This is a genomic window from Aurantimonas sp. A2-1-M11 (assembly GCF_036549475.1).
Lineage (GTDB): Bacteria > Pseudomonadota > Alphaproteobacteria > Rhizobiales > Rhizobiaceae > Aurantimonas.
Window position 1 is genome coordinate 1 of record NZ_JAZHLI010000031.1, and the last position, 52,359, is coordinate 52,359.

Consider the following 52,359-nt stretch of genomic DNA (forward strand, 5'->3'; position numbering starts at 1 on the left):
CGCGCCGCGGCGGCCGACGGCGCCACAATCCGCCGCTTCAAGGAATTCCACGATAGCGCTGCCTCCTGGAGCCGGGTCGAGCGTATCATCGCCCGCGTCGAGGCCGGCCCCCGCGGCTGCGACACTCGCTTCATCGTCACCAGCCTGACCAGTGGGACCGGCAAGACGCTGTACGAAGGCGTCTACTGTGCCCGCGGCCAGGCCGAGAACCACATCAAGGCGTGGAAAGCCCATCTCGCCGCCGATCGCACTTCGTGCAGCAGCGCCGCCGCCAACCAGATCAGGCTGTTCCTGCATGCCGGCGCCTACTGGCTGATGTGGACCCTGCGCGCCGCCCTGCCGAAGCGCTCGCCGTGGCGGCGCGCCCAGTTCGACACGCTGCGCCGGCGCATCGTGAAGATCGCCGCACGCGTCGACGACATGAAGACCCGCATCACGCTGCACCTGCCGAGCGCCTGTCCCGCCGCGCCCCTGATGCGCCTGCTTCTCGAGCGACTGCCGCGCATGGCGCCAGTCTGACGACTGCCCCGGCCGTCGCCCCCGCTCGCCCCGAAACCGCAACCTCAAAACCCGAACATCCCGAACCGCGCCGCCACCGCGAGCGCGCCCGAAAAGCATGGGCGACACCGACCCGACAGTGCCGCCAATGTCCAACGGGAATGTCAGGCGCGCCCTGATGCATGATCCGGGCTAGCCGGCCGAAGCTGGATCCAGCGTCTCACCCTGCGGTGGATATATTCGCGACAGCTGATGGAGGTGCCCGCGCATTTCGGCGGCGGCGCGATCGGGTTCACGCCCTTCCAGGGCCTCGAATATACGGACGTGCGCAGCGTAAGCCGTCTCCATCTGACCATCGTTCAGCAGGCTCGTCCGGCGGACTTCACGTAACCATTCATCGATCGCGACAAAGAACCCGTTGATGATCGGATTCTCGACGACCCGGGCGATCGCCGAGTGAAACTCGACATCAGTCCGTCCAAATTCATCCATGTCTCCCACGGCATCACGGTTCCGCTCCAGCTCGGCCCGAAGCCCCGCGATCTGGTCGTCGGAGATGCGCTCTGCGGCAATACGGGCGACGCCCGTCTCCACGATCGCCCTTATCTCCATGAAAGAGCGCAGGCCGCCCGGTTCAGTCAGATGAAACGCCGCTGCTTCTGACAGCATGCCGAGGAGAAAGTCCGGCCGGGGCCCGCAGACGCGGGCGCGCGTCCCCGGCCGGGTCTCGATGAAGCCCTTGCTTTCCAGCGCGGCGGTCGCCTCGCGCACCGTCAGACGCGACACGCCGAACTCGTCCATGAGGTCGCGCTCGGAGGGCAGCGCGTCGCCCATCTCGTAGACCCCGGCGCGAATGTCGGTCGCCAGCATGTCCACGAGGTCCTCGTGCATGCGCCGTCGCCGCACGATCCGCCCCGCACGTCTCTGTCTGGCCGGCTTGGCCTTCTCGGTGTTAGCGACCACTGCGCTCTCCCCTTTTACCAGGATCGATAGAGCGATGAATGCGCCCGTTGACAAGCCTAGTCACCATGCGTCAGAAAGTCATCAACTGGCTGGACCGTCTGATGGTCGGACCAGTTTGCAGCGGAACCGCCATCCGGGATGGGATGCGGTCCGACTCGCCAATTGGGAGGTTCTTCATGCAGAAATCTTTGTTCGCGGCGCTGGTTCTCGGCGCTTCCACTGTCGCCTTTCCGGCTCTCGCCGAGGACATCGCCATCGCGCTCCACGTCGAGCCGGGCCACGAGATGTTCCAGGTCGGTGAGCGACTGAAGAAGAATATCGAGGAGAAATCCGAGGGTCGCTTCACGGTCACGCTGCTCGGCACCGAAGTCGGCGGCGAGCGCGATCACCTCGAGGGCGCTAGCAGCGGCGAGTACCAGATCGCGCTGGGCGGTTCGATGCCGATGACCCTGTACGCGCCGAAATATGCGGGCGCGGACCTGCCCTTCGTGTTCGATTCCAGCGCCGACGCCAAGAAGGTCTATGAAGGCGAAATGGGCGAGCAGCTGCGGCAAGCCGTCCGCGAGAACGGCAATCTGGAGCTGGTCGGCCTGTCGATCCGCAACCCGCGGAACCTCACCTCGAAGAACCCGGTGAAGACGCCGGACGATATCCAGGGCGTTCGCATGCGGGTGCCGGAAATCGCCCCCTGGGTGCAGATCTGGACGGAAATCGGCGCCCTGCCGAGCCCCATTGCCTGGCCGGAGGTTTACACCGCGCTGCAGACAGGCGTCATCGACATGCAGGAGAATCCCGTCGACTACATTTGGTCGGGCAAGCTGTTCGAAGTGCAGTCGCACATCGCCAAGACGCAGCACGTCTATTCGTTCTTTCACTGGCTCATGAACGAAGATTTTTATGAAGGACTGTCCGAAGAGGACCAGACCTTGCTGCAGGAATCCATTGAAGATGCGATCACCTGGGGAGACGAGCTTGTCACAGGCAACGAGGCTAAGCTTTATGAGCAGCTTCAAGAGCAAGGCATGAAAATTGTCGAACCGGACGTTGCGGCGTTCCGCGCCAAGGCGGCTCCGGCCATCCGCGAGATCGCGGACGGCTTTGCGCCCGAGGTGCGGGACTACGTGCTGTCCAAGCTGAACTGATAAGTCCTTAGCCTGCGGCACGCCCGTCTTGGTCGGCGGGCGTGCCTTTTACTGGGTCAGTATCGGGGGGATCGCGTGGCGGCGTCGATTGAAAAGGGAAGCGTTGCGTTCCCGAACAGACTTGCGGGCTATTTCTGGCGGTTTGTCGAGGTCGTCATGACCCTCGCCTTTATCGCCATGCTGGTCGTGATGTTCGTCCAGGTGGCATCGCGCTACGCGCTCGGCATCGGCGTACCCTGGACCGACGAGACATCTCGCTTCCTATTTATCGCCGAGATCTTTCTCGGGGCCGCGATCGCTCAACGCCATGGCGCTCAAATCCGGATCACAATCCTGCTCGATCTCATGTCGCCGCGGATCCGGCGTTGGTTCGACATTCTCGGCGACGTGCTCACGGCCGGAATCGCCATTCTCGTGGTTGCCGGAGCTTTTGAGATGATGGGCCAGACACAGAACGTCAGCGCCAGCACCATCCCCGTCTCTTACGCTAATCTCTATCTCGTCCAGGCGGTCGGGCTCATCATGCTGATCGCCCTCCTCCTCAAGGACATCGCCGACGCATTCCGCGGCACGCGCCAGACGGACAGCATGTCATGATCATTTTCCTCGCCCTCTTCGGCACGCTTCTCCTTCTGCTCTTCATCGGCGTGCCAGTCGGCTTCGCGATGATTGGCGCCTCGATCTCGGTGCTCGCAGCCACCCGCGGCTTCGACAGCATTCCCTACGAGATGCTTGCCCAGCGCACCCTTTACGGCGTCAACAGCTTTACCCTTCTCGCAATTCCAGCCTTCCTGCTTATCGGCCGGTTGATGAATGCGTCGGGCATTTCAGACCGCGTGTTCAACATCGCTCGGTCGCTTGTTGGGCACCTCCGCGGCGGACTTGGGCACGTCAACGTCCTGTCCAGCATGATCTTCGCGGGCATGTCTGGCTCGGCGGTCGCCGACGCCGGCGGCCTCGGTCCGCTCCAGATGCGGGCTATGGAACGCGACGGCTACGACAAGGGCTTCAGCGCAGCCGTTACCGCCAGTTCGGCGACTATCGGGCCAATCATCCCGCCGAGCATCCCCGCCGTGATCTACGGTGCCCTCGCCAATGTCTCGATTGCCGCGGTCTTTCTCGGATCTATCGTTCCCGGCGTCCTGATGGGCCTCGGCTTGATGGTTCTTGTCGCTTATATTTCGCATAAGCGTGGCTATCCCGTCGCAAAACGCGCGACCATGCGCCAGATCGCCTCGGCCTGCAGTGCCGGCTTCTTGCCGATCCTGACCCCGATCATCATCATCGCCGGCATCCTTTCCGGCATCTTCACGCCCACTGAGGCCTCGGCGATCGCCGTGGTCTACTGCACCATCATCGCATTCTTCGTCTATGGAACGATCACAGTTCGAGAATTCTGGGTGATCTGCAAGGATACAGCGGTCGACACCGCGGCGCTGCTGGTGATCATCGCGGGCTCTGCACTCTATGCCTGGGTTCTAGCACGCTATCAGGTCACCACGCTGATCATCGACTACCTCGCAGTCAATATCGACAATAAGTACGTGCTGCTGGTGGTCCTGAACATCTTCATTCTGCTTGTCGGCTGCTTCATCGACTCGGTCCCGGCGCTGTTCCTCCTAACCCCCATCCTGACGCCGCTCGTGATCAGTTACGGGATCGATCCTGTGCATTTCGGCGTGGTGATGATCTTCAACCTGATGATCGGTTTGGTGACACCGCCAGTCGGCACGGTTCTGTTCACCGTACAGCGGGTAGCCGACATCCCATTCGGCCACCTCGTGAAGGAAATCCTGCCCTTCTACATTCCGTTGTTCGCGATGCTGATTGCGATCACATTCCTGCCCTGGCTGGTCCTCGCTGTTCCGAACCTTCTGCTGAACTGAGCCCGGACAACTTCTTCAAAACGGAGCATTCTGATGGCAACCCTCGTCTTCGGTGGGCTGGGACATGTCGGGTCCTGGATTTCCCACGATCTGGCGGCACGTGGCGAAGATGTCGTCATCTTCGACCTCGGCGCGACCGGGCTCGACGGACTTGGCCACGACTATCTCGAGCCCTATCGCGACAGGCTGACCTTCGAGAACGTCGACGTTCTCGATGTCCACACCCTGTTCGAACGGATGCGCGCCTATGAAGGTCGAATCGACGCCGTCATCTTCGGCGTCGCCGTCATCGCCGGTCCGAACTTCGCTAAGCGGCCATTTCGCCACATCCAGATCAACACGGTCGGGATGCTGAACGTGATCGAGGCCTGCCGCATCTTCGGCGTGCCGAAATTCATCAACCTCAGCTCCGGCGCAATCTATGGCGACCAAGCTGGCGGCCAAACCGAGGATCTGCCGGTCAAGGTGACCGATCTCTACGGTGCGACGAAAGCCTCCAACGAGGTCCTGGCCGTGCAATACGGGCAGACCTACGGGTTCGACGTGCGCAATGCGCGCCTTTATTTCGTCTACGGTCCAGGCAAACTGCCATCGCGGATGCATGTGCTCTACCAAGCGATGTTCGGCCCTCTTGAAGGCCCGACCGAGGTGGACTCGCCGAAGGGAGGCGATCAGTCGCTCGACTGGACGCATGTCCGCGACACGGCAGCCGGTGTGGTTGCTCTCCTCGACGCTCCAGCAAATGTGTCAGGAGAGGCATTCAACATTTCCAGCGGCGTCGCCGTTGCCCATCGCGAAATCGTCGGGCATGTCGCCGATATCGTGGGGCACGAAAGCAAGGTCACGCTCGGCTCGGGCCTGTTCTTCGAACGCGGTGCGCCGCTCGACATCTCCAAGGCCCGTACGCGCCTCGGCTTCGAGCCCCGCTTCGCCGACATCCGTGAGGGCCTGCGCGACTATCACACGTGGCTGCAACGCGCCCGCGCACATTGATCTCACGAATTGCGGAGGGGAAACATGGATCAGCGGATCGTCGCCGAATACATCCTCAGAACGGCCGGGGATCCGCATCGTGTCGCGGATACTATTGCCGGCGAGCAATCCTCGGGGACGTTCATCGCAATCCCCGGGGAGAGCGAGGAACTGAAGGCACGATCCGCTGCGACGGTGGATCGCCTTGAGGAGATCGAGGATAGCAGTCGGCCGATGCTGCCGGGCGCGATCGGGGATAGTGCTCGCAGCTATCGGATGATCCTGTCGTGGCCGCTCGCCAATGTGGGGCCGTCGCTGCCGAACCTTCTTGCTACGGTCGCCGGCAATCTCTTCGAGCTCCGCGAAGTCGCGGGCCTCAAACTCGTCGATCTGCACCTGCCCCCAGCCTTCGCCGATCGCTATCCCGGTCCGGCCTTCGGCGTGGAGGGAACCCGGCAACTGACGGGGGTCGCGGATCGACCGCTCATCGGCACCATCATCAAACCGTCGATCGGCCTGAATCCAGATGAAACCGCCGCTTTGGTCGACCAACTCTGCGAGGGTGGCATCGACTTCATCAAGGATGACGAACTCCAGGCCGACGGCGCGATCTGTCCCTTCGACGAGCGCCTTGCGGCCGTGACGACGGTGATCGCACGTCATGCCGAGCGGACCGGCCGTAAGGTGATGTATGCCGTAAACCTGACCGGCGAAATCGACGAGTTGCTCCGGCGGCACGACCAGGTCGAGGCGGCCGGGGGCACCTGCACCATGGTAAGCCTGAACAGCGTCGGCCTGACAGGCCTGACAGCCCTGCGCCGCCATGCCCGCCTGCCTATCCACGCCCACCGCAATGGATGGGGCTATCTCGGCCGCTCGCCGGACAATGGCTGGTCATATGTCGCATGGCAGAAGATCTGGCGGCTCGCCGGCGTCGACCACATGCATGTCAACGGTCTGGCCAACAAGTTCTGGGAGCCTGACGACAGCGTCATCGCTTCGGCAAAGGCGTGCCTGACACCGCTGTCCCCGGCCCGCCCGGACCGGGTCATGCCGGTCTTCTCCTCAGGACAAAGCGTCAAGCAGGCAGAGGGCACCTGGAGGCATCTGGGCTCGCCGGATCTCATCTACTGCGCCGGCGGGGGGATCATCGCGCATCCCTCGGGAATCGCCGCCGGGGTGCGATCCCTGCGAGAAGCCTGGGACGCCGCGATGCAGGGTGTGCCGTTGCAGGAGGCCGCCGGAAACTCGCCCGACCTGGCCCTTGCCGTGGAGACGTTCGCATGAGGGGCAAATTGCCGGACGGCGTCCTCCTCGCCTTCTATGGAGACGACTTCACTGGCTCAACCGATGCTATGGAAGTCACCGCCTTCGCCGGGCTGCGCACCGTGCTGTTCACCCGCACGCCCGATGCGCAGGATCTCGCCAGCTTCGCCGACTATCCGGTGATCGGCATTGCCGGAACCGCGCGCTCGCGAAGCCCGGACTGGATGGACCGGAACCTCCCCGGCCCCTTGCGGGCGCTGGCCGACCTCTTCCCCAGAATCCTCCAGTACAAGGTCTGCTCGACCTTCGATTCCGCGGCGGACGTCGGCTCGATCGGACGCGCCATCGATATCGGCGACAGCCTTGTCGCCGGCCCCTGGTCGCCGTCGATCGTCGGCGCCCCGCAGCTCGGCCGGTGGCAGGTCTTCGCCAATCTCTTCGCCGCCGCCGGCGGCGTCCGCTATCGCATTGACCGTCATCCGACGATGTCGCGGCATCCCGTAACGCCCATGCGCGAAGCCGATCTGCGCCTGCATCTGTCCAGCCAGACCGCACGGGACGTCGTCTCGATCGACGTGGCGGCCATCGCCGGCGGAACCGCTGACCAAGCCGCCGACCAGGCACGCGACAAGCCTGGCACGATCGTCTTCATCGATGTCGTCGACGAGACGACGCAGGCCGAAGCCGGCCGGCTCGTCTGGGATGGCAGCGACGGCCCGGTGTTCAGCGCTTCCTCCTCGGGACTACAATACGCGCTAGTGGCGCACTGGCGCCGGGCAGGGATGTTGCCTCAGAGTCCGGCCCCGTTCGCGCCGGTCCCACCGGTCGATCACCTGCTGGTGCTGTCGGGCAGTTGCTCGCCGGTCACGGCCGAGCAGATCGAGATCGCTGAAGCGAGCGGCTTCGAAACCATCCGTCTCGACGTGGCACAGGCCGTCGCCCCGGAGACCGCAGCGACTGAAATCGGAAGGATCGAGACGGCGGTCGACGCGGCGATCGAGCGCTGCGGCCGCGTCATCGTCTTTGCCGCCAGGACCGTCGACGATCCGGCCTTCGCCGCGCTCCAGCGGACGGCCGCCGATCGCGGTATTGCCTTTTCAGCCGCCCAGGAATCCATCGGCCGGGTGCTCGGCCGGATTGCGGCCGCTGCCGTCCCGCGCCTTGGCCTGCAACGGATCGTCGTTGCCGGAGGCGATACGTCCGGGCGGGTCCTCGAAGCCTTGCCGGTGACAGCACTGGAAATCGCGCACCCGCTGGGCAAGGGAGCGCCGATCTGCCGTTGTCACAGCCACGTGCCGGAGTTCGACGGGCTCAAGGTGGTTCTCAAAGGCGGTCAGCTCGGCTCACCATCGCTGTTCCTCGACGCGCTGGGAACGCATCAGGTATCCTGATCTTCGCTTTACGGGCAATCCCGGAAGCCATGTCTACCCGAAACGCGAATGCAGAATCCTGGAAGCCATAGTTTCAAAGCGGCAATGTGAGGCTGAGTTCCAGCCCGAAGTGCAACACTCCACCACCTGTCTCGCCGGAGACTTTGACGGACTGATATTACGCCGTTCGCCGCCCGGACGAGCCGCGCGGCGAACGGCTGCGGAATCAGCTGGAAAAGGCCGTTGCCAAGGATTGTGGATCGGCGGCCTCGACGCAGCACGAAAATCGCAGTCTGATCAAGGCCGTAAAGCAGCGGATTTCCCACCCCTGCTTGAAAAGCAATCTCAATCTGCGGTGACAACGGTTCGTGAAACCTAAGAGGTGAACCGAGCCAGGGAGACATAAAAAATCGGCTTTTGAATAAAAAGCCTCCTGTTAAACAAAAAAGCTCCTTTCGGACAGCTCGACTTCCCTTTAGCATTACTGGATGTATATTGAGATCATCGGCGGCATCCCGTCGTCGAGATGATGGTCGACTGTGCGGCGTCCGCGAAAGCGGCCGCCAGGGAAGTTGTAGCTTCCCCGGCAGCCTGACCACCCTGACTCGCTTGGAGAGTACAGCATGGCTGACTTGTGTTTGCCGCGCGCGACGGAGTCGCGCAAGGAAAATCCCCTCATTTCTGAAGACAGGGCTCCCGGCGCGCCCCCGCGTCAGGGGATCTCTGTCGTTCACGACCTGCCGCGCTATGCATTCGGCCCGACGCGACCGCGCGGGCACGTCGTCGGGCAGCGCATGTACATTTCGGGTCTCGCGCCTGCGGTTCGGATCAGCGACATCCCCGACGTTCCGGACGATCTCAAGGTTAGGATGTTGGCCGCTGCGGCGCAGCGCGCAGCGCATCTCTCGGAAGAAGCGGACAATGGTTCCGTCCCGGAAGTCAGCCGGACGGCGGGTTACTGTCACTCAGCGCTGGACGCTGCAGCCCATGCGGCTCCCGAGATTGCCAATGCGCGACGCGAACGCCCCGCAGCCGGGCCGGTCTTCGACGCTGCTGAAATCGCCGCAGCTCGGGCACTGATGGATCGTCTGCGGGAGCATCGGCTCGTTCTCATCGATGCCGCCGGGCTCCACATCGAGCACGACATTGTTGTTCGTCCGGATCTCTGCATCAAGCTTGCGGCCATCGGTTTGATCACCGTGTTGAAATCGCGCGACCGTCTGATCGTTGGCCGTCGTCCCTGACTAGCAACGCCTTCGGCGTGCCTGGCGTTATCCACGAACCCTGTGACGTCCCTTGTGGCCTTAAGGGCCGCTTGGGTCGGCTCGGGATGCGTCAGCCGCTGCTGATCCCGACGGTCCGATTGACCAGCGGCGGGTCATGCCGCCGTCCGTCCCTCAGTAACCCATTTCCCTATTCCCTTCCCTTTGACCTGGCTTAACGCCTGGCATGGAGACTTTATGACCAGCATTCTGAAACCCAGTTGCTCGGGCGCCCACGAACACTCCGGGACCCGTCCGTCTCCGAACGCTCTTCATTCATTTCTCGAGAGCGAGGCCACCCGCATCGTCGCCGAGGCAGTGCGGGCCACCGAGGCCCTGCCCGAAGATGCCGTGCTCGGGGCTTTCTCCACTATCGGCTCGATCACGCGCTCCATTACTACCCGGGCCGGCCAGACAATCCCGGCCGTCATCGCGGAAGTTCTCAGGACGGACGAGCGACTCGTCGTCCTGCGGGAGGCCGAAATGCCGATCACCCGCACAGCCGCCGAAATCGTCCGGCAGAATGCGGACGATCATTCGGTCCTTCTCTCGCATGAGGAGGCGATCGCCCGGCGCTTCATCGTCGATCTGGTCGTGATCGAGAAGCAACTCCGCCACGCCATGATCTACGACTCCAAGCGCGGTGCGGCGGCCCTTTCCTCTTGCAGAAACGTTCTGGACCTGTTGCGAGGGGCGGCGCTGACGGGCGCAAGCGCCCTGCGCGGCATGGGCTACGATGTCGCGACGGTATCCTACGGCATAATCGACCGGTATGGACGCACCGGCGCTGATCCCACTCGCACCATCGGCCCAGACGGGCTGGATGAGCACTTTGGCGTGCCGATTCGAGCGGCCCTCGACGCCTTCGACGCGATCCTCGGCAGAACGCTCGCCGCCCAACTCGGACCGCTGGCGGCCTCGATCGTCGCCCTTTCCCAGCCTCGGCCGCGGGCAGAGACGAAGTTCGACGAGGGAGATGCGGGGCAGGAATCGCCCCCCGACTTCCCGACCGCCACCTTTCCGGCGCGACTTGTCGGCCCGGTCGAGCGGCGGGCCATGGCGGCCAGCGAGACGTCCCCCGCTTTCGGGAGGGGTAGGCGATGACCATCATCTCCCTGCACTCGATCCGCTCCGTCAGGTCCGCCTTGTGCTGCGAGCCTATCCCGCCCCAGACGGAAAGGCCGGTGAAGCAGGCCATCATTCCTGCGCCTACTACCTTGCTGATTGCCTATTCTCTGCGTGCGCATCTTTCCGGCCGGTTGGATGCAGCCACGGCAGACAGGCTCATCCGTCGACTGCTCGCAAGCGGTGACGCCGCCGCGCAAGTTGTCGCCGGCTTCATTCTCGAACGCCACCGACTGCCGGACGCTAGTCCGCCCACTGCCGGCACGGCCGCAATGGTTCACAGCCCGCAGTCCGTCGATTCCTCCACCGACAGGAGATCATCATGACCAAGCGCACGGTATCCAGACGTCTGAAGCAGCCCAACGGTACGCGCGGGCTCGCGGAGCCGCTCGAGTCCAAGAAGCAGGCCCGCTCCAAGCCAGCGGCCGCGCTGCCGAAGGCTGTGACGCCCATCGGACGCGAGTTGGTTAGGCGCTGGTGGGCATATCAGGCCAAAGCCGCGCTCCCAATCGCTTTCTCCGAGGAGGACGATGATGGCCTGCTGGATGGCTCCGTCGAAGCCGCCATCAGCGGCGCTCGGCCGGCACCGGAGGTGATTCCGCCTGCCGCGGATGATATCGCCATGTCCCTACTGCTCGGCCGCGCCCTGCAGGCGAGCCCCGACGTCCTGGACCGGCTCGACTCAACCGCCCCCGTGCTCCTGCTGCGCACCGCCTATCCCGCAATGATCGCCGAGCGCATCGCGCATCTCGCTAGCAGTGGCATACTCTCGCCCAACCGTCGTCAAGTGTTCCGCAACGCGGACCTGCGCGGGCACTTCCGCCGTAGTACTCGGACCGCCATGATCATACTGACCGACGAGTCTGCTGAGCCGGGCCGAAAGACGGACGAGCGGAGCAGCCCCTCTGTCCTAATCGCTTCAGCGCTGGCGTGCGCTGCCCCGGTGATCGTCATCGCGGCCAGCCACGGCAAGAGTGATCTCGCCGATGCGGCACAACCCTACGCGGAAATGGTCGCCGTCCTGACGGAACTCGATCCGGACACCATCCGCTCGACCCTGCGAAATATACTGAACACCCGCCGCGTCCGCCGACTTTCCGCTGATCAGGCGAAGGTGCTGACCCTGACCGATCTGGCGCTCGCAGCCCGGCCGGGCGTCTCTGCAACACAGGCCATCGCAAGCCTGGAGCGGCTGGCCGCGGCTCGTCTCAGCCCCGGTGAAAAAAATTCGGCCGGCCCGCGCCTGGAAGAACTGGCTGGCTACGGTCCGGCTCGCACGTGGGGCCTCGATCTCGCCCAGGATCTTACAGATTGGAAGGCCGGCCGCATCGCTTGGAGCGCGATTGATCACGGCCTGCTTTTGTCCGGTCCACCCGGCACTGGCAAGACAACCTACGCCAAGGCGCTCGCCAATACCTGCGGCGTGCCGTTGATCGCCTCGTCGGTGGCTCAGTGGCAGCAGGGTGACGGCCACCTAGGCACGGTTCTGGGCCGGATGAGGAAAACCTTCGAGGAAGCTTGGGCGAAGTCGCCGGCCATCCTCTTCCTCGACGAAGCAGACGGCATCGGCCGGCGCGATCACTTGAGCGGCGACCATGTCGAATATTGGGAACAGGTCGTGAACGGGATGTTGGAGCTCGTTGATGGCGTCTGTTCCGGCGAGGGCGTCGTCTTGGTCGGCGCGACAAATCATCCTGAGCGAATTGATCCAGCTCTGCGGCGTTCCGGCCGACTGGATCGGCACATCACGATTCCCCTGCCCGATATCCCCGCGCTCGAGCAGATCCTGCGCACGCATTTGGACGGCGCGCTTTCCGGAGAGGACCTGCGGGGTATTGCACGTCTTTGCCTCGGCGCGACGGGTGCCGATGTGGCGGCCTACGTGCGACGCGCCGATCGTCTGGCCCGACGGGCGGATCGGTCACTCGCAATCGAAGATCTGGCGATGGCGATTGCCGAGGAACGGCCCCGCCGACCGGAGGAGGCGCGGCGCATCGAGGCGGTGCACGAGGCCGGTCACGCTATCGTCGCCGTGCGCGCGATCGGGGCGAGCCATATCACATTGGCGATCGATCAGCCGCATGGTGGATACACTGCGATGGACGGGGATAGGTTTGCTTTCCCATTGAGGGATGATCTCCAGCAGCACATGATCGTGCTCATGGCTGGTCGCGCGGCGGAGGAAGCGATCCTCGGCGTTCCAAGCGCAGGCGCGGGCGGAAGCGAGGCAAGCGACCTTGCCCGCGCTACGATGCTCGCTCTCTCGATCGAAACCGGACTCGGGCTTGGTGTTGACAGCGGCCTCGTATGGGAAGCGCAAGACATGGCACTCGCCCGCCTTGCAGCCAGCCCGGGTCTGCGTCTGCGAGTTTCCGCGATGCTGGACGAGGCCTATTCGCGTGCCAAAGCGATGATCGTGGTCGAAATGGAGACGGTCAACTGTCTGGCCGAGGCGCTTCTGCAGAGGAGCGTGCTGGAGCCGCCCGAGGTGCTGGCGATCATCAATGCGTCCGCAGAGGCAAAGCCGCGGGATGCGGACACGAAGACCTCGAACCGAGAGGCCGGGATGAACGAGCTGATATCCCGACCGGCCGTGAAGCGCACCGAAGACTGGAGAGCACCCGGCCGGGAATTACGCCCGCGAGGCACGTCGCCAACCTCTGTCCTGATCGGTGAGGACAGACCTGCCGGCACGCGAGCCTCCGATCAGGCGTAGATCCCAGTTCCACCATCAACCCGGCGGGCGAGACATCTCGCCGGGTCGCCATCAGAACCATTGATCATGAAGGAGGGCATTCATGCTGCCCCGTATCCCGCCGCAAGGAACGGCCGATCTCACCCGCCGTCTGTGCGCGCTTGCCGACGATCTTGACCGCATCGCCGCCGGCCAGGGTCCGAGTGAGGGCGAGCTTTCGGAGGCTCCGCTCCTCACCGGCTGGGGGCTTGTGGCCGAGTCGACATTCAGGATGGCTGGGCATGTCGAGGGACATCCCGACTGCGGGCCCGGCTCCGTGATGACTTCGCCGCTCTGGCACGTCGATCGATCGCTGACCTGGGGCCGCACCCTCTCGCGCTTGTATCGCCTCGGCGTGCCCGCGGGAAACGATCTGCAATAGGGTAGGAGTTCTTGCTTGAGGCGTCCTCCGCTCGATGCCTGCGTCAGATCAATGAAGGACGGAGTCCCAGAGAGATCGCGGGCTACCGCTTGGTATCTCCGCTTCCGAGGCTGCTCTCCAGGGCCAGGATGACCAGATCGGCAATCGTCATCCCACAATTGGCCGCCTTCCCGATCAGGGCGGCCTTGAGCTCCGGCGTGATCCGGATGTTCAACTGCTCTGTCCGGCCTTTCCGGCGCAAGGCTCGCCCGTCGAGCAGCGGGGGCGATTCCGCCTGCTGTCTGCCGGACTGCTCCGGCGGCCAAGTGACCCGCTGGAGCTCGGGTCCAAGAGAGGCGTGCGCGGCCTGGAGAAGATCAAGCCTGAGGTCGCGAGGCCGATCTCCAGTGCGCTTGGATGTACTGTCATCGGCCATGACGCATCTCCATGTGCATGGCCGGATCGAGGAGCTTCGTCAGCACGGCCGAGGCGAGCGCCTCCGCATCGGCTCGCGCGCTCGGCAGACCCGACACGGCGGCGTCGTTCAGCGAATGGATCGTCCCGCCGTAAGACCAGACAGCGCGATGCGCCGCCCTGTCCGGAAGGCCCGGAAGCATTGGGCGCTGCATTAGCCGGAGTTGCTCCAATGCATCCCGGGCCGTCCTCTCCCGCCAGGACAGCATGGTGGTCGCCGAGGGCACATAGGCCAGCGGAACGGCGGAGTTCCCCATCATCGATCTCAAGAGAATGTCGACGCCGATCGCCTCGATGGCGTCTAGGACCGACAGACGGCAGGGCACCAGGACGGCGTCGGCGAGGACGGCGGATTGCATTCCGAGCGAGCGTCGGCTTCCTTCGGAATCGACCAAGACGACGTCGAAATGGGTTCTTCCGCCTTGGACCGCCTTCTCCAGTTGAGCGGAATCCAGGGCAGGAATGACTTGGATCGTACCGGGCCGGCCGGCCATCTGCGACCAGCGCACGAGCGGCGCATTGGGATCGGCGTCGATGATGAGAACGCGGGCGTCGGCATCGGCGAAGGCGCTGGCCAACGCCAGGACCATCGAGCTCTTGCCGGAGCCGCCCTTGAATGAAACGGATGCGAGAACAGGCATAGCCGTTCATCTCCTTGGTTGATCATCCTCGGAGCGTTGGCCGATTTCATGAAAGTAAGAAGCGTGCCCGATGGGAGAGAATGGCAGGCTGCTGGCTCGCAACTGGCTAGCTGCTATCTGCCTGCTAGCAGTCGGCTAGCTCGCATCGAGCGAACGCTGGCCGCCCTGGTGGGAGCGGGCCTTCAGCTAAGTGAACGGAATATGCGTTCTCCCGGTCCTCGGCCTCATGACCGAGATCGGCGCGTTGCCATCGCTCAAGCTTCATCCGGAAGCCGTACCGAGAGTTCGAATCCCTTCCCATCCGCCACTTGCCCCTGCGAAAGCGTTCTCCCGATCCGGCTGCGTCCGGATTTTTCCGTTGTTTTCGAGGGTTATGCGGGTTGGGCTGAACACCCCCCGGCGCCAAGAGGCTTGGAAGCGGTCTCTGACGGCTAGTATTCTCCGGACCTCATGACTACGCAGTTTTGGTGAATTCTTCACAAACCATTGAGATTGCGACGTTTAATCCCCTGCCAGGGCAAACCTTAGTTCATGAGCGGTCTTTGCGCCAAGGCTGGCGTGGCCGGCGAAGCTGGTCCGGGCGGCGAAGCCGGCCATTGCAGGACGTGCGGTGCCGGCGGGCGGTAGCCCAATGACGAGTGCGGACGTGCCGTGTTGTAGTGGCGGCGCCAGCTTTCGATCACGACCTTCGCCTCGGCCAGCGAGTAGAAGATCTCGCCATTGAGGAGTTCGTCCCGCAGTCGGGCGTTGAAGCTTTCACAGTAGCCGTTCTCCCATGGGCGGCCCGGCTCGATGAATGCGGTTTTGGCACCCACGGCGACGATCCACTCCCGCACTGCCTTGGCAATAAATTCCGGCCCATTGTCCGAGCGTATATGGTCGGGCACGCCGCGCAGGATGAACAGGTCGGTCAAGGCGTCGACGACGCTGGTCGAGTTCAGCTTGCGATCGATCCGGATCAAGGCGTACACCAACTACGACAAGTACGTCAGCGTCGGAGCCTGGACGAAGATCGGCCTCAACAACACCGACACCAACGATCAGGGCACCTTCGACGCCGCGAACAACCATTTCGTGGCGCCAGTCGACGGCACCTACCTCTTTGGCGCGACGCTGCTCTACAAGACCACGCCAGCGCCAGGGCGCGCATGCGCGGGCGGCTCGTGCTGAACGGCACGACAGAAATCCGCGGCTCCCTCGGCGAAATCTCCGCCACCCATGTCTCGCTCGCCACTGCCATCTGGCTGCAGACGATGGTTCCGCTCACCGCGGGCGATACCGTCGAGCTGCAGGGGTATTTCCGGGTTGCGGACGGCTACTTCGCCGCCGATCACACCTCGTTCTGGGGCTGCAAACTCGGCTGAGCGGAAGGAGGACCCAATGAACCCACCCCGATCCGAGGGCTTCGTGCGCATGCCCGACGCCGAGTTCGAGGCGATCCTGACGCGGGCGGCGGAGGAAGGCGCGAAGCGCGCGCTGGCCGATGTCGGGCTCGACGGCGACGAGGCCGCGCTCGACATCCGCGATCTGCGCGCTCTCGTCGACTGCATCCGGCTCGTGCGCCGCACTGCCATGCAGACCGCCATTCGCATGATCACCACCGGCGTCATGCTGGCGCTGCTCGCTGCCATCGCGATCAAGCTCAAGATCTTCGGCGGCGGCCCGTAGCCGCGCCCCATCCCCCATTCATTAGCCCGCAATGACCCGCCCTCGAGGCGGGTTTTTTGTTTCCGGAAGGATCCCCATGAGCACGACGTTCTACGACCATTGGCGCAAGGCGCCGGAGGGTGCCTGGCGCTGGCCGAATTTCAGCCCGGCCGAGATCGCCTGCAGGGGCACTGGCAAGCTGCTGATCAACGAACCGGCCTCGACAAGCTGCAGGCGCTGCGCGACCGGCTGGGCAGGCCGCTGATCGTCCGGTCCGCCTATCGCAGCCCCGAGCACAACCGTGCCGTCGGCGGTGCCACGCGGTCGAAGCACCTCGACGGCGCCGCCTTCGACATCGCCATGGCGAACCACGACCCGGTGGCGTTCGAGGCCGCGGCACGGGAGGTCGGGTTCCTCGGCTTCGGCTTCTACCCGCGCTTGGGCTTCATCCATGTCGACCTTGGCCCCGCGCGGCAATGGGGCGAGCGTTTTCCGGTTCGGGAGACCGCATTCGCAGCCGAGACGCCGCCCGCGCGCGAAGCGCTGGCCGAGAGCCGCACCATGAAGGGCGGCGGTGCGGCGGGTGTCGCGACGCTGGGCGCGGCCGGGGTGGAGGTGGCCCAGCAGGTGCTGGCGGAGACGCAGAGCGCTGTCCTGCCGCTGGTCCCGTATCTCGACACCCTGCGCTGGATGTTCATCGCGGTGGCGCTCGGTGGCATCGCGGTCACGATCTACGCCCGGCTCGATGACTGGCGCAGGGGGCGGCGATGATTGGTGGCCTTGTGGCCATGTTCGCCGGATCGGCATGGGCGCGCGCGGCGCTTCGCTACGGCGTCACCGTGTTCGCGATCCTTCTGTTTCTGCTGGCCCTGCGTCGCTCCGGCGAGCGAGCGGGACGCCTCTCTGAACGCCTTGAGACCATGGAGAAGGCCAATGATGTTCAACGCGAGATGCTGGAGGCTGCGGCGCGCCGTCCTCGTGATCGCAACGAGCTTGCTCAGCGGTTGCGCGACGGTGACTTCTGAAGGGCGCGCTGTCAGAATATGTCCGCCTGCGGTCGATTACAGCCGGGAGTTCAAGGCTCGGGCGGCCGAGGAACTGGCTTTGCTGCCAGAGAGGTCGGTGGTCGCAGAGATGTTGAGCGACTACGCTGTGATGCGGGATCAGGCCCGCGCGTGCGCTGGCCGGTGATGTGTGGCCAGTTGCAGACTTGGCCATCAGGCAGCGGAATAGCTGGAAAAGACTTCTGTCGAACCGTCGCGGCGGATCAGAAAGACCTCGTAGGCTTCGCGTTCGGTTTCCGGCCCCATACCAGGTGATCCGTATGGCATCCCGGGTACCGCAAGTCCGACGGCGTCAGGGCGTTCATCCAAGAGACGGCGAATGTCGGCAACCGGAACATGACCCTCGATCATGTAGCCGTCGATCCTTCCGGTGTGGCAAGAAACCATCTCCTGCGGGATGCCGTTGTCGAGCTTGTAGCGGGCAAGCAACGTTCCCATGCTCGGCTCGACAGTCACATCGAACTCTTCAGACTGCAGGATCTGGATCCATGCCGTGCAGCATCCGCAATTGGGGTCCTTGAGGACATGAATCGCTGGCCTGACTTCAGCCATCGCTGGGACAACGGCTGCGACCGACGCAGCACCAGCGCAAAGTAGCAACCAGCGGCGCGAAATCTTGGACGGCATGAAGATATCTCCTTCGTCGGATCGGTTCGGTTGAGAATATCCCGGCCGAACCGCTGGTTTTCTCATTAACGTCTGTTGACCGAAGAAGCTTGTGCATTCTACCGGAGTTTCAAGTCCTCAGTTCTTCTTGAACAGGCCGAAATGGAACCGCTGCACGCTACCCCAAGGCGTGTAATGATCGTGGATCAGCGACCGGATCAAATGGTAGTCTGGGCCCAGCCGTTCAGCGAGAAGAGCCGCGTCATAGCGGGCAACCGGCAGTCCACTGCACTTTTCCGGGCCATCCGGCGCGAAGGTGCCGATAATGGCATGGCCCCCAGAGACGAGTGCCCGATCCATGACCTGCACATAAGCTTCCTGATCGGCAACGTCGGTCAGGAAATGGAACGCCGCCCGGTCGTGCCAGACATCGAAGAGCCCTAACGGTTCCCAATCGAGGACGTTCGCCGCAACCCATTCGACGGGCACATCGTCAGGCAGTCGCGCGCGAGCCTTTGCCAGCGCTGTGTCCGACAGGTCAAGCACGGTGATGCGGAGGAAGCCTTGGTCCAGCAGACAGTCCACCAGCCGCGACGCCCCCGCGCCAACATCGACGATGGTGGCATCGCTGGTTGCCCCTGTCGCCGCGATCAGGTCGAGCGAGACCTGCGGACGATCCTCGAACCAGCTCGTCTCGGCCTCAGCCTTGCTCTGGTAGACGTTTTCCCAGCGGTTCGGTTCTTCAGCCATGGTCGTTCCCTCACAGATCGACCCGACGCAGCCGCAGCGCGTTCGTGATGACCGACACCGATGACAGGCTCATCGCCGCCGCCGCGATCATCGGCGACAGGAGAAGGCCTGTGACGGGGTAGAGCAGTCCTGCTGCGATGGGGATGCCAAGGGCGTTGTAGGCGAAGGCGAAGAACAGGTTCTGCTTGATGTTGCGCAAGGTCGCGCGGGCGAGTTTGCGCGCCCGCACGATGCCCATCAAGTCGCCGCCCAACAGGGTGATCCCCGCGCTTTCCATCGCCACATCCGCCCCGGTGCCCATCGCGATGCCGACATCGGCGGCGGCCAGTGCGGGCGCGTCGTTCACCCCGTCGCCTGCCATTGCTATCTTGTGGCCGTCGCGGCGCAGTTGGTCGATTAGGTCCTTCTTCGCCTCCGGGAGGATACCTGCGCGCACCTCGTCGATGCCAAGCTTGCCCGCCACCGCTTGCGCCGTGCGCTCGTTGTCACCTGTCGCCATGATCACGCGCAGCCCCTGGGCATGAAGTTCCCTGATGGCCTGTGCGGTGCTGTCCTTGATCGGGTCGGCGACCGCCACGATGCCGACGAGCGCTCCGTCAAGAGCGACGAACATCGCCGTCTTGCCCTCGGCGCGGAGGGTGTCGGCCTTTGCCTCGGCCTGCGCGGTGTCGAGCCCCATCTCCCGCATCATCGCCGCGTTGCCGAGCGCCGCCGCGCGCCCACCGACACGGCCCTGCACGCCCTTTCCGGTGACGGCGTCGAAGTCCGTGGCCTCCTGACGCGGCGCACCCTTCGCCTCGGCTCCCTCGACGATCGCCTCAGCCAGCGGGTGTTCCGAGCCGCGCTCCAGAGCTGCGGCCAGCGACAGCAGGTTGATCTCGGTGATTTCACCAAGCGCCACAACGTCCGTCAGCTTCGGCTTGCCCATGGTCAGCGTGCCGGTCTTGTCCACGATCAGCGTATCGACAGCCGCCATACGTTCCAGAGCCTCGGCATCCTTGATCAGCACACCCGCCTGTGCTCCGCGTCCCGCTGCCGTGGTGATCGAGATCGGCGTGGCCAGCCCGAGCGCGCAGGGACAGGCGATAATCAGCACCGAGACAGCCGAGGCGATGGCAAAGACCAGCGCAGGTTCTGGCCCAAAGATCATCCACACGACGAAGGCGAAGACCGCCACCGCGACCACCGTCGGCACGAACACCGCCGAGACCCGGTCGGCCAACCCCTGAATGGGAGCGCGGGACCGCCGCGCGTTCGACACCATGGCCACGATCTGCGCGAGGACAGTGTCGGACCCGACCTTGGCGGCCTCGATCACGAGGCTCCCGTTCTTGTTGATCGTGGCCCCGGTCACAGTGTCTCCCGGGCCCTTTTCGACTGGCATCGATTCACCGGTCAGCATGCTTTCGTCCAGCGAGGATCGCCCTTCGATCACCGTGCCGTCGACGGGCACCGCATCTCCGGGACGGACCCGCAGCCGGTCGCCCTCCATGATGTTCTCCAGCGGCGCATCGTATTCGGTGCCGTCCGGCAGGATGCGCCGCGCCGTCTTGGGCGCGAGGTCCAGAAGTGCGCGGATAGCATCCCCGGTGCGTTCGCGCGCTCGCAGTTCCAGCACCTGACCCACAAAGACCAGCGCGACGATCACAACCGCCGCCTCGAAGTAGGTGCCGACGCCGTGGCCCATCCGGTACTGTTCCGGAAAGACACCCGGTAGGAACGTAGCGACGATCGAGTAGAGGTAGGCCGCCGCCACGCCGATGCTGATCAGCGTCCACATGTTGGGGCTGCGGTTCACGATCGAGTCCCAGCCGCGCCGGAAGAATGGCAAGGCGGCCCAGAGGATGATCGGCGTGGCCAGCACGAATTCGAGATAGCTTGCGTTCTGATGCCCGATCCAGTCGCGAACCGGCAGCGCGACCAGTTCCCCCATCGTCAGGATGATGAGCGGCACCGCCGCGGCAGCCGAGATCCACATCCGGCGGGTGAAGTCGGTCAGCTCCTCGCTCGGCTCGTCAGAGGGGACCATCGGCTCTAGCGCCATGCCGCAGATCGGGCAGGAACCCGGCGCATCGCGGACGATCTCTGGATGCATCGGACAGGTGTACTGGACGTTGGCCGGAGCAGCCTTCTTCTGTCCCGCGGCCCGGCCCGAGGCGTAGAACCACGGATCCGCCTTGAACTTCGTCTGGCACTTCACGGAGCAGAAATGGAAGGTCTCGCCCTGGAACGCGGCGTGACGCCCGTCCGTCTTGACCGCGACCGTCATCCCGCAGACCGGGTCCTTTGCCGTCTCGGTCCCAGCCGGGATGTCGGGCGTTGCGTGATGGTGATCGTGCTCCATGGTCTGCCAGCCTTTCGATGTTTTTTGCTTGCCGCTTCCAAAGACTGGAAGCTCAAGCCCTTTTAGTGATGGTCGTGAGCGCCTTCCCCGACAGGATTGCGCGCCAGGAACAGCCGGACGAACAGAAACACCAGCGCCATGCCAAGAATGCCGACCACGACGATTAGCGGGTCGGACTGCCACTTCATCGCAGCGAAGGCGGCCAGCACCACGGCGTCCAGGGCGATGGCCGTCAGCAACACCCAGCCTTGCGCGCCAATTTCCTCGCGCAGATGCCGGAACACGCCGAAGTGGATGATCATGTCCATTACCAGATAGAAGAAGGCCCCGAGCGAGGCGATGCGGCTGAGATCGAAGAAGACGGTCAGGAAACCCGCGATCACGACGGTATAGACGAGCGTGTGATCCTTGATCGTGCCCGGCATCCCGAAATGGCTGTGCGGGATCATTTTCATGTCGGTCAGCATCGCCAGCATCCGCGAGACCGCGAACACGCTGGCGATCAGACCCGACGCGGTGGCCACCAGCGCCAGCGCCACCGTCAGGTAGAAGCCTGTTTGCCCGAGCGCGGGCTCGGCGGCCTCGGCCAGCGCGTAGTCCTTCGCCGCCACGATACGGTCGAGCGGCAGGCTGGAGCCGACCGCGAAGGCCACCAAGAGATAGACGACGACGCAGAGCGCGATGGACCAGATGATGGCCCGGCCCACGTTGCTGTGCGGGTCGGTGACCTCTGCGCCGCTGTTGGTGATGGTCGTGAAGCCCTTGAAGGCCAGGATCGACAGCGCAACCGACGCCACGAACCCTGTGGCTGCAAAATCATCACCCGTCGCCTCGAACGAGATGCCGCTTGCCCAAAGACCCGCTGCGCCGAACAGCGCGATGCCGCCCACCTTGAGCACGGCCATGATGATGGAGAACAGCCCGACCGACCGGGTGCCCGATGCGTTCACGAGATAGGCGAAGACGATCAGCCCGACACCGAGAATAGGCACGAGGATGCTGTCCGGATCGCCGCCGAACGCCCGCAGCGTGTAGGTGCCGAAGGTGCGCGCGACGAGGCTTTCGTTGATCACCATCGACAGCGCCATCAGCAGGGCGGCGCCCGCCGCGACCGTCGTCGGGCCGTAGGCCTTCTTCAGGATCATCCCGATGCCGCCCGCTGACGGATACGCGTTCGACATCTTGATGTAGGTGTGGGCGCTGAACGCGGTCACGATGGCGCCCACGATGAACGAGAGCGGGAAGAGCGGCCCGGCAAGCTCGGCGATCTGGCCGGTCAGCGCGAAGATGCCCGCGCCGATCATCACGCCGGTTCCCATGGCCACAGCACCCGGGAGGGTAATGCTGTTTTTCTCGTAATCGCTTTTCGTCATGGATTTTCCTTTTCAGGCTTTTGCCGCAGCGCCACCCAGAGCAGCGGCAACCCCGTCACGAGCCCAAGTCCGAGCACCGCCCATGTCGCGCGCCCGAGGTCTCCGCTAACCGCCTCGCCGCCGAAATGGGCGAGCAGGAAGCTCGCCGGGATGATGCCCGCCAGTGTCGCGACGGCGAAACGCCAAGCATGGAGACGGCTGAGTCCGGCCGCGTAGCTGACCATGTCGAAGGACACGAAGGGCATAAGGCGGCTGGCGAAAACCGTCGCCGTCAACGCTGCCTGCGACCCGAGAAGCCCGGCATCGACGCGGTCCCCGAAAACCCGCCGCAAGGCATCATGCCCCAGAACCCGCGCGAGGCCGAAGGCGATCAGAGCCCCGAGTTCGGCGCCGATCACGACCTGCACGGTCCCCCAGACATGCCCATAGGCTGCTCCCGCCGCCAGCGCGATCGGCGCGCTCGGGATCGGGCTGGCCACGACCGCGAGGGTCATGAGCGTGACGATCACGACCGGCCCCCAGAGACCCGCGCGCGCCACCAGCATTTCCAGACGCTCGGGCTCCAGGAGGCTGCGCGCCTCGGCGAATACCGAAGGCGCGAACTGCCAGACAGCGAGCAGTCCGATGCCGAGGATCGCAAGGCCGGCGAGAATGGTGGCGCGCAGGCTCATCTCAGACCGCCGCGACGGCCTTCGCCAGGAGGTCGCGCACCTCGCCCGCCACGGCCGTCAGTTCGGCGTTCTCAATCGCCTGCATCGACGCCACAGGATCGATGGCGCTGACTTCCACGCCGCCCCCCACCTCGCGCAGGATGACGTTGCAGGGCAGCATCGCACCCACGCGCGGTTCGATCCCGATGGCCTGATGCGCCATCTTCGGGTTGCAGGCGCCGAGGATGCGGTAGGCGGGCATCTCGACACCGAGCTTCTTCTTCATCGTCGCCTTGACGTCGATCTCGGTCAGGACGCCGAAGCCGTGGTGGGCAAGCGCCTTTCGCGCGCGCGCGTCGATGTCGTCGATCCCGATGTCGGGGATCATGCGATTGATTGTGTAAGCCATTGAGAAGTCCTTTCGTCTATTTCCGAAGATATTTGACCAGCGGGACTATGGCCAAAACGACCAGCGCAAGGATCAGGAGGCCGAAGAGCCCGCCAAACCCCATTCCGAAACCCATCCCGGAGCCCATATCGTTCCAATTCATCATCTCATCCTCCTGATTTTCACCCGCAGGGTGCGCCTATTGACCAGCTCTCGCGACAACATGGGGCAGGATGGCACAGGATCGGTGTCGGGACGTCGGGGCGCCCTGTCCGGACGCCCCGCCCGGATCACACCGACGCCGTGACCGCGAACTCGGTCATCATGCCGGTCGCAAGGTGCGGCATGTGATGGCAATGCAGCATCCAGCGGGCGGCCTCGCCGGCGTCCAGCGCGACATCGACCATCGACATCGGCGGGACGTGAACCGTGTCGCGCAGGGCACCGGCAACACGCCGCCCGTTCAGGCCGACGACCTGGAACACATGCCCGTGCAGATGCATCGGGTGGGCCATCATCGACATGTTGTGGAACGACAGCACGACCCGTTCGCCGCTGCGCGCGGTGATCGGCTGGTGCTGGCCCCAGACGGCCCCGTTGATCGTCCAGACATAGGGCTGCATCGAGCCGCCCAGCATCAGCATCTGGCTGCGGTCCACCTGCCGATCCGGCAGGGGATCGCGGGCGATGAGGCGCGCCTCCTGCGCAAGATCGGTGTCGAACGCGGGTGCTGCGGTCTCCGCCATGGAATCGAGGCGCCGGACCTCGGCACCCTGCGTGGCGAGGATTAGGCCGGTGCGCTCCCGCGCGCCTTCGCGCAGGGCGAGGATCGGCCAGGCGCCACCTTCGTTCGGCAGGTCGATCTCGATGTCCAGCCGCTGGCCCATCGCCAGCCCGAACCGGTTGCCCGCGACAGGCTGGACTGCGTGTCCGTCCGCCGCAATCAGGCGCGCCTGAGCCCCGCCGGTGTCGATCCAGAACACCGTCGCCGCGGCGGCGTTGATAACCCGCAGCCGGATGCGCCCGCCACGCTCGACGCGCACCACTTCGGGGTCCGACAGGGTCCGGTCGTTGGCGAGATAGGCGTCCCAGTCGTAATCGTTCAGGTCCATGGCCGTGCCGCCCATCTGGCCGCCCATGCCCATCATCCCGCCCATTCCCGGCATGTTGCCCATCGGCATGCCGCCCGTGGCGCCGTGGCCCATGGCTCCGTGGTCCATGCCCTGCATCGCCCCCATGCCTCCCATGGGAGCGCCTTGATCGGGCAATGCACCGGCACCATGGCCTGCACCGTGCCCGCCGCCATGGCCCCCGGTGATCTCCGCCAGAACCTCCTCGGGGGTCTTGAAGGAGAAATCATGCAGTAACATCACGACGTCCTGCCGGTCGGCGGCCAGATCCTCGGACGAGCGCACGATCAGCGGTGCCGCCAGCAGCCGCATCTCCTGCGTCGGCACATGGCTGTGCATCCAGTGGGTGCCCTGCCGCGCCTCGAAGTCGTAGGATCGGGTCTCACCGGGTGCGAGAAGGGGCATCGGCATGTCCGGCACGCCGTCCTGCGCATTTGGCGGGATCTGGCCGTGCCAGTGTATGATGGTGCCGACATCGAGATTGTTGGTCAGATCGACCCGAAACCTCTGGCCGGGGTCGAGGATCAGTCGCTGACCACCCGGCCCGGCAAGGCCAAAGACGGTTGCCGCGCGCCCGTCGATATCGAGTGTCCGGGTCGCGGCGGCGAGGCTGATCGGCGCCACCGACTGCGCGAAGGCAAGACGGGGCATCTGTGCCGCGCCAATTGCGGCAGCACTTGCGGCAAGAAAGCCGCGTCGTGAAAGCGTGTTCATGGTCGTCTCCTCGGGACATCGGGTCCCGTTCACAAAGGCCGATGGGACGCCGCGGGCGTCGGCCCGGGCGCGATCAGAGGAGACGGAGCTTGGGAGGGTGTTCGGCCAGTCCCGGCGCGCGGCTAACGTGGATCGCCTCGGACGGGAAATCATGACGGGAGGTGGCGTGGGTGGGCCCGGCTTCCCCACCTGCCGAGGTCAGGAAGGCAGAGAGGCCTGCGCAGACGAACGCGCACATCTCGGCATCGGTCGATCCACAGTGCTCTCCAGCGTCACAGCCGAGGTCCGCGATGACCGAAGCGTGCGTCATATCGGCGACATGCATCGCGTGATCCGCACCGGAATTCATGCTCATGCGTGTCGCATGCGCGGAGGTCGCCGTCGTCACCACGGTGATCGCGAGCATGGCAAGCATGGTGATGACGCGTGCGAACATGCTTGAGAGATAGGCATTGCTCACGAGAATGTCCATTGTCGCAGGCGCCTAACCGCTGGCACAACGTGGGTGCAGCCAAACGCGAATGATATTCTGCAGCGATCTGGGACAGACGTCTTGGGAAAAGCTCTCCGAAATACTGTCGGGATCGGTCTGGTCGTGGGAGGTGTGATCCTCGCGGTCTGTGCCGGCTGGCGTTATGCCGGTACCGCATCCACCGCCGTAGCGTCGGCGGACATCATCGCGCAAGGACGCCAGATCTATGCAGGTCAGTGCGCCGCCTGCCACGGCGCGGACCTGGAGGGTCAGCCCGACTGGCGCACGCCGCTTGCATCCGGCCGATTGCCCGCACCGCCGCACGACGAGAGCGGCCACACATGGCACCATCGCGACGAGGTCCTGTTCCGGATCGTCAAGGAAGGCACCGCCGCCGTCGTCGGTGGCGGATACGAGAGCGACATGCCCGGCTTCGCAGACCTACTGAGCGATGCGGAGATCCGTGCCGTTCTCGACTATATCAAGAGCACATGGCCGGAGCGCGAGCGCAACTACCAGTTGGACGTCTCGCGCTCCGGATGAGGGGCACCCCACGAAACGGAGACCGCACACGGTATCCTGGTCGTGTGGCTTCATCAGGGCGGTTTCAATAACCCCGGCGAAGAGGCCGTTCACTGCCAGGCGGGCGAACCGCGACACCCCCGCAACGTCATCCGTTGCGCAGGGTGGCTGCAGCCCGCGCTATTCAAGCCAGGTTACCCCCAGAGCGCTACAGCGATGGATTATTCGTTCGGCGTCGCGAAAGCTCGCGATAGAGCGCTTCCCGCGTGACGCCCAATTCCGCTGCCACCTCCTGCCAGCGGCCTTTCTCAGCCAGAGCGTTCCCTTCACCGAGCCACGCGTCGAGACGGTCCGCAACCCTTGGCAACGACCGGATCTCCGACCTTAGCCGCGCCGCCTGAACGCTGCGGGCCAGCAACGCGGACCAGCTTTCCGCCAGAGCCGGATCGTCGGCGAGCGCGGACAGGAAGCGCTCCTTCGGCAAGCCTGCGACGACGCTTTCCTCGGCGGCGACAGCATTGCAGTGATACCGGGATGAATAGGCCGAGGCTTCGGCGACAACTACGCCTGGTCCCGCGTTCTGCAGAACCATTTGCGCGCCATGCGTCGTGTGGCGTTGCAGGTGCACTCTGCCCGAGCGCACCATGAAGATGTTAGCGACATCTTCGCCCGCCGCGAACAGCGTCTCACCGGGGGCAAGCCCGGTGTCGCGTGCCTCCTGAAAAAGCAGGGAAATCGACGTCCGCATGATCGTGATCATATGACTGCCGTCATTCCTCTGCAACAAGGGGGCCACGCACCCAATGGAGGCCCCATGATCCGCCTTATGTTCGTCGTCGCGTTTCTTTCCGTTCCCGGCCTGGCGCTGGCGCAGAGTGCGACCGCACAACATGGGGGCATGCAGCACGGGCAGCACACGCCCGGTATGTCCCACGAGGGTCAGGGGATGAACGCGGATGCCGTTCCCGCAGGGCTCATGGAAGGGGGGCAATCCGCCTTCGCCGCCATTCAGGAGATTGTCGCGCAGCTGATGGCGGATCCGACGACGGACTGGAGCCGCGTCGATATCGAGGCGCTTCGCCAGCATCTCATCGACATGGACAACGTGACGCTTCGCGCCCGCGTCCGCGTCGAGGAGATCGAAGGTGGTGCCCGATTCGAGGCGACTGCGGAGGACGCGGCCGTCACCACCTCGATCCGCGCCATGGTCCCGGTCCACGCAGCGACGTTGAATGGTGTCGAAGGCTGGACAATGCAGGCGTCGGAGATCCCGGGTGGCGCGGCCCTGGTGGTGACCGGCGCCGACCCTGCCCGCATCAGGGCCCTCGGGTTCATCGGCGTAATGACAGTGGGCATGCATCACCAGGCCCATCACCTCGCGCTGGCGACCGGGCAAAATCCACACGCGCATTGAGGTCCGAGAAGGACACCGAGGGTTCGGGGCTCGCTCTACCGGACGCGACTTGAGCGCGCGCGATTACAGACGGATGAAGCGCGATGCGCAATGGGAGATTAAATAAAAACAATGACTTAAGGTGGAGACGGTTGGATATCAGGCCCATTCCCTCCGCCACCTGCCCTCGCGAAAGCGTTCTCCCGATCCGGCTGCGGCCGGATTTTTCCGTTGTTTTCGAGGGTTATGCGGGAGGGGCTGAGCACCAGCCCCAGTGCTGTGAGGCCCGTGAGCGTTCTCTTGGGGCCGATATTCTCTGGACCTCATGACTGCGCGAATTTGGTGAATTTCTCTTAAGTTCTTGTAGAAGCAGAGGAATTTTGAGCCACTGAAATTGCTTGGATTGGAGTCGCGTTTGCGTCTGCCGCGACCGGGTTCGGAAGTTCTCAGGCCATGGCCCTTTCCAACCTCTGCTTCCGACGCTCCCAATCGGGCATCACCTTGTAGAGTAGCTCGAAGAAGGCAGCACCGTGATGAGGCTCCGCCACATGGCAGAGCTCGTGGGTGATCACGTAGTCGATGGCGTCGACCGGCGCCTGCACGAGGCGGCGGTTCAGCAGCAGGCGTCCGGCCGGCGACATGGACCCCCATCGCTGCCGGGTCTGGCGTACGATGAGACCTTTCGGCCTGAATGCCTCCGGATCCGGGAAGTGGCCGAGACAGAGCTCGATCCGCTCCGGAAACCTGATGTGTGCCCGGTCCCGGTACCATGCCTCGACCAGTTCACGCGTCAGCCATGCGTCGTCGCGAACTGACGGATCAGGAATGGGCGGTGATCGAGCCGCTGCTGCCACAGAACAGCCGTGGCGTTCCCCGGGTCGACGATCGCCGGGTGATAAACGGAATCCTGTGGCGGTTTCGAACGGGCTCGTCCTGGCGCGATGTCCCGGAGCGCTACGGACCTCGGACCACGCTCTACAATCGCTTTACCCGCTGGCGAGCTGCCGGTGTGTGGGATTGTCTTCTGGCAGAGGTGTCCAAGGCTTACGACGGCGACATCGTCATGATCGACTCATCCTGCGTTCGCGTTCACCAGCATGGTGCCGGCGCGAAAAAGGGGGTCCACCGATCCTTGCATGGGACATTCCCGTGGCGGCCTGACCACCAAGATCCATGCCCTCGTCGATGCCGAAGGGCGACCGGTGCGCCTCGAGCTGACAGCCGGACAAGCCGGCGACGCGCCAATGGCCAATCGTCTCCTCGAAGCGGTCGCGCCCGGAGCCACTGTCATTGCCGACAAGGCTTACGATACCGACGGCATCCGATCCTTCGTCGCCGGGCGAAAGGCGTGGGCGAACATTCCGCCGCGCTCGATCCGCAAGGACACCTTCGCCTTCAGCCGCTGGGTCTACCGCCAGCGCAACCTCGTCGAGCGCTTCTTCAATCGCATGAAACAGATGCGCGGTCTTGCGACCCGTTATGACCGACGGGCCGACAACTTCATGGCCGCGCTCAAGCTCGCTGCCATCCGCATCTAGATCAATGCGCAATGAGTCCGCGTCCTAGCAGCGTCAGGCGCAGGACGCGGGTCATGTAGGATGGTGCGATCCCCTCTCGCTCGGCAAGTTCGGAAACGGTGGCGAACTCACCCGACTCCAGCATTCGCTTCCAGCGGAACGCGCGGGCCAGCGCCTTGACCAGAGTGCTGTCCGTCCGACGCGGATGGGTAGCGCCTTCAGGCAACTGCATCTCTTTCCGCCCGCCGCGTTTAACGATGCGGAATGGGACGTGGAGCGTCACGGTCTCGGGAATCGGCGCGCCGCGTGTCACGCGGCTTCTCCGATATTGCCGCCCAGCATCTCGCGGGAAAGGCCAGCGAGACCGTCGATGCGTAGCCGCACGTTCAGCCCGTCCGTGCCGATAACTACACGCTCGACCAGCAGCGTGACGATGCGCGCCTGCTAGGCGGGGAAGAGTTCGTCCCACAGCGGATCAAGCTGCTGCAGGGCGCTGCGGGCGTCGGCCTCGGTGATGTCGTCGGCGTGAACGCGGGCGGCCTTCCATGTCCCCGCAGACCTGCGCCGGCGTCCACAGTGCCGCCAAGACGGCGGCGGTTCGGACCTCCCGGCGCTTCAGTCCTGCAATCGTCCACGGATTGATCGAGCCGCCGCCCAGCGGACGATCCCTTAGTGAAATCGCAAGTGCTGGCAGGAGTATCGCAAGCCGATCCGCGTCGAGCCGTCCGCCCGCCCGGGACGGCAACAGCGGCTTCATTTGGCCGAGCACTCGTCCCAGGCGGCGATCGAGCCTGCCCTCCCTCGAGCATCGCCGCCACTCGCTCAGGAGCCCCGGGAGCCGCGCGACAAGGGCGCTCACGCTGACATCGGCCAAATCATGCCGCCTTAGCAGCCGTCGTCAAGCCGAGCCGTGTTCCCAGATCGGCGTCCAGACCATCGCGGTGGGCCTTCATCACGTCTCCGTGCAGGTCCGCCGGCGTCAGGCCGAGCATGAGTACGACGTGCGCCCGCAGCGTCGGCACGCGCCGCAGAAAGTCCTGCGTCCTCGGCTGGGCCGGCACGGCCGCCGTGATCGCGTCGATCGCCCAGAGAACGGCAGACCAGCATTCGAGGAAGTCGACAGGCATCTCCTCGTAATCCCTCGAAACAACCAACCGGCTGATCGGCGAACGCTTCCCCCAGAAGAACGCGGACACGACCCTGATGATGAGGCGCGGCCATCCCTTCTCGTCCGAAACAGCCGGCATCCCCCTCGGCGCCGCTTCGCACTGTGCCTCCCGCAGGATGAGCATGATCCAGAGCCGCAGGCGCAGCACATCGGGGGCGCCCAGCGACCGATGCTCGGCCGCTAAACCGTCAGTGTAGATCCTCACCGCGCGGTCGTAAGCCGTCATGTCCGGCGCAGGCCTGACGCGCGGCTCGTCGGGTTCAGACGCTTGCTGCCGTTCGGGAGTGTCGGCCAGCTCTCCCATCTCGTCGCCCAAGTCCATCCACGAATCGTCGTCGCCGTCGCCGAGCCCGCCCCCTTCCTCAGGCTTATAGCCCGACAGCCTGTTCAGAAGCGCGCGGACGCTGTCGAAGTGCGTGCCGGCTACGGCGCTATCCAGGCGTCCGCCGCGTCCCCGCCGCGCCAAACGCGCGGACATGAACTCCTCATAGGTCATGAAGCGGATCTCCGACGCGGGCCCCTCCTCCGGTCTCGCTCGCGGCCCGGTTCGCCCAACCTGACTCCCACCGTCTTCCTCGACGTCGGCCCGCGAGAGCTCGTCGAACGCCTGGTGCATCCACAGGTGCAAATCGTTGCCGTCGTCGAAAGTCGACAGCGCTTTGGCGACGCTGCCTCCGGCGGATTCTCGGCGTCGCGCCCGCAGCGCGGCGCGATGGACCACGAATCCGCGAAGGGAATTCCCGCTGGCGGACCGGATCCGCGCGAAGGTGGTCTTTTCGAGGTCGGCCTCACCGACGCAGACGGACAGCCGGTCCCCATCCGTCGTGAAGCCCGCGATGTCGAGCTCAACGATCAGTTCGTCGGACGCGGTCATCAGCGCCACGACGCCTTCGGCCCAGCGCCCGGCCGGCCGCCGCCAGATAAGACGCCCTCCTTCAGTCTCAAATGACCCTGCGCCGCCGGCTTGCATCTCCGCCAGCGGGACCGGCGTCGTGCTGACCGGTTCCGGGAGATCGCTCATGTTGAACGGTTCAGCCGCAAGCCATCTGTCTAGATCAAGCGCCGCCGCGGCGGCGCCGCGTGGAAGACGGCGATAGACGCTCGCCTCCGCATTAGAGCCTGCGAATCCGTCACCGCCCAGCGCCGCCACCGTGCAGTTGGTGCTGCCGCTGAGCACATGGTCGTGATCCCGCGTCATCGCGATCAGCACCTTTGCGTGAGTAAAGCGGCTCGGGCGCCAATCCGAAATGTCGATAATTTCGCGATGCGGGGGCATTGGCACCGCGACCGGGAACTCGTGCCGGTCAACATCGAGCAGGATCGAAGTGCGGCCGGGCGACAGTGAACGCTCCAAGGCCGCGATCGCTGCAACATCATGGTCCCAGTAGGGGCTGAGGAGCACGAGGCGCTCGACCGCCTCCCCGCCGATGAGCTCGGCGAACCGGGCGCCGATCCCCGCCCCGCCCGGCTGGGCCAGAAGAGCCATCACGGTTCCGTCGTCCAGTGTCTGGGCGGCGTCGGTTCCGCCCGGTTCGCCCAGCCAGCGCGCGCGCTCGCCCGCCCAGGTCAGCGCCTCCCGCGCCGCTCCCGCCGTCTCTGGCACGATCGCATTCACGTAACGCCAGGCCGCGCGTACTATCTCACGCTCGGCGCTCTGCTCGACGCCGCACTCGATTTCGACGACCACCTCGACGTTGCCGCCGAGGCCAGCGCCGGTGACGTTAGCCGAGCTGACGAAGCACCGTCCGCCCCCCCGCCCGATCTGTAAGACGATCTTCGGGTGGAAGAGTCCATCGGCCACGGGCGGCGAATGGAGAAGATAATCGCGCCCGAGCGCCTCGGGCAGCGCCGATCCGTCGCTTAGCCCCATCGTGACCAACCTGGCATCGGCGATCAGTAGGACGTTGCTCGCGCCGCCGATCGAAAGCTGCGGCAGCATCACCTCCTCGAAGGCAGCGAACTCGACGGCGAAGCTCGTCACAATCGCGGAGTGGAAGCCGCGCCCCTTCCGGCGGGCGAAGCGCTCCGGCAGCTTCACTGGCCGACACCCAGCAGCGCGCGTCCAAGCTCCGTCAGCCCGCTCGCCGACACTAGGTGGACGTCCTCGAGGAACTGGATGGCGGGCGCTAGACGCGGTGTCGTCGGCACGGGCTGGTAGCCGTTGAGGCAGACGAGCCGTCCGTCCCGGGCCTCGAAGAGGAACGTGTAGTCGCGCTGCCGGCGCAGCTTCTGCATCGCGACCCAGCTGTGTCGCAGCACGATGCGGCGCGCGACGTAGTTGCCGACCTTGGTCGCGACCTGCTCGTTCTCGTTGTGATCGAACCACCGAAGCTCAGTCATCAGAGACCGCGCCTGGCCGTTTATCGGCAGCGCCGACTGCATGGCCTGCCGCAGATCTTCGCGCACCGACGTCCGGCGGTGCAAAGCGGCGATCAGCGCGACCGCCACCCACGCCTTCTCCTCGGGCGATCCCCGCCTTCCGATCAACCTAGCCCATGCATCGCGCCAGTAGAACTCACCGGCGTCGATCCCATCCCGATAATCGCTCCACGCAGTGGCCGCGCCCTTCCCGTCGAGCTCCGAGAGCCGGGTCTCCAATGCACCTCGTATCTCGGTGAGCGGCCTGCCGTCCTCGGACTCGGACATGATCGCCATCGCCCAAGCCAGCAGGCTGGCTGCCGCCACCTGGAAGAGGTCCTGGCAGTGATACACCTCCCACAGAAGCCGCTGCCGCTCCAGATCGGTGGGAAGGTCCTGGACGGGCGGGTCGTACAGCGCCCAGCGTACGCTCTCCGGCGTCGGCCGTTCGGCGCCCTGCCCGGCGACGTCGAGGATCAACCTGAGGCTCGCGCTGCGGCTCCGGTCTGCATCGGTCGCCTCCGGGCGGCCGGCAAAAAGGATGTACTCATACATCTCCCGCTCGTTGGACTGGTTGGGAATCTCCGATGGCACGATGGACCTAAGCGCCGCGATCGTGGCGCGGTTGACCTTCCCGGCGTCGATCGCCGCGACGAATCTAGCCTCGAGATCCTTGCCGATGGCGGAGCGAAACGCGTCGGCTGCTGTCAGCCCGGCTTCGGCGGTGATCCGCTGGATGCCGTTCGGGCCTTCCTCGAACAGGCCCATCTCCTGCATCTGGGTAAAATAGGCCGCACCGAACACGCCGAGCCGTTGGATCAGATACTGCTTCACGCCTCGGTCGGTCGAGGCCGCCGACGAGAAGTCGATGACGTCTTTGTCCGTCTGGAGCGCCTGATAAGCCCATTCGATACCGCCGACGCCGCCCTCACCAGTCGCGTCGGCGCAGACCAGCGCATAGAGCGCCTCGGCCCGGCGAACCCACTGCCGCCAAATTTCGAAGTCGGTCGTCACACCGCGACGGGCATAGGCGTCGCTGAGCCAGCAGAAGAATCCGTAGTAACGCATACGCAGAGTGATGTTGCTTATTCCGGGCAGCAGGGCTTGGTACAGCACCACGCCGGCGTTCTGCATTCCAAGCGGATCAAGGCCGCGCTTGTCGATCTTAGACGTCCACTGCGGCAGCGCGTCCACGTTCCCTCCCCCAGCGACATTCCCGGTGCCGCTTCGGATAAAGGTACCGGCGCATCCCGTTGTTGAATAGACCTTCAGGATAGAACATCATCCGGCCGACGTGATTGCGCTGCAGAACACGGCGCCCCTTGGGCTCGGCACCACCGCGGATGCGTCGAACCCGTTCTCGACGAAGCTGAACGCCGCGCTCTGGGCGGCGAAGGCCATGACCGAGGGCGGCCCCGGCGACCTCTTCCACACCATTAACAAGGAGACTGTAGGCGACGACCTCGGGCTGGTCCTTCAGACCGGGTTCGTCACCAAGGCGCTGGTGGGGCTGTTCGGCTCTGACAGCTTCCGGCTCGCGGTCTCGGTCGACGGCAGCACCTTCTTCGACGGGCTGAGCGTCGATAACGCCACCGGCATCGTCGATCAGCCCCGGCTGCCGCGGTTCAAGGCGTACACGAACTACGACAACTATGTCGGCGTCGGGGCTTGGACGAAGATCGGTCTGAACAACACCGACTACAACGATCAGGGCGCGTTCGACGCCGCGAACAACTACTTCGTAGCTCCGGTCGACGGCACCTACCTGCTCGGCGCAACGCTGCTCTACAAGATCAACGCCAGCGTCACGGCGAGGATGCGCGGGCGGCTGGTGCTGAACGGCACGACGGAAAATTGTCGTGTCTACCCGGGCCGACCAAGGCCGTGGGACGCGTCATCGGAAGCGGGTTGAACTTGATCAGAGTTGTCAGTGGCGCCGAGGCACTCGGTGCTCGCTGAGAGGGATGAAGTATAGCCTTAGTGCGTTTTCAGCAGCCGAGTTCTGCTGAGTAGACCGGCGACTTCGCGATCGAGCTCCTTATCGACCGAAGCCTCAGGGTCCGTACAAAAGGCAAAAAGATTGTTGCGCAACCTGATTGGATCACATGCCTCCTGCTCATGTGCGTTGCATGGGGGCTCATCATGACCACCGCGATGGGCAATCCCCCGCAATTTTCCAGGAAAAGCTCGGCCTATCTCTCGGATTGGGTGTTCCTATTTTCGCGACGACTGGGCTTATCGCCGGCGTCGTATACGATGAGCGAGTGAGACTGCCGTTGGCCTGAAGATTGTTGATCAGTATCTTTAGGCCATGGCGGCAGGCGGCCACCGATCAGCCCAAGGTAACGCAGCCTCCAGTTCGCGGCCAATCTGCAGGGCCACATTGTCACGACCAGCCGGTACAACGATCTGTAGACCGATGGGGCGGCCGTCTGGATGCGGGCGTCCAGGCACGTTCAGGCCGCAATACCCCATCGCATTAACCCAACCGCAGAACATCCCTTGCACTGGTCCGCTGCCCGGCCGCCCGCCGATCGTCTCAGGCGCTTCCCGTGTGGCATCGAACGCCGGCGACGCGGTCGACGGCAGCAGCAAGGCGTCGAACCCGCCCCAGCGGCTCGACGTCTCACGCCGAAAGGCCTGCAAGCGATCCAGAACACGGACGTAGTCTATTCCGCTGACCTTAGATCCTGTATTCAGCAGCCCCACGATCTGATCCGTAAGCAGCTCCTTGTTGCCTTGCAAAGACTCGGCGGCACGCGCCGCGCCCACCGCCGTTAGAATTTCCCAAAGGGATAAGAGTTCATTGAAGTCAAAGGGCGGATCAGTCTCCGTCACCTGATGACCGGCAGCCACCAATGCGTCTTTCGCCTCCGCATGCGCCGCGATAACTTCGTCATCAGCGGCATCCTTACCAATGGATACGAACCAACCAACGCGCCGGCTTCCGCTTTCACGAGAGATCGGCGGAAGAAGGAGCGATGCCGGATCGCGCGGATCTGCCCTTCCCAAGACCGAAAGCAGAAGGTCGAGGTCCGCCATTGTTCGGCAGAACAACCCAACTGATTGAAAATCCAGCGCCATCGGCGGAAATCCGTAGCAGCGTGGGACCCGGCCATTTGAACCGCGGAGACCGATAATGCCGGTATAGGACGCGGGCATCCGCGTTGATCCGCCGGCGTCCGTACCGAGGGCTAATGGCACCATCCCGGACGCCACCGTTGCTACCGCCCCACCACTTGATCCGCCAGGAGTCAGCGACGGATCCCAAGGATTGCGGGTCGATCCTGTCAGACGGCTTTCCGTCCGTCCCATTAGGGCGAATTCCGGCGTCGTCGTCTTGCCGACAATGATGGCGCCGCCCGCCTTGAGGCGTTCGACGCAAATATCATCTTGCGGCGGCATGTACCCCTCAAGCAGAAGGCTGCCCCAGCAGCCCGGCATGCCAGCGACATAGAGGTTGTCTTTCACCGATACCGGAATGCCATCGAGAGGCCCCAGACGCGCGCCGTCGGCCTGCCGCTTGGCCGAAGCCACAGCGGCCTCACGTGCCCCCTCAGGGTCGAGATAGGCAAAGGCGTTCAGGACAGGTTCCATCCGCTTAATACGCAACAGGCTCTCGTCGAGAAGGTCCAACGGCGAGATCTCACGCCGTTCCAGCATTTCAGAGAGGGCACAAGCGCCCTCCTTCCACAGATCAGCCATCGTCCGTGCCCTAAAGTTTTTCGGTCCCGATCACTCGAAAATTGCTACGGCGCGAATCGGGCTTGCCGTGCCGCCACGGATGCGCGGCTGGAATCCAGTAAACCGGAAGCGACCGCGACCGACAACCTAAGCGAGGCATGGCCCGAAGGACAAACACCTTTTGTCGCGCGAACCAATACCAAAACGTTATGACTCTCGCGAGGGGATATCGCACACCTCGGCACGCCCGACCTTGCGCTGAGCAACGTCACCGCGGCACAACGCAACTCGCGAGTGGCTGCCGACCGGCGGCGAAGAGATGTGTTGAAGGATCGGCGCGTTGGAAAACGGGGAAGACTTGTCCGATACGACCGTTGCGGCGCCCGCCGATAAGGTTCCCGCTGTCACGAAAGCCATCTCGATCGTCCGCTTTGTGAACAAGGCTGGATCGGACGGAACGGCGCTGTTGGATATCGCCAGTGAATTGGGCATCACAAAGAGCCACTGTTTCAATATCCTGAAGAGCCTCACCCGTGAGGGCTGGTTGGTGCACGATCCTTCACGGCGCACCTACGCTCTCTCACCGCACATCCTGACTGACGTGTCCGCGGTCTTCAGCCATCGCACGGTGACTCGAGCAATCCACCAAGAGCTGGAATCGCTCTCGTCCGAGACGCGCATACCATGCGTGCTGACGCGGGTTGAAGCGGACGGCAGCTTCGTCACCATTGACCGTAGCGAGGCGGCGCAGGAGCTGATGATCTCCGCCCCAATAGGGCATCGTTTTCCCGCGGACGCACCGGCCCAGATGCGGGTCCGACTCGCCTACATGTCCGCGGAGGAGCGCGAGTCCGAGTTGGCCCGCTGGTGTCCGGTTGCCTACACAGCCACCACTATCGTCGACAAGGACTCCCTGCGCGAGGAGATCCTCGCGACGCGTAAGCGCGGCTATGGCGTCAGTCGTGCCGAACATACCCCCGGGGTGATGACTCTCGCGGTGCCGCTGTTCGACTCCTTTGGAACCGTCCAGATGGTCCTCCAGCTTCCAGGAATGCAGGCAGTTGTCACTGCCGAGGAGCACACTTTAGTGTCGCAGCTCCTCGCCGCCGGTCGCCGCATCAATGCCGTTCTTGGCGGCCAAAACCCCGACGCCTGAGGGAACCCTACGGTCCGCCAGCGTTCCCCGCACCATCCGGCACACGATGCTCTAAACGGGGTTCCGAAGCAGCTGCGACTATGGGCGGTCGCCATCTCCTGCTGGCCGGCGTAGCGGTTGGAAATCCAGACAGCGGGCTTGTGGCCGTCCATCACCGCTTCGGCCACCGCCTCGCGCGACGCGGGGCGATCTCGTGCAGCACCGCCTCGGGCGTGACGAAGACCCAGTGCCAGTACAGGCGGCCGTCGGTGCGCGTCGTGGTCTCGTCCGACCAGACAACCTGCTCAGCGCGCAGCTTCTGGCGGATTGCCGCGCACTCGGCCTCCAGCGGCGTCTCCAGCCGGCGCAGTGCGTTGGCGATGGCGCCCTGCGAGATCGCCAGGCCGAACGCCAACTCGCGGGCCAGCTCGAGCAGCCGCTCGAAGCCGACGTGATGGCTGTGCTGCAGGTAGGCCAGCAGAGCATGGATATTCGGCCCGAACGGCGTGCCGGGCGGCATGCCCTCGGCGGCGTAGCGATGGAAGCGCTTGCGCCAGGCGCAGCGAGCGCCACTGCAGTTCGATCCTCGTCACATCCGGGAGAATCGGCGGTGCCACGCACGTGAGCAGTTACACGATTGCTCACTTTTTGACCCTTGACACTGTTCGCCAGCTGATATCTCAATGCCTCTATAAAGAATTTAGTTTTTTCTGGAGAATGAAACGCGACTAGTTTGCTATCCGCTCATGATCGGATGCGTAACCTGAAGGAAAGACATGGTACGCCGCCTTATCGACCTCAGCCGCCCCATCTCACACATGATGCCGGTCGCCAATCCGCACGTGAATCAGGTGCCAGCCTTCTGGCACCGCTTGACCCACGAGAGCGAGAGGGGCACCCATAAGCATTCTGACATCAGCTTCCAAATCAGGGATTTCCTGATCGGCGAGCATGTGGGGACCCATGTGGACGCTCTGTGCCACTTCACCCCGTCGCCCGACGCGCCCGCCATCGCTGACATGGAGCTGGAATGGTTTTTCGCTGACGCCATCTGCGTCGATGTCTCACACATCACTCCATTGTCATTCATCGAGGTGGACGACCTGAAAGTGGCCGTGGCCAAAACCGGGCTGACCGTCAAACCAGGCAGCACATTCTTGTATTTTCAAGATTACTACGCCCGTCAGGACCAGCCGAACTGGCTGCATGAGTTTGCCGGCCTCACCGGCGACGCCACCCACTGGCTCGCCGATCAAGGCGTAAAGAACATCGGCTGCGAGACCGCATCGATTGACTGTTCCACGGCCATGCCGAAGGACGCCAACCCTTCCTTCCCGGCGCACCGGGCCTGTCGTGATCGCGGTATAATCAACACTGAGAATCTTGCTAATCTCGACAAAGTTGTCGGCAAGGCATTCACCTATATCGGCCTGCCGCTGCCCCTGGTTGGCGGAACCGGAAGCCCCATCCGCGCGGTTGCGCTGCTTGAGGATGCATGACATCCCGCTGCGCACACACGTCTGAGCGAGGCGCGTCATGTTCCAGCTGATGCTCTCCGGCTTTTCACTAGGCTGCATCTACAGCCTAGTGGCACTCGGCTACCACATCACGTTCATCACCTCTAAAAGCCTCAACTTCGCGCAAGGTTCTGCGATGATGTTGGGTGCTGTCTCCCTGCTCCTTCTCACTGAGGACATGGGATTGCCGATCCCAATCGCCATCATGGGCGTTTTGGTGATCTTAGCCCTATTCGGAGTGGCGCTCGAGCGGCTGGCCGTGCGCCCGTTCGTGCAGCGCAACTCCGTTGGCTGGGTTCTGGCGACGCTCGCCGTCGGCATCATACTCGAAAACCTCGTCCAGCTGGTGTTCGGAAAGTCGCCCCGCGGCATGTCGAGCTCGCTGGTGGTCGACCCGATCGTCATCTTCGGCGCCGGCATCTATCCTCTGGAGCTGTTGATCCCGGCGGTGGTGTTCGCCATCGCGGTGGTAGCGCGCTTTGCCTATTCCGGCACCATGATTGGCCGTGCCCTACGCGCTACGGCGTTCGATCGCGAGGCGGCGCTCGCAATGGGGATCAACGTGAACCGCATGGTCACGCTGTCCTACGTTCTCTCCTCCGTCCTCGCGGCGATCGGTGGCATCCTGCTTGCTCCGCTCATCGGCGTCTCGAGCCATATGGGCTTTCTCATCGGCCTCAAAGCCTTCGCCGTCGCCATCGTTGCCGGTCTCGGCAATCCGGCTGGGATCCTCATCACCGGCATCCTCTACGGCATAATGGAGAACCTCGTCGGCGGCATGTTCGGCTCCTCCGCGAAGGAGATCGCCGGCTTCGGCCTCGTGATCCTTGTCCTCTTCCTGCAGCCCGCCGGCCTTTTCAGCGGCGCCACACTGAGGCGCATCTGAGAATGAAAATATTGAATTCTCTCACATGGCCTGGCTTCCTTTTATCTGCCGTGGTCATCGCGTTCTTTCTTCCTGATGTGATTGGCAGTTACTACACGCAGATGCTATGTTTCTGCGGGATATTTATGATAGTCGCACAAGGCTTGAACCTTCTCGCAGGTTACACTGGACAAGTCTCCCTAGGTCACGCTGGATTTTATGCCATCGGTGCCTATACTGGAGCGATTCTTTCGACGACAGCAGGCTTCAACTTCTGGACGTCTATGCCGATTTCGATCGGCCTTGCAGGCCTTGCGGGATTTTTGGTTGCCCTCCCCTCCTTCAAGCTCGATGGGCCCTACCTGTCGATGGTAACCATCGCCTTCGGCATCATCGTCCATTCCGTCATCATGGAGTGGTCCGAACTCACCGGCGGCACGCAAGGCATCCTCAGCATCCCCAAGCCGGAGGCTTTCGGCCAGCGCCTCTACCTCGACCAGCAATTCATCATAATCGTCGCGGCGGCGGGCCTTGTACTCCTCCTGATGCGCAACTTGATCCGCTCTCCTTGGGGCCGCCGCTTCGTAGCGGTACGCGAAAACCCCATCGCTGCCGAAGCAATGGGCCTGTCCACTCAACACGTGAAGACCGTTGCGTTCGTCATCAGCGCCGCCTTTACCGGTCTTGCTGGGCACCTCTTCGCCTTCCTCTATGGCTTCATCAGCCCCGAGGCCTTCGAGTTCGTCACATCGATCACCTTCCTGACGGGCGTCATCTTTGGCGGCGCGGGAACGCTGCTTGGCCCGCTCGTCGGCGCACCCATAATGACCTTTCTACCCGAACTGCTGCAGGGCTTCAGCGACTATCGCCTTATCATCTACGGCGCACTGATCGTAATTTCGCTCTATGTGCTGCCGTTAGGTATTGTCGGCACGATGTTCCGCCGCTCGACCGCGCTGCCGAATCTTGTGCAGAGCTACACCGCGCCCGCCGAACTTGGCCCTGGTGTCACCCGACCGGCCGGCGTCGCCATCGCGCTTGAAGACATTCACATGACCTTCGGCGGCGTGACAGCCCTCAAGGGCGTTAGCTTCACGGTGCGCCCGGGCGAAGTGCACGCGCTGATCGGGCCCAATGGTGCCGGCAAGACTGTACTCCTCAACGTGCTGTGCGGTTACTATCGTCCCACCTCCGGCCGCGTACTCATGGGCGAAACCGACACCCGTGGTGTCCCACCGTACAAGATCGCCCGGCGCGGCATCGGTCGAACGTTCCAGACCGCGCAGCTCTTTGGCGACATGACTGTGCTGCAGAACGTTCAGACCGGGTTCACCGACCGCGCCAGCGACTCAACATTCGACAGTCTGCTCCTCACGCCGCGCCTCCGCCGATCCGAACGGGAGCGCCACTCTCGCGCTCTTGCACTGCTCAAGTTCTGCGGCTACTCTGGCGACGTTCACGTCAAGGCCAATACTCTGCCGCTCGGCTACCAGCGCCTCGTCGAGATCGCACGCGCGTTGGCGTCAGACCCGCACCTTTTGGTGATGGACGAGCCGGCCGCAGGCCTCAATCCGAACGAGGTGAGCGAGCTCGACGCGCTCATCCAGCGCATCGGCCAGCGCGGCATCGCCGTGCTTCTGGTAGAGCACCACATGGACCTCGTGATGGGCATATCCGACACCATCACCGTGTTGGAGCATGGCGAGAAACTTGCCGACGGCACGCCCGCCGACATCCAAAACAACCCTGCCGTGATTGCTGCCTACCTTGGCACCGAGGAGATTAACTGATGGGCACAAGCGTGGCTGCGCCCCTCCTCAAGGTGCAGGACCTCAAGGTACGTTATGGCGCGATCGAAGCCGTGCGCGGCATCGACGTTGAGGTGCGCGAGGGTGAGCTAATTGCCCTCATCGGCAGCAATGGCGCCGGCAAGAGCACGTTCCTCAAGGCGATCAGCGGTATCCTGAGACCTGCCGGCGGGACCGTTGATTTCGCCGGCGAGCCAATGACAGGCTCGCCGGCGCACAAGATGGTCGCAGCCGGAATGACGATGGTGCCCGAGGGCCGCCGCCTGTTTGGTGACCAGAGCGTGGTCGACAATCTGATGCTTGGCGCCTATAGGCGGTCGCCTCCGGGCGGCAAGGCTGCAATACGCACCATGGTCGAGGAACAGCTCGACCGGTTTCCCATCCTGCGCGAGCGCCGGCGCCTGCCTGCCGGCGGTCTGTCCGGTGGACAGCAGCAGATGCTCGCCATGTCGCGCGGCCTGATGGCGAGTCCCCGCCTCCTGTTGCTGGACGAGCCGTCACTCGGCCTCGCCCCGCTCATCGTGCGCCAAATCTTCGACATCATCGAGGAACTGCGCGCGGCTGGAATGACCATCCTCCTCGTGGAGCAGATGGCAAACCTCGCGCTGAAGGCCGCCGACCGCGCCTACCTCATCGAGCGCGGCACCGTCGTGCTGGAGGGTAACGCGCGCGAGTTGATGACCCATCCACGCATCAAGAGCGGCTACCTCGGCCACCGCTCGGCACCCGATCCTACTCCCACTTCAAACCTGAGGATGAACTCATGACCAAGTCAACTCTGACCCGTCGCACGGCTCTGAAGATCGGTGGCGGCGCAGCCGTCGGCCTCGGACTCGCGCCCCGCTTTGCCTTCGCGCAGAACGAGCCGATCCGAATTGGTTTGTCTGCCGCGTTCTCTGGCCCGAACGCGCTGGCCGGACAATCGCTGTCCCGTGGCGCAGAGCTTGCCGTCGACGAGATCAACGCCGCCGGGGGCGTCCTCGGCCGTCCGCTGGAGCTCGTCACGCGCGACAACGAACACCAGCTGGCCCGCGGTGTCACCCAGGCGCGCGAGCTGATTGAACGCGAGGGCTGTTCCGCAATAATCGGCTCGCAGGGCAGCTTCATCGGCATTGCGGTCATTGACACGATGGAAGAGCTGAAAACGCCCTGGTTCGGAACCTCCGTGGGCGGTGTGGGCATCATTGAGAACGGCCGCGACCCGAACTACATGTTCCGTGTCGCCACCAACGACCGCGAGGTTGCCCGCTTCCTGGCTAACTTCGCCAAAAACACGCTCGGCGCCACGAAGATCGGCATATTGAACGAGGACACCGGTTGGGGCGTCCCGGCTATCGAGGACTTGGAAGCCGCAATCAAGGACATGGGCTTAGAGCCGTCGTCTGTTGACAAGGTGAAAGTGGGTGATACCGACTTCACCCCGCAAATGCTGCGCGCCAAGAACGCAGGCACTGAGGTGATCCTGAGTTTCACCAACACGATGGAGATGGCGAACGCTCTGAAGGCCGGCAATAAGATCGGCTATCAGCCGGAGGTCGTCGGCGCCTGGGGATTGGCAAGCGCAACCTTCCCATCCCTCGCGGGCGATCTAGCGAATGGTGTCTACGTCATGCAGACGTTCACCTTCGTGAACAACGAAAATCCGAAGGCGACCGCCCTGTTCAACCGCTTGCAGGAAAAGTACGGCAACGTCACCGATCCCACGCAGGTCCCCTTCCCCAGCTACATCGGCAACACTTACGATGCGGTTTACCTCTTCGCAACGGCGGTTCAAAAAGCCGGTGAGACGAATGGGCCGGTCGTCCTCGAGGCGCTCGAGAGCCTTGGCACCTACGAAGGTCTAATCAAGACCTATACTGATCCGTTCTCAAAGAGCGACCATGAGGCGCTGAGCCCAGAGGACTATTCTATGACCGTGTGGAACGGCGAGCGGCTGGAGCTGGTAAGCCGGGGCTAGCGCCCAATCGGCACGGTCCGCGCCGAGCCCTTAATTGAGGTGTCCGATGAACTTTCGACAGCTCACTTATTTCGTGGCCGTCGGTGAAAGCTTCCGTGACGCTAGGCGAGTCGCTGCAGTTCCCCCTGATCCTACCGACGCAGCGCCATGGCCTGCGCCGCACGATCGATCTTGCGGCCGCGAGGAAAGATTGCACGTCACGTCCCTCAACGGGTCGGATTCGGTCCCTACCATCAAACAGATGGTGGAGGCCGATCTCGGCCTGACAATTCTACCGAGCAGCGAGGTGGCAGTCGGGACCAGCCCGAAGAACAATAATCCTACAGTTGGCATAGCGAACCCAGATCGATATGTGCCTAAGCAAAGGGCACAACTACCGGCTGGTATGCAAATCTCTCGCTGAAAGGCCGTGCCCGGTGATGGTGTAGGAGGCCGCGCGCGGAGCCGTCGGCGTAGCGAAGTGCGCGGCCGACTGTGTAGCTGGCATGCGATCTGCTGCATGCGCACAGGAGTTACCATTTCGGTCTCCGCCGCCGATCGTCGGCGTCTGGAAGCCATCGTCGCAGACCGCAACACGGTGCAGAAGCATGCGTGGCGAGTGCGGATCGTCCTTCTGACCGCCGACGGTGTCGGTACCAACGCCATCATGACAGCGACGGGCAAGTCGAAGACGACCGTCTGGCGCTGGCAGGCCCGCTTCGCCGAGGCCGGCGTCGATGGGTTACTCGAGGACAAGACGCGTCCGCCCGGCAAGGCTCCGATCGGCGATGGCCGGGTCGTGGACCTTGTGCGCCTGACACATGAGCCGCCGCCGCACGAGGCCACGCACTGGACTGCGCGGGCCATGGCGAAGGCCGTCGGGCTCGGGGTGGCGACGGTGCAGAAAATCTGGAAGGCTTACGGCCTCGCGCCGCATCGCTGGCGCGCCTTCAAGCTATCCAGAGATCCCGCCTTCGCCGAGAAGCTCCACGCCATCGTCGGGCTCTACGTCACTCCTCCGACGCATGCCGTGGTGCTCAGCGTCGACGAGAGGAGCCAGATCCAGGCACTCGACAGGACGCAGCCGGGCCTGCCGTTAAAAAAGGGGCGCGGCGCGACCATGACCCATGACTACAAACGTAACGGCACGACCACCCTGTTCGCGGCACTCAACGTGCTCGACGGCACGGTGTTCGGAACGAACATGCAGCGCCACCGCCACCAGGAGTTCATCCGCTTCCTCAACGCGCTGGAGCGCGAGATCCCTGCCGGAGAGCTCGTCGGCAGCTCCATGATTAGCGCATTGAGCACGGCATTGAGAGATTTCACCGGCCGAGCCATGTGGGACTGTTTCGTCGGAAGCGCGTTTGATGCGCCCAGACGTGACTGTTCCATAGGTGTCAGAACCCGCATAACGGACCATAAATCATCGACGAGTCGATACGCAGCGTCTCCCGTTCACCAGCTCATGGAAGCCCGCGACGAGCGCCGCCATCTGAAGCAGCAACGCGATCTTCAGGCGGTGCAACTCCTCATCGTCGACGAGCTCGGCTACGTGCCGCTGTCGCCGACGGGCGCCGAGCTTCTGTTCGAGGTGTTCTCGCAGCGCTACGAGCGCGGTTCCACCATCGTCACGTCGAACCTGCCGTTCGAGGACTGGACGAGCGTCCTGGGGTCGGAGCGGCTCACCGGCGCGCTGCTCGATCGCCTGACGCACCACGTCCATATCCTGACGATGAACGGCGACAGCTACCGCCTCAGGCAGTCCGCCGGACGACGTTGGGCTGCCGCGGCAAGGGCGGAGCAAAACCAAGCCACCGCCAAGACCGTGGATCCCAACACCGGCGAGATCACTGACCCCTGATCCTCAGGATAGACCNACGACGTTGGGCTGCCGCGGCAAGGGCGGAGCAAAACCAAGCCACCGCCAAGACCGTGGATCCCAACACCGGCGAGATCACTGACCCCTGATCCTCAGGATAGACCTGTCGGCCAGGTGGCCTGCTTTTACTCCGCCCGCTGGCTTGGTTTTGCTCCGACGTTGACAAGCGTCAGATGCGTGATCAGGGCTTCGGCGTGCGAGGCCTTCGCCTTTCTGCGGGCCACTTCGGCTTCCGCCCGATCGGCTCGCCGTTCGGCCGCCGCGGGGCGGCCTTCAAAGCGGCAATATCATCTGGCGCGGCGGCCATGGCGGAAAATCCGAAGCAGTGCGGCGCGACAATCAGGGTGATCAGGATGGTTGTCGCGCAACACCTAGGATTATTCCTAGGACTTCACCGATACGGCGAACGCTGTGAAGGCGGTACACCGCGTGGGCTTACGATCTGGGCGATGCTGACCAAGGAGGAAGATTACAGGGATCCGGCGCGGGCCGCGGCTGCATGACCGAAGGGAAATGCAGCGCGACCGCGCGCCGGTGACGGGGGTGTGAGAAGGCGACGCCCCGAATGGGCGCATGATCGAACAGATCCGGACCGAGAAAACCAGGGTAATTGCCAGAGCCTCACAGCTCTTGGGTGAGATTTGGACCCGATCCGCGGGTCACCATACCGGCCAGCGGCCTCTGACAGCGCCGCCACTCAAAGGCCTGACAGAAGTCCGCACTCGATCACACGGCCAGACGAGCCAAAACCTCTTGCACAACGGGCGGCAACCACAGAAGGCAATTACGCCAATGGGGCTCAAGCCGCGCTTACCGTTAACCTCTTCCAGAGCGTCACGCACAGCGGGACAGTCCAAATCGCGAAGAAGGCGACAGCTAGAGCGCCAGATATCGGGCGGTCGACAAATGATATCGGATCTCCACCGGATTTGATCATCGAGTTGGTGAAGCTTTCCTCGACAACCTTTCCAAGCACAAGGCCAAGGACCATCGGCGCGATCGGGAAGTCGTTTTCTTCCATCAACCACCCCATAAGGCCAAGCACTAAGACAATCCATAAATCAAATATCGCGTTATTTACAGCAAAGGCACCGACAATCGAAAATACGAGGATAACAGGGAGAAGTATTCGTTGGTCCACACGTAGAACGTGTCGTGCAACCTTAATAGCCATCAATCCGAGCGGAATTAGAATTATATTTGCGAGGATAAATACAGCAAATATAGCAGATACAACATCGCCGCTCTGCGTAAAAACAGTAGGTCCGGGATTCAGACCTTGGATCAGAAGCACTCCGATTACAATTGCTGTTAGTGAGTCGCCAGGGATGCCAAAAACAAGAGCAGGCACGTATGCTCCGGCCAGCGATGCGTTGTTGGACGCGCTTGCGTCGACAACACCTTCGATGTGCCCCGTCCCGAACTTCTCGGGCGTTTTTGAGAACCGTTTTGAGACTGCATAGGAGATCCAGCCAGCGATATCTGCGCCCGCTCCCGGCAAAATGCCGAGAAAGGTACCGATGGTGCTGCCGCGCACCGCATTCCATCGATACTGCGATATCGCGGAGAGCCCACGGCGGAGTATTGCTCCGGGAACCTCCGGCGGTGGCGGAAGATTTTCATGTATGGTCGAGGCCTTCCGGAAAAGCTCCGCGACGGCAAATAGCCCAATTAGTGCTGCAATAAGGGATACCCCGCCCATCAGGCTGATTGTGCCGAACGTATACCGAGGCATACCGGTAACGACGTCGAGACCGACAGTCGCTAGAAACAGGCCCAGAAAAAGAGCGATCAGCCCTTTGAGCTTGCTCGAGGAACTAACGAGCGTGGCTGCGGACAGGCCGATCAGCGCGAGCCAGAAATATTCGTAGCTTGAGAACTGCAACGCGACCTTTGCGAGCTGAGGTGCCAGCAGGATCAGCACAAAGGTGCCGAAGATCCCTCCGCTGGCCGAGGCAATCAAGTTGACGCTGAGCACAGTCGACAGTTCGCCTTTGCGACCGAGCAAGTACGCCTCGCTCACGTAGGCGGCGGAGGCCGGAGTTCCGGGAATTCGAAGCATAGCACCCGGAATATCCCCGGCGAAAATTGCCATCGCTGAACAGGCGACAATGGCGCCCACCGCAGGCACCGGCTCCATGTAGAAAGTCAGCGGCACTAGGAGTGCCGCCGCCATCGTGGCGGTCAGCCCCGGCATGGAACCGACAAACAGGCCGAATACCGACGCGGCGAGAATGATCGCCAGCGTCAGGGGGTCGAAAACAGTCTGGATCGCTACGACGAAATTCACGGTAAGAGCCTCTCGACGAAGCCGTAGGGGAGTGGCACCCGCATCGCGACAACGAAGACAATGTGAAGAAGTACCGACAGCGTGAAAGCGACTACGGCGCTGCGTAGCAATTTTACGCGATACGCGATCAGCAGACTTAGCGTGACGAGAAAGACCGTTGCGAGGAAGCCGAGCACGGGACTGAGAAGTCCGTAACCTATAATGGCGGCGGGAACGGCCAGCACAGCGACCAAGTTCTCGCGTCTCCGCATCCAAACCGGCATCGCGCGCAACAACCAAGCACCTTCGCGCTTGGCTCCCGTTATCGCCAGGCCGGCTCCACTCCCCATTAACACGACCCCGATCAGCCCAGGATAGAACGCGGGGCTGACCGATGACGCGCCAACTGAGGGAAAGGTCTGGGCCCGCAAGAACACAGCCAGACCGAGGCCGGCCACAGCCAGCCCCGAACCCAGATCACTGACTTTCAGCATGAGTTCAATCTCTGTGACGCAAGCCGAGCAGCTTCATAATCTCACCGTTTTGGACGTGTTGCTCAGCAAGATAGGTTTGGAAATCTTCGCCTGAGAGGAAATTCAGGCCGAAACCCCGTTCGGTCATGAAGTTCTGGAACTCGTCCGAATGCCACGCGGCATCAACCGCCTTCGTAAGCTTTTCCCGCGCATCGTCGGGTATGGCCGCAGGCGCGACGACGGCACGCCAAGTACCCCCGGCCCATTCACGACCGATTGCCTCCTGTACGGTCGGAACATCGGGAAACGCATCCAGACGCTGGTCGGCTAAAACCGCAAGGCTCTTCACCTCGCCGGCATCCATCATCGGCTTGGCTTCGGGCAGGGACGACGGAACAATTTCAACGCCGCCTGCAGCAAGTTCCTGAAACCCTGGTGCCGCTCCTTGGCTCGGAACGACCAAGACCTTGTTGGGATCAATACCTTCAGCATGCAGAAGGCCTGAGAACGCGAGATGATAGCCGGCTCCGGGGGCCATCCCAGAAAGTTTGTACGTTCCGGCAGGAGCTTGGGCGATCGCGTCAAGGGCTGCCTGGAGATCATCCCATTCACTGTCCGCTGCGACGTTAAAGGACGATGCGTCGAGGTTGACGAGGGCGATCGGTGTCACGTCTTTGGCGGTGAACGGTGCCGTCCCGGACCAGTAATATGTGGATAGCTCTGCGCTGGCCAAGCCGATCGTGTAGCCATCCGGTCGCGCGTTCACCATTTCCGTGTGCCCAATTACCCCGGCACCGCCCGTACGATTAACAACGTTCACCGGCGTGCCGAGTTCAGCTTCCATTTGAGACGCCAAGGCTCGCGCTACTGCATCGGTTCCGCCGCCGGCGGACCAAGCGACCAGCATGGTAATCGGGCGCTCGGGGTATTCTGCGAAGGCAGGACCCGACATTAGCGCCAGAAAAATTCCTCCGAGAATCTTGGTCTTCATGTACGTCATTATTTTCTCCTCCTATTTTCTGTAACGTCTAGTTTTGAAGTCGCCGATTTATATCGTCTTCTGTGTATTGGAGTACGGCCAGCATGGCGGCCTGTGCTCCGTCGGCATCTTCAGCGTCGATCCGAGCTGAGACGAGTTCATGTGACTGCAGGTTTCCTGGAAAGATGTCGGGATTCTGAATGCTGATCTGAAAAAAGGCCGAAAGGATTGCAGTCAAAGCGGGGGAAAACGCGAGCAGGATAGCGTTGTGCGAGCCCTGCAGAATTGCGGTGTGGAAGCGAATGTCTGCGCGCACTGACGCAGCAGGATCACCCACTGAGTCAGCCATTTGGCGGCAGGCAGCATTGATATCCGCCTTGTCTGAAGGCGTCGCATTCACCGCCGCGAGGCGAGCCGCTTCGGGCTCGATGATGCGCCGTGCAACGAGGATGTCCTTAAGAAGTCCAGCTTCGACCAGTCCAGGCCGCAGCATCCAGTGCAGGACATCATGATCGAACAGATTCCACTGGCTCCGCGGCTGAATCACCGTACCCAATCGTGGCCGCGCGGACACCATCCCCTTGCTCGACAGCACCTTAATTGCCTCCCGCAGAACGCTCCGGCCCACATCGAGCGTTTGCGCGAGATCGGCTTCAACTGGCAGCGGCCTTCCGGCCGGAAAGTCGCCGGCTACGATTCGCTCCCCGAGGATGGAGACTGTTGTCGCTATCTTTCCCTTGCCAAGATTCGTGGCTGCCGCCGGGAAAGCGTCATGCGCGATCATCAGAACTTGCCATATTGAAGATAGGCATTCTGTGGATCATCTCCGCGCAGGATCGCCGCACGAACGAGGTTTTCTGTCGCCATGGCCTTCTCGGCGCGCTCGATGACCGCCTCGGCCATTTCGGCCGGTATCAACACCGCCCCGTCCTGATCAGCTAAGATGAAGTCACCCGGATTGATGACGACGTTGCCGATCGTAATTGGCTCGTTGAACGCTTCCGGGATCCAGTTTGCGACAATGTCGATTGGCGTCGTGTATCGGCAGAAGACCGGAAAACCGATCTCCTTGATGAAGCTGACATCACGGCTCCCGCCATCGACCAAGTAGCCAAGAACTCCACGATGTTTGAGAGTCTCGGCCGATAGCTCTCCCATCAAAGCGCGAACCGAATCCTGAGGCTGGCAGACAACCACATGATCCTTCGCAGCCTTCGAGAGGAAGCCCGTCCACTCGATCAGAGACGTATGCGCATCCACCGTAGCGTCTGGCCTGCCCCGCATCGTGAAAACCGGACCGGCAAGCTTCATCTCCGGTGCCAGCGCGCGAATGTCGGATGGGAGAATTCCTGGGGTGGCCCCCATATCGCGCATCACGTCGTAGATGACGCCGGAATAGCAGGCCGCAAGGCGTTTAGTCAGCGTGCTCATCGCACTCCCTGTTCATGTCTACGATTTGTCGTTGCGCACACCCTCTCACATGGATATTCGTTTGACAATGATTCATCTGATGAATGATCGAGACTCAAGATAATGGAATTCGACGATACAAAGTCGCCCGTACAGCCATCGGGCATCTACCCGATGCTCTATGCTTTCTGGAAAAAAGACGGTTCGCTCGACGAGCCCGCAATGGCGCATCAGGTAGAACATGTAACCGCCGTCGGAGCGGACGGAATCGCAGTCCTCGGCCTAGTGACGGAGTCACACCGCCTCCAAGCTACTGAGCGGCTAAGTTTGGCTCGCACCGTAGGCAACCTTTTAGCTCAACGCCTCCCCTACTCTGTAACGGTCACGGGCGAAACTATCGATGAACAGATCAAATTTGCAGATGAGGTCCGTAGAATTGGAGCGGATTGGCTCATCCTGCAACCCCCGCTCCGACACCGGATGGAGGAGACGCAACTCATCGATTTTTTTGCGCACATTGCAGAAAGTTGCGACTGCTCGCTCGGCGTTCAAAACAACCCTGAGCACCTGTTGAACGCATTCTCCACCGACGGCCTGCTTCGTCTCCATCGCGCAGTTCCGAGGATTACAATTGCGAAAGTCGAAGGTCCGGTCGTAACGGCTGAACCGCTAATAGCAGCAACCGCAGAAAGCATGGTCAGTTTCGGAGGACATGGCGGCATCGAGCAAACTCGATTACTCCGGGCGGGCGCGCATGGGCTGATACCTGCGCCCGACTGTCTCCAGTTGCAAATCCTCATTCAACGTCTTTGGCTCACAGGAACAATCGAAAGTCGGCAGAAAGCCGAAGCCATCGAAACAGCGCTCCTTCCGCTCGTGGTATTTATGAACAGATCGATTGATGTACTTCTCTGCTACGGACGCCAATTCATGGCTCGCCGCTTAGGCTTGACAGACACGACCGATCGGTTCGGGCTGATTCAGCCGACATCATTCGGCTTAGAGGAAACGGATCGACTCTTCCAGATGATTACTCGGGTGGAAGACCAGTTCCTACGCTAGTGGTACGGTCAATACTTATTTCCGCGGGCGTGGAGAGTGAATTTTCGACAATTCGAAGAGTAAAAGGTGATTCCCCACCCCCTTGCCAACGGCGCGGATCGCTGAGTCCATAGCGGCATAGAACGCGGTGATTTGCAGCGGCTGTCGAAGGACGAACTGATCGATCGGACGTCTCCGGAAACTGGCGAATTTCGTGCTGACATGATTCACTGAGGTCGCGCTTTCGGGAGGGGTCGGATGGCGGGACAGATTGGGTTTTGGAACGTCGAGGATCGGCTTTCGCAACTCTCATGCCAATGGCGATCTATTGGAGAAGCTCTCCGTTACGGTCGATTTCGAGATATTCCGGGCAGACCTGGCGAAAGCGGTTCCCCGGCGCGATCGCAGCAGGGGCGGCAGGCCGCCCTTCGATCCGGTTCTCAAATTCAGGATGCTGGCCCGGATCATGCATCAGGGCGCGCCTGACATTCCCGTTGGACATTGGCGGCACTGTCGGGTCGGTGTCGCCCATGCTTTTCGGGCGCGCTCGCGGTGGCGGCGCGGTTCGGG

The 52,359-nt window shown here is 63.1% G+C and carries 53 protein-coding genes and 4 pseudogenes; 32 read left to right on the top strand and 25 right to left on the bottom strand.

The genetic code is table 11. The features are described 5' to 3' along the window. Window positions 1-519: transposase (locus VQ042_RS14590; protein ID WP_331820514.1), on the top strand; the 519-nt coding region annotated here is incomplete at its 5' end. A 171-nt stretch (window positions 520-690) separates the two neighbouring features. Here VQ042_RS14590 and VQ042_RS14595 read toward each other — a convergent pair. Continuing rightward, a complete protein-coding gene (locus tag VQ042_RS14595; RefSeq protein WP_331820619.1) occupies window positions 691-1,389 on the bottom strand; it encodes an FCD domain-containing protein in 699 nt (232 codons plus the stop codon). A 356-nt stretch (window positions 1,390-1,745) separates the two neighbouring features. On the opposite strand from VQ042_RS14595, the gene VQ042_RS14600 reads away from it, so the two are divergent. The 11 genes from VQ042_RS14600 to VQ042_RS14650 all read left to right on the top strand — a co-directional run bounded on the left by VQ042_RS14600 (window position 1,746) and on the right by VQ042_RS14650 (window position 13,600). Beyond that, window positions 1,746-2,603 carry a TRAP transporter substrate-binding protein gene (locus tag VQ042_RS14600; RefSeq protein WP_331820517.1) on the top strand — a complete coding sequence of 286 codons (858 nt, stop codon included), beginning with the start codon at window positions 1,746-1,748 and terminating at the stop codon, window positions 2,601-2,603. Window positions 2,604-2,759: 156 nt separating this feature from the next. Further along, window positions 2,760-3,200 carry a TRAP transporter small permease gene (locus VQ042_RS14605; RefSeq protein ID WP_331820519.1) on the top strand — a complete coding sequence of 147 codons (441 nt, stop codon included), beginning with the start codon at window positions 2,760-2,762 and terminating at the stop codon, window positions 3,198-3,200. Then, window positions 3,197-4,489 carry a TRAP transporter large permease gene (locus VQ042_RS14610; protein ID WP_331820521.1) on the top strand — a complete coding sequence of 431 codons (1,293 nt, stop codon included), beginning with the start codon at window positions 3,197-3,199 and terminating at the stop codon, window positions 4,487-4,489. Before VQ042_RS14605 ends, VQ042_RS14610 begins: the two co-directional genes overlap by 4 nt. 33 nt (window positions 4,490-4,522) lie before the next feature. Next, window positions 4,523-5,482 (top strand): NAD-dependent epimerase/dehydratase family protein, encoded by a 960-nt coding sequence (locus VQ042_RS14615; RefSeq protein ID WP_331820523.1) that lies wholly within the window; start codon window positions 4,523-4,525, stop codon window positions 5,480-5,482. Window positions 5,483-5,506: 24 nt separating this feature from the next. Then, the gene (locus VQ042_RS14620; protein ID WP_331820526.1) at window positions 5,507-6,748 is read left to right on the top strand and encodes a ribulose-bisphosphate carboxylase large subunit family protein; all 1,242 of its coding nucleotides are present in this window, start codon (window positions 5,507-5,509) and stop codon (window positions 6,746-6,748) included. After that, window positions 6,745-8,118, top strand: a complete 1,374-nt coding sequence (locus tag VQ042_RS14625; RefSeq protein WP_331820528.1) for a four-carbon acid sugar kinase family protein — start codon at window positions 6,745-6,747, stop codon at window positions 8,116-8,118. Before VQ042_RS14620 ends, VQ042_RS14625 begins: the two co-directional genes overlap by 4 nt. A gap of 602 nt (window positions 8,119-8,720) precedes the next feature. Further along, window positions 8,721-9,341, top strand: a complete 621-nt coding sequence (locus VQ042_RS14630; RefSeq protein WP_331820530.1) for a hypothetical protein — start codon at window positions 8,721-8,723, stop codon at window positions 9,339-9,341. A 216-nt stretch (window positions 9,342-9,557) separates the two neighbouring features. After that, on the top strand, window positions 9,558-10,463 hold the full coding sequence (locus tag VQ042_RS14635) for a hypothetical protein (protein WP_331820532.1): 906 nt from the start codon (window positions 9,558-9,560) through the stop codon (window positions 10,461-10,463). Beyond that, on the top strand, window positions 10,460-10,810 hold the full coding sequence (locus VQ042_RS14640) for a hypothetical protein (RefSeq protein WP_331820534.1): 351 nt from the start codon (window positions 10,460-10,462) through the stop codon (window positions 10,808-10,810). Before VQ042_RS14635 ends, VQ042_RS14640 begins: the two co-directional genes overlap by 4 nt. Continuing rightward, the gene (locus VQ042_RS14645) at window positions 10,807-13,200 is read left to right on the top strand and encodes an AAA family ATPase (RefSeq protein WP_331820537.1); all 2,394 of its coding nucleotides are present in this window, start codon (window positions 10,807-10,809) and stop codon (window positions 13,198-13,200) included. The genes VQ042_RS14640 and VQ042_RS14645 overlap by 4 nt, the downstream gene beginning before the upstream one ends. A gap of 82 nt (window positions 13,201-13,282) precedes the next feature. Continuing rightward, window positions 13,283-13,600, top strand: a complete 318-nt coding sequence (locus tag VQ042_RS14650) for a DUF6634 family protein (RefSeq protein ID WP_331820539.1) — start codon at window positions 13,283-13,285, stop codon at window positions 13,598-13,600. A gap of 82 nt (window positions 13,601-13,682) precedes the next feature. On the opposite strand, the gene VQ042_RS14655 is transcribed toward VQ042_RS14650, so the two are convergent. From VQ042_RS14655 to VQ042_RS14665, 3 genes and pseudogenes are all read right to left on the bottom strand, one after another. Continuing rightward, on the bottom strand, window positions 13,683-14,015 hold the full coding sequence (locus tag VQ042_RS14655) for a hypothetical protein (RefSeq protein WP_331820541.1): 333 nt from the start codon (window positions 14,013-14,015) through the stop codon (window positions 13,683-13,685). Further along, window positions 14,005-14,694, bottom strand: a complete 690-nt coding sequence (locus VQ042_RS14660; RefSeq protein WP_331820543.1) for a ParA family protein — start codon at window positions 14,692-14,694, stop codon at window positions 14,005-14,007. The genes VQ042_RS14655 and VQ042_RS14660 overlap by 11 nt, the downstream gene beginning before the upstream one ends. Before the next feature lie 524 nt (window positions 14,695-15,218). Then, window positions 15,219-15,653: pseudogene (locus tag VQ042_RS14665) on the bottom strand (integrase core domain-containing protein); the annotation flags it as partial. On the opposite strand from VQ042_RS14665, the gene VQ042_RS14670 reads away from it, so the two are divergent. The 5 genes from VQ042_RS14670 to VQ042_RS14690 all read left to right on the top strand — a co-directional run bounded on the left by VQ042_RS14670 (window position 15,637) and on the right by VQ042_RS14690 (window position 17,366). Beyond that, on the top strand, window positions 15,637-15,864 hold the full coding sequence (locus VQ042_RS14670; protein ID WP_331820545.1) for a hypothetical protein: 228 nt from the start codon (window positions 15,637-15,639) through the stop codon (window positions 15,862-15,864). The pseudogene VQ042_RS14665 and the gene VQ042_RS14670 overlap by 17 nt on opposite strands. Then, window positions 15,858-16,058 (top strand): hypothetical protein, encoded by a 201-nt coding sequence (locus VQ042_RS14675; RefSeq protein ID WP_331820547.1) that lies wholly within the window; start codon window positions 15,858-15,860, stop codon window positions 16,056-16,058. The genes VQ042_RS14670 and VQ042_RS14675 overlap by 7 nt, the downstream gene beginning before the upstream one ends. A gap of 16 nt (window positions 16,059-16,074) precedes the next feature. Further along, entirely contained in the window at window positions 16,075-16,362 is a 288-nt protein-coding gene (locus VQ042_RS14680; protein WP_331820549.1) for a DUF6127 family protein, read from the top strand. Window positions 16,363-16,461: 99 nt separating this feature from the next. Continuing rightward, window positions 16,462-17,112, top strand: coding sequence for a YcbK family protein (locus VQ042_RS14685; protein ID WP_331820551.1), 651 nt, complete (start codon window positions 16,462-16,464; stop codon window positions 17,110-17,112). After that, on the top strand, window positions 17,109-17,366 hold the full coding sequence (locus VQ042_RS14690; RefSeq protein WP_331820553.1) for a hypothetical protein: 258 nt from the start codon (window positions 17,109-17,111) through the stop codon (window positions 17,364-17,366). The genes VQ042_RS14685 and VQ042_RS14690 overlap by 4 nt, the downstream gene beginning before the upstream one ends. 192 nt (window positions 17,367-17,558) lie before the next feature. On the opposite strand, the gene VQ042_RS14695 is transcribed toward VQ042_RS14690, so the two are convergent. The 9 genes from VQ042_RS14695 to VQ042_RS14735 all read right to left on the bottom strand — a co-directional run bounded on the left by VQ042_RS14695 (window position 17,559) and on the right by VQ042_RS14735 (window position 25,832). Next, entirely contained in the window at window positions 17,559-18,032 is a 474-nt protein-coding gene (locus VQ042_RS14695; RefSeq protein ID WP_331820555.1) for a DUF411 domain-containing protein, read from the bottom strand. 117 nt (window positions 18,033-18,149) lie between these two features. Then, window positions 18,150-18,761 carry a class I SAM-dependent methyltransferase gene (locus VQ042_RS14700; RefSeq protein WP_331820557.1) on the bottom strand — a complete coding sequence of 204 codons (612 nt, stop codon included), beginning with the start codon at window positions 18,759-18,761 and terminating at the stop codon, window positions 18,150-18,152. 10 nt (window positions 18,762-18,771) lie between these two features. Then, complete coding sequence (locus VQ042_RS14705) at window positions 18,772-21,105, bottom strand: heavy metal translocating P-type ATPase (protein ID WP_331820559.1); 2,334 nt, start codon at window positions 21,103-21,105, stop codon at window positions 18,772-18,774. Window positions 21,106-21,167: 62 nt separating this feature from the next. Beyond that, window positions 21,168-22,478, bottom strand: a complete 1,311-nt coding sequence (locus VQ042_RS14710; protein WP_331820561.1) for an APC family permease — start codon at window positions 22,476-22,478, stop codon at window positions 21,168-21,170. After that, window positions 22,475-23,149: a TVP38/TMEM64 family protein gene (locus VQ042_RS14715; RefSeq protein WP_331820563.1), complete on the bottom strand. Its 675-nt coding sequence runs from the start codon at window positions 23,147-23,149 to the stop codon at window positions 22,475-22,477. The genes VQ042_RS14710 and VQ042_RS14715 overlap by 4 nt, the downstream gene beginning before the upstream one ends. A 1-nt stretch (window position 23,150) precedes the next feature. Then, on the bottom strand, window positions 23,151-23,537 hold the full coding sequence (locus VQ042_RS14720; RefSeq protein WP_331820565.1) for a DUF302 domain-containing protein: 387 nt from the start codon (window positions 23,535-23,537) through the stop codon (window positions 23,151-23,153). A 16-nt stretch (window positions 23,538-23,553) separates the two neighbouring features. Then, entirely contained in the window at window positions 23,554-23,682 is a 129-nt protein-coding gene (locus tag VQ042_RS14725) for a hypothetical protein (protein WP_331820567.1), read from the bottom strand. A gap of 124 nt (window positions 23,683-23,806) precedes the next feature. Continuing rightward, the gene (locus VQ042_RS14730; RefSeq protein WP_331820569.1) at window positions 23,807-25,360 is read right to left on the bottom strand and encodes a multicopper oxidase family protein; all 1,554 of its coding nucleotides are present in this window, start codon (window positions 25,358-25,360) and stop codon (window positions 23,807-23,809) included. 73 nt (window positions 25,361-25,433) lie between these two features. Next, window positions 25,434-25,832 (bottom strand): hypothetical protein, encoded by a 399-nt coding sequence (locus VQ042_RS14735; RefSeq protein ID WP_331820571.1) that lies wholly within the window; start codon window positions 25,830-25,832, stop codon window positions 25,434-25,436. A gap of 81 nt (window positions 25,833-25,913) precedes the next feature. Here VQ042_RS14735 and VQ042_RS14740 point away from each other — a divergent pair, with 81 nt between their 5' ends. Then, on the top strand, window positions 25,914-26,375 hold the full coding sequence (locus tag VQ042_RS14740; protein ID WP_331820573.1) for a c-type cytochrome: 462 nt from the start codon (window positions 25,914-25,916) through the stop codon (window positions 26,373-26,375). Window positions 26,376-26,562: 187 nt separating this feature from the next. On the opposite strand, the gene VQ042_RS14745 is transcribed toward VQ042_RS14740, so the two are convergent. Beyond that, entirely contained in the window at window positions 26,563-27,114 is a 552-nt protein-coding gene (locus VQ042_RS14745; RefSeq protein ID WP_331820575.1) for a Crp/Fnr family transcriptional regulator, read from the bottom strand. A 66-nt stretch (window positions 27,115-27,180) separates the two neighbouring features. Here VQ042_RS14745 and VQ042_RS14750 point away from each other — a divergent pair, with 66 nt between their 5' ends. Continuing rightward, window positions 27,181-27,768, top strand: a complete 588-nt coding sequence (locus VQ042_RS14750; protein WP_331820577.1) for a hypothetical protein — start codon at window positions 27,181-27,183, stop codon at window positions 27,766-27,768. 425 nt (window positions 27,769-28,193) lie between these two features. On the opposite strand, the gene VQ042_RS14755 is transcribed toward VQ042_RS14750, so the two are convergent. After that, on the bottom strand, window positions 28,194-28,601 hold the full coding sequence (locus VQ042_RS14755; protein WP_331820579.1) for a M48 family metallopeptidase: 408 nt from the start codon (window positions 28,599-28,601) through the stop codon (window positions 28,194-28,196). Between VQ042_RS14755 and VQ042_RS14760 the strand changes: the two genes are divergently transcribed. Next, window positions 28,544-29,285 (top strand): IS5 family transposase gene (locus VQ042_RS14760; RefSeq protein WP_331820581.1). Its coding sequence is split into 2 segments (ribosomal slippage): window positions 28,544-28,864 and window positions 28,866-29,285, totalling 741 coding nucleotides; the frame shifts between segments, so codons are not numbered across the junction. The genes VQ042_RS14755 and VQ042_RS14760 overlap by 58 nt on opposite strands. Window position 29,286: 1 nt before the next feature. Here the strand turns inward: VQ042_RS14760 and VQ042_RS14765 are convergent. The 3 genes from VQ042_RS14765 to VQ042_RS14775 all read right to left on the bottom strand — a co-directional run bounded on the left by VQ042_RS14765 (window position 29,287) and on the right by VQ042_RS14775 (window position 33,984). Beyond that, on the bottom strand, window positions 29,287-29,577 hold the full coding sequence (locus VQ042_RS14765; protein WP_331820583.1) for a hypothetical protein: 291 nt from the start codon (window positions 29,575-29,577) through the stop codon (window positions 29,287-29,289). Between the two features lie 562 nt (window positions 29,578-30,139). Further along, window positions 30,140-32,470, bottom strand: a complete 2,331-nt coding sequence (locus tag VQ042_RS14770) for a hypothetical protein (RefSeq protein WP_331820585.1) — start codon at window positions 32,468-32,470, stop codon at window positions 30,140-30,142. Continuing rightward, on the bottom strand, window positions 32,467-33,984 hold the full coding sequence (locus tag VQ042_RS14775) for a hypothetical protein (RefSeq protein ID WP_331820587.1): 1,518 nt from the start codon (window positions 33,982-33,984) through the stop codon (window positions 32,467-32,469). The genes VQ042_RS14770 and VQ042_RS14775 overlap by 4 nt, the downstream gene beginning before the upstream one ends. Window positions 33,985-34,084: 100 nt before the next feature. On the opposite strand from VQ042_RS14775, the gene VQ042_RS14780 reads away from it, so the two are divergent. Continuing rightward, window positions 34,085-34,702 (top strand): hypothetical protein, encoded by a 618-nt coding sequence (locus tag VQ042_RS14780; RefSeq protein WP_331820589.1) that lies wholly within the window; start codon window positions 34,085-34,087, stop codon window positions 34,700-34,702. Between the two features lie 392 nt (window positions 34,703-35,094). Here the strand turns inward: VQ042_RS14780 and VQ042_RS14785 are convergent, their stop codons facing one another. Next, on the bottom strand, window positions 35,095-36,495 hold the full coding sequence (locus VQ042_RS14785; RefSeq protein WP_331820591.1) for an amidase: 1,401 nt from the start codon (window positions 36,493-36,495) through the stop codon (window positions 35,095-35,097). Between the two features lie 337 nt (window positions 36,496-36,832). Between VQ042_RS14785 and VQ042_RS14790 the strand changes: the two genes are divergently transcribed. Continuing rightward, on the top strand, window positions 36,833-37,630 hold the full coding sequence (locus tag VQ042_RS14790) for an IclR family transcriptional regulator (RefSeq protein WP_331820593.1): 798 nt from the start codon (window positions 36,833-36,835) through the stop codon (window positions 37,628-37,630). Between the two features lie 151 nt (window positions 37,631-37,781). Here VQ042_RS14790 and VQ042_RS14795 read toward each other — a convergent pair whose 3' ends face one another. Then, the gene (locus tag VQ042_RS14795; RefSeq protein ID WP_442880093.1) at window positions 37,782-38,129 is read right to left on the bottom strand and encodes an IS66 family transposase; all 348 of its coding nucleotides are present in this window, start codon (window positions 38,127-38,129) and stop codon (window positions 37,782-37,784) included. A gap of 256 nt (window positions 38,130-38,385) precedes the next feature. Between VQ042_RS14795 and VQ042_RS14800 the strand changes: the two genes are divergently transcribed. The 8 genes and pseudogenes from VQ042_RS14800 (at window position 38,386) to VQ042_RS14835 (ending at window position 46,120) form a co-directional block, all read left to right on the top strand. Then, window positions 38,386-39,108, top strand: coding sequence for a cyclase family protein (locus tag VQ042_RS14800; RefSeq protein WP_331820595.1), 723 nt, complete (start codon window positions 38,386-38,388; stop codon window positions 39,106-39,108). Window positions 39,109-39,145: 37 nt separating this feature from the next. Further along, a complete protein-coding gene (locus VQ042_RS14805) occupies window positions 39,146-40,012 on the top strand; it encodes a branched-chain amino acid ABC transporter permease (protein ID WP_331820597.1) in 867 nt (288 codons plus the stop codon). A gap of 2 nt (window positions 40,013-40,014) precedes the next feature. Next, window positions 40,015-41,781, top strand: coding sequence for a branched-chain amino acid ABC transporter ATP-binding protein/permease (locus VQ042_RS14810; RefSeq protein ID WP_331820599.1), 1,767 nt, complete (start codon window positions 40,015-40,017; stop codon window positions 41,779-41,781). Between the two features lie 32 nt (window positions 41,782-41,813). Next, window positions 41,814-42,566, top strand: coding sequence for an ABC transporter ATP-binding protein (locus VQ042_RS14815; RefSeq protein ID WP_331820601.1), 753 nt, complete (start codon window positions 41,814-41,816; stop codon window positions 42,564-42,566). Beyond that, complete coding sequence (locus VQ042_RS14820; RefSeq protein ID WP_331820603.1) at window positions 42,563-43,756, top strand: ABC transporter substrate-binding protein; 1,194 nt, start codon at window positions 42,563-42,565, stop codon at window positions 43,754-43,756. Before VQ042_RS14815 ends, VQ042_RS14820 begins: the two co-directional genes overlap by 4 nt. Window positions 43,757-44,255: 499 nt before the next feature. Beyond that, window positions 44,256-45,017, top strand: a pseudogene (locus tag VQ042_RS14825) (IS630 family transposase); the annotation flags it as partial. A 162-nt stretch (window positions 45,018-45,179) separates the two neighbouring features. Further along, window positions 45,180-45,599, top strand: a pseudogene (locus VQ042_RS14830) (ATP-binding protein); the annotation flags it as partial. Window positions 45,600-45,790: 191 nt separating this feature from the next. Further along, on the top strand, window positions 45,791-46,120 hold the full coding sequence (locus VQ042_RS14835; RefSeq protein WP_331820605.1) for a hypothetical protein: 330 nt from the start codon (window positions 45,791-45,793) through the stop codon (window positions 46,118-46,120). Window positions 46,121-46,416: 296 nt separating this feature from the next. On the opposite strand, the gene VQ042_RS14840 is transcribed toward VQ042_RS14835, so the two are convergent. The 5 genes from VQ042_RS14840 to VQ042_RS14860 are packed head-to-tail and all read right to left on the bottom strand — an operon-like array spanning window position 46,417 to window position 50,769. Beyond that, complete coding sequence (locus tag VQ042_RS14840; RefSeq protein WP_331820607.1) at window positions 46,417-47,907, bottom strand: tripartite tricarboxylate transporter permease; 1,491 nt, start codon at window positions 47,905-47,907, stop codon at window positions 46,417-46,419. Further along, the gene (locus VQ042_RS14845) at window positions 47,904-48,380 is read right to left on the bottom strand and encodes a tripartite tricarboxylate transporter TctB family protein (RefSeq protein WP_331820609.1); all 477 of its coding nucleotides are present in this window, start codon (window positions 48,378-48,380) and stop codon (window positions 47,904-47,906) included. Before VQ042_RS14845 ends, VQ042_RS14840 begins: the two co-directional genes overlap by 4 nt. Window positions 48,381-48,384: 4 nt before the next feature. Beyond that, window positions 48,385-49,359: a tripartite tricarboxylate transporter substrate binding protein gene (locus VQ042_RS14850; RefSeq protein WP_331820611.1), complete on the bottom strand. Its 975-nt coding sequence runs from the start codon at window positions 49,357-49,359 to the stop codon at window positions 48,385-48,387. Between the two features lie 28 nt (window positions 49,360-49,387). After that, complete coding sequence (locus tag VQ042_RS14855; protein ID WP_331820613.1) at window positions 49,388-50,122, bottom strand: FadR/GntR family transcriptional regulator; 735 nt, start codon at window positions 50,120-50,122, stop codon at window positions 49,388-49,390. Continuing rightward, a complete protein-coding gene (locus tag VQ042_RS14860; protein WP_331820615.1) occupies window positions 50,122-50,769 on the bottom strand; it encodes an RraA family protein in 648 nt (215 codons plus the stop codon). Before VQ042_RS14860 ends, VQ042_RS14855 begins: the two co-directional genes overlap by 1 nt. A gap of 102 nt (window positions 50,770-50,871) precedes the next feature. Between VQ042_RS14860 and VQ042_RS14865 the strand changes: the two genes are divergently transcribed. Together VQ042_RS14865 and VQ042_RS14870 are read left to right on the top strand one after the other, a co-directional pair. Beyond that, on the top strand, window positions 50,872-51,810 hold the full coding sequence (locus tag VQ042_RS14865) for a dihydrodipicolinate synthase family protein (protein WP_331820617.1): 939 nt from the start codon (window positions 50,872-50,874) through the stop codon (window positions 51,808-51,810). Window positions 51,811-52,047: 237 nt separating this feature from the next. Next, window positions 52,048-52,246: pseudogene (locus tag VQ042_RS14870) on the top strand (IS5/IS1182 family transposase); the annotation flags it as partial. Between the last annotated feature and the right edge of the window lie 113 nt (window positions 52,247-52,359).

Bases quoted from the DNA above. Each gene is read 5' to 3' on its own strand.
- VQ042_RS14595 (WP_331820619.1), bottom strand. From the start codon at position 1,389: ATGCACGAGGACCTCGTGGACATGCTGGCGACCGACATTCGCGCCGGG.
- VQ042_RS14600 (WP_331820517.1), top strand. From the start codon at position 1,746: ATGTTCCAGGTCGGTGAGCGACTGAAGAAGAATATCGAGGAGAAATCC.
- VQ042_RS14605 (WP_331820519.1), top strand. From the start codon at position 2,760: ATGACCCTCGCCTTTATCGCCATGCTGGTCGTGATGTTCGTCCAGGTG.
- VQ042_RS14610 (WP_331820521.1), top strand. From the start codon at position 3,197: ATGATCATTTTCCTCGCCCTCTTCGGCACGCTTCTCCTTCTGCTCTTC.
- VQ042_RS14615 (WP_331820523.1), top strand. From the start codon at position 4,523: ATGGCAACCCTCGTCTTCGGTGGGCTGGGACATGTCGGGTCCTGGATT.
- VQ042_RS14620 (WP_331820526.1), top strand. From the start codon at position 5,507: ATGGATCAGCGGATCGTCGCCGAATACATCCTCAGAACGGCCGGGGAT.
- VQ042_RS14625 (WP_331820528.1), top strand. From the start codon at position 6,745: ATGAGGGGCAAATTGCCGGACGGCGTCCTCCTCGCCTTCTATGGAGAC.
- VQ042_RS14630 (WP_331820530.1), top strand. From the start codon at position 8,721: ATGGCTGACTTGTGTTTGCCGCGCGCGACGGAGTCGCGCAAGGAAAAT.
- VQ042_RS14635 (WP_331820532.1), top strand. From the start codon at position 9,558: ATGACCAGCATTCTGAAACCCAGTTGCTCGGGCGCCCACGAACACTCC.
- VQ042_RS14640 (WP_331820534.1), top strand. From the start codon at position 10,460: ATGACCATCATCTCCCTGCACTCGATCCGCTCCGTCAGGTCCGCCTTG.
- VQ042_RS14645 (WP_331820537.1), top strand. From the start codon at position 10,807: ATGACCAAGCGCACGGTATCCAGACGTCTGAAGCAGCCCAACGGTACG.
- VQ042_RS14650 (WP_331820539.1), top strand. From the start codon at position 13,283: ATGCTGCCCCGTATCCCGCCGCAAGGAACGGCCGATCTCACCCGCCGT.
- VQ042_RS14655 (WP_331820541.1), bottom strand. From the start codon at position 14,015: ATGGCCGATGACAGTACATCCAAGCGCACTGGAGATCGGCCTCGCGAC.
- VQ042_RS14660 (WP_331820543.1), bottom strand. From the start codon at position 14,694: ATGCCTGTTCTCGCATCCGTTTCATTCAAGGGCGGCTCCGGCAAGAGC.
- VQ042_RS14680 (WP_331820549.1), top strand. From the start codon at position 16,075: ATGAACCCACCCCGATCCGAGGGCTTCGTGCGCATGCCCGACGCCGAG.
- VQ042_RS14690 (WP_331820553.1), top strand. From the start codon at position 17,109: ATGATTGGTGGCCTTGTGGCCATGTTCGCCGGATCGGCATGGGCGCGC.
- VQ042_RS14695 (WP_331820555.1), bottom strand. From the start codon at position 18,032: ATGCCGTCCAAGATTTCGCGCCGCTGGTTGCTACTTTGCGCTGGTGCT.
- VQ042_RS14700 (WP_331820557.1), bottom strand. From the start codon at position 18,761: ATGGCTGAAGAACCGAACCGCTGGGAAAACGTCTACCAGAGCAAGGCT.
- VQ042_RS14705 (WP_331820559.1), bottom strand. From the start codon at position 21,105: ATGGAGCACGATCACCATCACGCAACGCCCGACATCCCGGCTGGGACC.
- VQ042_RS14710 (WP_331820561.1), bottom strand. From the start codon at position 22,478: ATGACGAAAAGCGATTACGAGAAAAACAGCATTACCCTCCCGGGTGCT.
- VQ042_RS14715 (WP_331820563.1), bottom strand. From the start codon at position 23,149: ATGAGCCTGCGCGCCACCATTCTCGCCGGCCTTGCGATCCTCGGCATC.
- VQ042_RS14720 (WP_331820565.1), bottom strand. From the start codon at position 23,537: ATGGCTTACACAATCAATCGCATGATCCCCGACATCGGGATCGACGAC.
- VQ042_RS14725 (WP_331820567.1), bottom strand. From the start codon at position 23,682: ATGATGAATTGGAACGATATGGGCTCCGGGATGGGTTTCGGAATGGGG.
- VQ042_RS14730 (WP_331820569.1), bottom strand. From the start codon at position 25,360: ATGAACACGCTTTCACGACGCGGCTTTCTTGCCGCAAGTGCTGCCGCA.
- VQ042_RS14735 (WP_331820571.1), bottom strand. From the start codon at position 25,832: ATGGACATTCTCGTGAGCAATGCCTATCTCTCAAGCATGTTCGCACGC.
- VQ042_RS14745 (WP_331820575.1), bottom strand. From the start codon at position 27,114: ATGATCACGATCATGCGGACGTCGATTTCCCTGCTTTTTCAGGAGGCA.
- VQ042_RS14750 (WP_331820577.1), top strand. From the start codon at position 27,181: ATGTTCGTCGTCGCGTTTCTTTCCGTTCCCGGCCTGGCGCTGGCGCAG.
- VQ042_RS14785 (WP_331820591.1), bottom strand. From the start codon at position 36,495: ATGGCTGATCTGTGGAAGGAGGGCGCTTGTGCCCTCTCTGAAATGCTG.
- VQ042_RS14795 (WP_442880093.1), bottom strand. From the start codon at position 38,129: ATGCCGCCCGGCACGCCGTTCGGGCCGAATATCCATGCTCTGCTGGCC.
- VQ042_RS14800 (WP_331820595.1), top strand. From the start codon at position 38,386: ATGGTACGCCGCCTTATCGACCTCAGCCGCCCCATCTCACACATGATG.
- VQ042_RS14805 (WP_331820597.1), top strand. From the start codon at position 39,146: ATGTTCCAGCTGATGCTCTCCGGCTTTTCACTAGGCTGCATCTACAGC.
- VQ042_RS14810 (WP_331820599.1), top strand. From the start codon at position 40,015: ATGAAAATATTGAATTCTCTCACATGGCCTGGCTTCCTTTTATCTGCC.
- VQ042_RS14820 (WP_331820603.1), top strand. From the start codon at position 42,563: ATGACCAAGTCAACTCTGACCCGTCGCACGGCTCTGAAGATCGGTGGC.
- VQ042_RS14835 (WP_331820605.1), top strand. From the start codon at position 45,791: ATGCGTGATCAGGGCTTCGGCGTGCGAGGCCTTCGCCTTTCTGCGGGC.
- VQ042_RS14845 (WP_331820609.1), bottom strand. From the start codon at position 48,380: ATGCTGAAAGTCAGTGATCTGGGTTCGGGGCTGGCTGTGGCCGGCCTC.
- VQ042_RS14850 (WP_331820611.1), bottom strand. From the start codon at position 49,359: ATGACGTACATGAAGACCAAGATTCTCGGAGGAATTTTTCTGGCGCTA.
- VQ042_RS14855 (WP_331820613.1), bottom strand. From the start codon at position 50,122: ATGATCGCGCATGACGCTTTCCCGGCGGCAGCCACGAATCTTGGCAAG.
- VQ042_RS14860 (WP_331820615.1), bottom strand. From the start codon at position 50,769: ATGAGCACGCTGACTAAACGCCTTGCGGCCTGCTATTCCGGCGTCATC.
- VQ042_RS14865 (WP_331820617.1), top strand. From the start codon at position 50,872: ATGGAATTCGACGATACAAAGTCGCCCGTACAGCCATCGGGCATCTAC.